The 55,143-nt window shown below is 71.4% G+C and carries 60 protein-coding genes and 2 tRNA genes (2 of these 62 cut by a window edge); 27 read left to right on the forward strand and 35 right to left on the reverse strand.

All coding sequences use genetic code 11. The features are described from left to right. Positions 1-642, forward strand: partial view of an alpha-L-arabinofuranosidase C-terminal domain-containing protein gene (locus ACIBX3_RS09300; RefSeq protein WP_397114833.1) — the end only. 2,754 nt of this gene lie to the left of the window's left edge; the window shows 642 of its 3,396 coding nt (coding positions 2,755-3,396); its start codon lies beyond the left edge, outside the window; its stop codon occupies positions 640-642. Between the two features lie 115 nt (positions 643-757). On the opposite strand, the gene ACIBX3_RS09305 is transcribed toward ACIBX3_RS09300, so the two are convergent. Continuing rightward, complete coding sequence (locus ACIBX3_RS09305) at positions 758-1,507, reverse strand: metallophosphoesterase (protein ID WP_397114835.1); 750 nt, start codon at positions 1,505-1,507, stop codon at positions 758-760. A 371-nt stretch (positions 1,508-1,878) separates the two neighbouring features. Between ACIBX3_RS09305 and ACIBX3_RS09310 the strand changes: the two genes are divergently transcribed. Next, positions 1,879-2,082, forward strand: coding sequence for a DUF4236 domain-containing protein (locus ACIBX3_RS09310; RefSeq protein WP_397114837.1), 204 nt, complete (start codon positions 1,879-1,881; stop codon positions 2,080-2,082). 62 nt (positions 2,083-2,144) lie between these two features. Continuing rightward, positions 2,145-2,333, forward strand: a complete 189-nt coding sequence (locus ACIBX3_RS09315; protein WP_397114839.1) for a DUF4236 domain-containing protein — start codon at positions 2,145-2,147, stop codon at positions 2,331-2,333. 28 nt (positions 2,334-2,361) lie between these two features. Here ACIBX3_RS09315 and ACIBX3_RS09320 read toward each other — a convergent pair whose 3' ends face one another. Continuing rightward, positions 2,362-3,180, reverse strand: coding sequence for a hypothetical protein (locus ACIBX3_RS09320; protein WP_397114841.1), 819 nt, complete (start codon positions 3,178-3,180; stop codon positions 2,362-2,364). Continuing rightward, positions 3,132-4,076, reverse strand: coding sequence for a hypothetical protein (locus ACIBX3_RS09325; RefSeq protein WP_397114843.1), 945 nt, complete (start codon positions 4,074-4,076; stop codon positions 3,132-3,134). The genes ACIBX3_RS09320 and ACIBX3_RS09325 overlap by 49 nt, the downstream gene beginning before the upstream one ends. Positions 4,077-4,507: 431 nt before the next feature. On the opposite strand from ACIBX3_RS09325, the gene ACIBX3_RS09330 reads away from it, so the two are divergent. From ACIBX3_RS09330 to ACIBX3_RS09345, 4 genes are all read left to right on the forward strand, one after another. Beyond that, positions 4,508-4,681, forward strand: coding sequence for a hypothetical protein (locus ACIBX3_RS09330; protein WP_397114845.1), 174 nt, complete (start codon positions 4,508-4,510; stop codon positions 4,679-4,681). Between the two features lie 74 nt (positions 4,682-4,755). After that, the gene (locus ACIBX3_RS09335; RefSeq protein WP_397114847.1) at positions 4,756-5,166 is read left to right on the forward strand and encodes a VOC family protein; all 411 of its coding nucleotides are present in this window, start codon (positions 4,756-4,758) and stop codon (positions 5,164-5,166) included. A 12-nt stretch (positions 5,167-5,178) separates the two neighbouring features. Beyond that, positions 5,179-5,700 carry a nucleoside-triphosphatase gene (locus tag ACIBX3_RS09340; protein WP_397114849.1) on the forward strand — a complete coding sequence of 174 codons (522 nt, stop codon included), beginning with the start codon at positions 5,179-5,181 and terminating at the stop codon, positions 5,698-5,700. 332 nt (positions 5,701-6,032) lie between these two features. After that, positions 6,033-7,064 carry a leucyl aminopeptidase gene (locus ACIBX3_RS09345; protein ID WP_397114851.1) on the forward strand — a complete coding sequence of 344 codons (1,032 nt, stop codon included), beginning with the start codon at positions 6,033-6,035 and terminating at the stop codon, positions 7,062-7,064. 118 nt (positions 7,065-7,182) lie between these two features. On the opposite strand, the gene ACIBX3_RS09350 is transcribed toward ACIBX3_RS09345, so the two are convergent. The 9 genes from ACIBX3_RS09350 to ACIBX3_RS09390 all read right to left on the reverse strand — a co-directional run bounded on the left by ACIBX3_RS09350 (position 7,183) and on the right by ACIBX3_RS09390 (position 16,443). Continuing rightward, positions 7,183-8,022: an alpha/beta fold hydrolase gene (locus ACIBX3_RS09350; protein WP_397114853.1), complete on the reverse strand. Its 840-nt coding sequence runs from the start codon at positions 8,020-8,022 to the stop codon at positions 7,183-7,185. Next, a complete protein-coding gene (locus ACIBX3_RS09355) occupies positions 8,015-8,677 on the reverse strand; it encodes an isochorismatase family protein (RefSeq protein ID WP_397114855.1) in 663 nt (220 codons plus the stop codon). The genes ACIBX3_RS09350 and ACIBX3_RS09355 overlap by 8 nt, the downstream gene beginning before the upstream one ends. Continuing rightward, positions 8,670-9,305 (reverse strand): SRPBCC family protein, encoded by a 636-nt coding sequence (locus ACIBX3_RS09360; RefSeq protein WP_397114857.1) that lies wholly within the window; start codon positions 9,303-9,305, stop codon positions 8,670-8,672. Before ACIBX3_RS09360 ends, ACIBX3_RS09355 begins: the two co-directional genes overlap by 8 nt. Further along, positions 9,302-9,790: a (2Fe-2S)-binding protein gene (locus tag ACIBX3_RS09365; RefSeq protein ID WP_397114859.1), complete on the reverse strand. Its 489-nt coding sequence runs from the start codon at positions 9,788-9,790 to the stop codon at positions 9,302-9,304. The genes ACIBX3_RS09360 and ACIBX3_RS09365 overlap by 4 nt, the downstream gene beginning before the upstream one ends. Beyond that, a complete protein-coding gene (locus ACIBX3_RS09370; RefSeq protein ID WP_397114861.1) occupies positions 9,787-12,120 on the reverse strand; it encodes a xanthine dehydrogenase family protein molybdopterin-binding subunit in 2,334 nt (777 codons plus the stop codon). The genes ACIBX3_RS09365 and ACIBX3_RS09370 overlap by 4 nt, the downstream gene beginning before the upstream one ends. Then, the gene (locus ACIBX3_RS09375; RefSeq protein WP_397114863.1) at positions 12,117-12,935 is read right to left on the reverse strand and encodes an FAD binding domain-containing protein; all 819 of its coding nucleotides are present in this window, start codon (positions 12,933-12,935) and stop codon (positions 12,117-12,119) included. Before ACIBX3_RS09375 ends, ACIBX3_RS09370 begins: the two co-directional genes overlap by 4 nt. After that, positions 12,935-14,317 carry an MFS transporter gene (locus tag ACIBX3_RS09380; protein WP_397114865.1) on the reverse strand — a complete coding sequence of 461 codons (1,383 nt, stop codon included), beginning with the start codon at positions 14,315-14,317 and terminating at the stop codon, positions 12,935-12,937. The genes ACIBX3_RS09375 and ACIBX3_RS09380 overlap by 1 nt, the downstream gene beginning before the upstream one ends. Before the next feature lie 98 nt (positions 14,318-14,415). Next, positions 14,416-15,693, reverse strand: coding sequence for an FAD-dependent oxidoreductase (locus ACIBX3_RS09385; RefSeq protein ID WP_397114867.1), 1,278 nt, complete (start codon positions 15,691-15,693; stop codon positions 14,416-14,418). 249 nt (positions 15,694-15,942) lie between these two features. After that, positions 15,943-16,443, reverse strand: a complete 501-nt coding sequence (locus ACIBX3_RS09390) for a MarR family winged helix-turn-helix transcriptional regulator (protein ID WP_397114869.1) — start codon at positions 16,441-16,443, stop codon at positions 15,943-15,945. 98 nt (positions 16,444-16,541) lie between these two features. Between ACIBX3_RS09390 and ACIBX3_RS09395 the strand changes: the two genes are divergently transcribed. Next, complete coding sequence (locus ACIBX3_RS09395) at positions 16,542-18,710, forward strand: DEAD/DEAH box helicase (RefSeq protein ID WP_397114871.1); 2,169 nt, start codon at positions 16,542-16,544, stop codon at positions 18,708-18,710. 363 nt (positions 18,711-19,073) lie between these two features. On the opposite strand, the gene ACIBX3_RS09400 is transcribed toward ACIBX3_RS09395, so the two are convergent. Next, positions 19,074-19,146 (reverse strand) — tRNA-Ala (locus tag ACIBX3_RS09400). 75 nt (positions 19,147-19,221) lie between these two features. On the opposite strand from ACIBX3_RS09400, the gene ACIBX3_RS09405 reads away from it, so the two are divergent. Continuing rightward, positions 19,222-20,127: an RNA polymerase sigma-70 factor gene (locus tag ACIBX3_RS09405; protein ID WP_397114873.1), complete on the forward strand. Its 906-nt coding sequence runs from the start codon at positions 19,222-19,224 to the stop codon at positions 20,125-20,127. On the opposite strand, the gene ACIBX3_RS09410 is transcribed toward ACIBX3_RS09405, so the two are convergent. The 7 genes from ACIBX3_RS09410 to ACIBX3_RS09440 form a co-directional block, all read right to left on the reverse strand. After that, positions 20,124-20,654: a Clp protease N-terminal domain-containing protein gene (locus ACIBX3_RS09410; RefSeq protein WP_397114875.1), complete on the reverse strand. Its 531-nt coding sequence runs from the start codon at positions 20,652-20,654 to the stop codon at positions 20,124-20,126. The two genes, ACIBX3_RS09405 and ACIBX3_RS09410, sit on opposite strands and share 4 nt — an antisense overlap. A 3-nt stretch (positions 20,655-20,657) precedes the next feature. Then, on the reverse strand, positions 20,658-20,873 hold the full coding sequence (locus ACIBX3_RS09415; RefSeq protein ID WP_397114877.1) for a helix-turn-helix domain-containing protein: 216 nt from the start codon (positions 20,871-20,873) through the stop codon (positions 20,658-20,660). Positions 20,874-20,923: 50 nt separating this feature from the next. Beyond that, the gene (locus tag ACIBX3_RS09420) at positions 20,924-22,138 is read right to left on the reverse strand and encodes a CynX/NimT family MFS transporter (RefSeq protein ID WP_397114879.1); all 1,215 of its coding nucleotides are present in this window, start codon (positions 22,136-22,138) and stop codon (positions 20,924-20,926) included. A gap of 149 nt (positions 22,139-22,287) precedes the next feature. Further along, complete coding sequence (locus ACIBX3_RS09425; protein WP_397114881.1) at positions 22,288-22,890, reverse strand: SRPBCC family protein; 603 nt, start codon at positions 22,888-22,890, stop codon at positions 22,288-22,290. Positions 22,891-22,921: 31 nt separating this feature from the next. After that, positions 22,922-23,332 carry a hypothetical protein gene (locus tag ACIBX3_RS09430; RefSeq protein WP_397114883.1) on the reverse strand — a complete coding sequence of 137 codons (411 nt, stop codon included), beginning with the start codon at positions 23,330-23,332 and terminating at the stop codon, positions 22,922-22,924. Beyond that, on the reverse strand, positions 23,329-23,691 hold the full coding sequence (locus ACIBX3_RS09435) for a hypothetical protein (protein WP_397114885.1): 363 nt from the start codon (positions 23,689-23,691) through the stop codon (positions 23,329-23,331). The genes ACIBX3_RS09430 and ACIBX3_RS09435 overlap by 4 nt, the downstream gene beginning before the upstream one ends. An 11-nt stretch (positions 23,692-23,702) precedes the next feature. Then, positions 23,703-24,413, reverse strand: a complete 711-nt coding sequence (locus tag ACIBX3_RS09440; protein ID WP_397114887.1) for a TetR/AcrR family transcriptional regulator — start codon at positions 24,411-24,413, stop codon at positions 23,703-23,705. Between the two features lie 72 nt (positions 24,414-24,485). On the opposite strand from ACIBX3_RS09440, the gene ACIBX3_RS09445 reads away from it, so the two are divergent. Both ACIBX3_RS09445 and ACIBX3_RS09450 read left to right on the forward strand, forming a co-directional pair. After that, on the forward strand, positions 24,486-25,811 hold the full coding sequence (locus tag ACIBX3_RS09445) for a DHA2 family efflux MFS transporter permease subunit (protein ID WP_397114889.1): 1,326 nt from the start codon (positions 24,486-24,488) through the stop codon (positions 25,809-25,811). Further along, positions 25,781-26,275 carry a DUF523 domain-containing protein gene (locus ACIBX3_RS09450; protein WP_397114891.1) on the forward strand — a complete coding sequence of 165 codons (495 nt, stop codon included), beginning with the start codon at positions 25,781-25,783 and terminating at the stop codon, positions 26,273-26,275. The genes ACIBX3_RS09445 and ACIBX3_RS09450 overlap by 31 nt, the downstream gene beginning before the upstream one ends. Here the strand turns inward: ACIBX3_RS09450 and ACIBX3_RS09455 are convergent. Further along, positions 26,272-26,655 (reverse strand): hypothetical protein, encoded by a 384-nt coding sequence (locus tag ACIBX3_RS09455; RefSeq protein ID WP_397114893.1) that lies wholly within the window; start codon positions 26,653-26,655, stop codon positions 26,272-26,274. The two genes, ACIBX3_RS09450 and ACIBX3_RS09455, sit on opposite strands and share 4 nt — an antisense overlap. An 82-nt stretch (positions 26,656-26,737) precedes the next feature. Then, positions 26,738-27,241: a hypothetical protein gene (locus ACIBX3_RS09460; RefSeq protein WP_397114895.1), complete on the reverse strand. Its 504-nt coding sequence runs from the start codon at positions 27,239-27,241 to the stop codon at positions 26,738-26,740. Positions 27,242-27,266: 25 nt separating this feature from the next. Between ACIBX3_RS09460 and ACIBX3_RS09465 the strand changes: the two genes are divergently transcribed. From ACIBX3_RS09465 to ACIBX3_RS09495, 7 genes are all read left to right on the forward strand, one after another. Continuing rightward, positions 27,267-27,944: a response regulator transcription factor gene (locus ACIBX3_RS09465; RefSeq protein WP_397114897.1), complete on the forward strand. Its 678-nt coding sequence runs from the start codon at positions 27,267-27,269 to the stop codon at positions 27,942-27,944. Between the two features lie 22 nt (positions 27,945-27,966). Next, complete coding sequence (locus ACIBX3_RS09470; protein WP_397114899.1) at positions 27,967-29,268, forward strand: sensor histidine kinase; 1,302 nt, start codon at positions 27,967-27,969, stop codon at positions 29,266-29,268. Positions 29,269-29,309: 41 nt separating this feature from the next. Continuing rightward, entirely contained in the window at positions 29,310-30,338 is a 1,029-nt protein-coding gene (locus ACIBX3_RS09475; protein WP_397114901.1) for a lytic polysaccharide monooxygenase, read from the forward strand. A gap of 108 nt (positions 30,339-30,446) precedes the next feature. Further along, positions 30,447-31,817, forward strand: a complete 1,371-nt coding sequence (locus tag ACIBX3_RS09480; RefSeq protein WP_397114903.1) for a Dyp-type peroxidase — start codon at positions 30,447-30,449, stop codon at positions 31,815-31,817. Between the two features lie 182 nt (positions 31,818-31,999). Then, a complete protein-coding gene (locus ACIBX3_RS09485; protein WP_397114905.1) occupies positions 32,000-32,692 on the forward strand; it encodes a GAP family protein in 693 nt (230 codons plus the stop codon). 55 nt (positions 32,693-32,747) lie between these two features. Then, entirely contained in the window at positions 32,748-34,544 is a 1,797-nt protein-coding gene (nhaA, locus tag ACIBX3_RS09490) for a Na+/H+ antiporter NhaA (RefSeq protein ID WP_397114907.1), read from the forward strand. A 38-nt stretch (positions 34,545-34,582) separates the two neighbouring features. Then, positions 34,583-35,038: a hypothetical protein gene (locus ACIBX3_RS09495; protein ID WP_397114909.1), complete on the forward strand. Its 456-nt coding sequence runs from the start codon at positions 34,583-34,585 to the stop codon at positions 35,036-35,038. Positions 35,039-35,042: 4 nt separating this feature from the next. Here ACIBX3_RS09495 and ACIBX3_RS09500 read toward each other — a convergent pair whose 3' ends face one another. Continuing rightward, the gene (locus ACIBX3_RS09500; protein ID WP_397114911.1) at positions 35,043-35,813 is read right to left on the reverse strand and encodes an SDR family oxidoreductase; all 771 of its coding nucleotides are present in this window, start codon (positions 35,811-35,813) and stop codon (positions 35,043-35,045) included. 64 nt (positions 35,814-35,877) lie between these two features. Here ACIBX3_RS09500 and ACIBX3_RS09505 point away from each other — a divergent pair, with 64 nt between their 5' ends. Next, positions 35,878-36,243: a hypothetical protein gene (locus ACIBX3_RS09505; protein WP_397114913.1), complete on the forward strand. Its 366-nt coding sequence runs from the start codon at positions 35,878-35,880 to the stop codon at positions 36,241-36,243. On the opposite strand, the gene ACIBX3_RS09510 is transcribed toward ACIBX3_RS09505, so the two are convergent. After that, entirely contained in the window at positions 36,221-36,673 is a 453-nt protein-coding gene (locus ACIBX3_RS09510; RefSeq protein WP_397114915.1) for a hypothetical protein, read from the reverse strand. The two genes, ACIBX3_RS09505 and ACIBX3_RS09510, sit on opposite strands and share 23 nt — an antisense overlap. A 46-nt stretch (positions 36,674-36,719) precedes the next feature. On the opposite strand from ACIBX3_RS09510, the gene ACIBX3_RS09515 reads away from it, so the two are divergent. From ACIBX3_RS09515 to ACIBX3_RS09540, 6 genes are all read left to right on the forward strand, one after another. After that, entirely contained in the window at positions 36,720-37,697 is a 978-nt protein-coding gene (locus ACIBX3_RS09515) for a helix-turn-helix transcriptional regulator (RefSeq protein WP_397114917.1), read from the forward strand. Between the two features lie 196 nt (positions 37,698-37,893). Then, positions 37,894-39,165 (forward strand): PHB depolymerase family esterase, encoded by a 1,272-nt coding sequence (locus ACIBX3_RS09520; RefSeq protein WP_397114919.1) that lies wholly within the window; start codon positions 37,894-37,896, stop codon positions 39,163-39,165. Between the two features lie 192 nt (positions 39,166-39,357). Further along, positions 39,358-43,203, forward strand: coding sequence for a S8 family serine peptidase (locus tag ACIBX3_RS09525; RefSeq protein WP_397114921.1), 3,846 nt, complete (start codon positions 39,358-39,360; stop codon positions 43,201-43,203). 377 nt (positions 43,204-43,580) lie between these two features. Next, on the forward strand, positions 43,581-44,630 hold the full coding sequence (locus ACIBX3_RS09530; RefSeq protein WP_397114923.1) for a glycosyltransferase family 2 protein: 1,050 nt from the start codon (positions 43,581-43,583) through the stop codon (positions 44,628-44,630). A 104-nt stretch (positions 44,631-44,734) separates the two neighbouring features. Beyond that, entirely contained in the window at positions 44,735-44,929 is a 195-nt protein-coding gene (locus tag ACIBX3_RS09535) for a zinc-binding dehydrogenase (RefSeq protein WP_397115036.1), read from the forward strand. A gap of 115 nt (positions 44,930-45,044) precedes the next feature. Then, entirely contained in the window at positions 45,045-45,149 is a 105-nt protein-coding gene (locus tag ACIBX3_RS09540) for a zinc-binding dehydrogenase (protein ID WP_397114925.1), read from the forward strand. A gap of 38 nt (positions 45,150-45,187) precedes the next feature. Here the strand turns inward: ACIBX3_RS09540 and ACIBX3_RS09545 are convergent. Continuing rightward, positions 45,188-45,260, reverse strand: a tRNA-Ala gene (locus tag ACIBX3_RS09545). 66 nt (positions 45,261-45,326) lie between these two features. Next, the gene (locus ACIBX3_RS09550; protein ID WP_397114927.1) at positions 45,327-46,247 is read right to left on the reverse strand and encodes a TetR/AcrR family transcriptional regulator C-terminal domain-containing protein; all 921 of its coding nucleotides are present in this window, start codon (positions 46,245-46,247) and stop codon (positions 45,327-45,329) included. 154 nt (positions 46,248-46,401) lie between these two features. On the opposite strand from ACIBX3_RS09550, the gene ACIBX3_RS09555 reads away from it, so the two are divergent. Continuing rightward, positions 46,402-47,187 (forward strand): FAD-dependent monooxygenase, encoded by a 786-nt coding sequence (locus ACIBX3_RS09555; RefSeq protein WP_397114929.1) that lies wholly within the window; start codon positions 46,402-46,404, stop codon positions 47,185-47,187. Here ACIBX3_RS09555 and ACIBX3_RS09560 read toward each other — a convergent pair. From ACIBX3_RS09560 to nadD, 6 genes are all read right to left on the reverse strand, one after another. Next, positions 47,096-47,437: a fumarylacetoacetate hydrolase family protein gene (locus ACIBX3_RS09560; RefSeq protein WP_397114931.1), complete on the reverse strand. Its 342-nt coding sequence runs from the start codon at positions 47,435-47,437 to the stop codon at positions 47,096-47,098. The genes ACIBX3_RS09555 and ACIBX3_RS09560 overlap by 92 nt on opposite strands. Positions 47,438-47,472: 35 nt before the next feature. Next, positions 47,473-48,402: an MBL fold metallo-hydrolase gene (locus ACIBX3_RS09565; protein WP_397114933.1), complete on the reverse strand. Its 930-nt coding sequence runs from the start codon at positions 48,400-48,402 to the stop codon at positions 47,473-47,475. A gap of 68 nt (positions 48,403-48,470) precedes the next feature. After that, positions 48,471-48,851 (reverse strand): LysR family transcriptional regulator, encoded by a 381-nt coding sequence (locus ACIBX3_RS09570; RefSeq protein ID WP_397114935.1) that lies wholly within the window; start codon positions 48,849-48,851, stop codon positions 48,471-48,473. Positions 48,852-48,960: 109 nt separating this feature from the next. Continuing rightward, positions 48,961-49,590 carry a histidine phosphatase family protein gene (locus ACIBX3_RS09575; protein ID WP_397114937.1) on the reverse strand — a complete coding sequence of 210 codons (630 nt, stop codon included), beginning with the start codon at positions 49,588-49,590 and terminating at the stop codon, positions 48,961-48,963. Then, positions 49,587-49,982 carry a ribosome silencing factor gene (gene rsfS, locus ACIBX3_RS09580; protein ID WP_397114939.1) on the reverse strand — a complete coding sequence of 132 codons (396 nt, stop codon included), beginning with the start codon at positions 49,980-49,982 and terminating at the stop codon, positions 49,587-49,589. Before rsfS ends, ACIBX3_RS09575 begins: the two co-directional genes overlap by 4 nt. A gap of 91 nt (positions 49,983-50,073) precedes the next feature. Then, positions 50,074-50,664, reverse strand: a complete 591-nt coding sequence (gene nadD, locus ACIBX3_RS09585; RefSeq protein ID WP_397114941.1) for a nicotinate-nucleotide adenylyltransferase — start codon at positions 50,662-50,664, stop codon at positions 50,074-50,076. Positions 50,665-50,777: 113 nt separating this feature from the next. Here nadD and ACIBX3_RS09590 point away from each other — a divergent pair, with 113 nt between their 5' ends. After that, positions 50,778-51,809, forward strand: a complete 1,032-nt coding sequence (locus ACIBX3_RS09590; protein WP_397114943.1) for a M48 family metallopeptidase — start codon at positions 50,778-50,780, stop codon at positions 51,807-51,809. Positions 51,810-51,977: 168 nt separating this feature from the next. Here ACIBX3_RS09590 and ACIBX3_RS09595 read toward each other — a convergent pair whose 3' ends face one another. The 3 genes from ACIBX3_RS09595 to ACIBX3_RS09605 form a co-directional block, all read right to left on the reverse strand. Beyond that, complete coding sequence (locus ACIBX3_RS09595; protein ID WP_397114945.1) at positions 51,978-53,774, reverse strand: serine/threonine-protein kinase; 1,797 nt, start codon at positions 53,772-53,774, stop codon at positions 51,978-51,980. Between the two features lie 82 nt (positions 53,775-53,856). Beyond that, on the reverse strand, positions 53,857-54,033 hold the full coding sequence (locus ACIBX3_RS09600; protein ID WP_397114947.1) for a hypothetical protein: 177 nt from the start codon (positions 54,031-54,033) through the stop codon (positions 53,857-53,859). 50 nt (positions 54,034-54,083) lie between these two features. Beyond that, positions 54,084-55,143, reverse strand: partial view of a glutamate-5-semialdehyde dehydrogenase gene (locus tag ACIBX3_RS09605; RefSeq protein WP_397114949.1) — the 3' portion only. 215 nt of this gene lie beyond the right edge of the window; 1,060 of the gene's 1,275 nt are visible here — the last part of the coding sequence; its start codon lies off the right edge, out of view; its stop codon occupies positions 54,084-54,086.

A 55,143-nucleotide genomic window follows, 5' to 3' on the forward strand; every position in this document is an offset into this window, starting at 1 on the left:
GACGGCGCGTACGCGCAGACGGCGGAGGTCGAGGACGCCAGGTCGACAGCGGGTTCGGCGGACTGGTCGAACTACACGATGGAGGTGACCGCCCGCAAGACCGGCGGGGCGGAGGGCTTCCTGGTGATGTTCGGAGTGCGTGACACCGGCAACTTCTACTGGTGGAACCTCGGCGGCTGGAACAACACCCAGTCCGCCATCGAGAAGGCCGTGAACGGCGGCAAGTCGTCGATCACCACGTCCGCCCACACCATCGAGACCGGCCGGGACTACCGGTTGAAGATCGAGGTGAACGGACGCAAGATCACGACCTGGCTGGACGGGCAGAAGGCCGGCGAGTTCGTGGACAGCGGCCGGGTTGAGCCGCTGTACCAGGTGGTCTCCAGAGACGGCGACTCCCTGACGCTCAAGGTCGTCAACGCCCAGGACACGGCGGTGCGGAGCAGCGTCGACCTCGGCGGCTTCCGGGCCCGGTCCACGGCCAAGGTCACGTCGCTGACCGGGGCGCCGTCGGACACGAACTCGATCACCGACCCGGAGCGGGTCGCGCCGGTGGAGTGGCGGGCGAACGGCTTCTCGTCCTCCTTCACCTACGACTTCCCCGCCCATTCGGTGACGTTCGTGGAGCTCACCGAACGATGAGACAGGGGCGGCGCCGCACGGGCCGCGACGCCGCCCCGCCCGAACCCGCCGTCCGGCCGGCCGCAACCATCCCGCCCGCTGCCGGCCGGACGGCGCCCCCCTGCCGTCACCCCGTCTACTGGATCACGCGGTAGTGGGTGGTCAACCGGCCGCCGTCGTCCAGCACGTGGAACGCGATCGACGGCGGCAGGTCATAATCGGCGCAGTGGTCCGGCGTCGCGCCCTCCCACGGCAGCTTCAGCGTCGAGATGACCCCCGGCGCCACCAGCAGCGGGCGGCCGGCGAAGGTCGTGGCCGCCGCCGTGTGGGCGTGGCCGACCAGGACGGCGGCCACGTTCGGGCGCCGGCCGATCAGCTCTTCCAGCGCCTCGTGCCGGTGCAGCCGGATGGCGTCGACGATCGGGCTGTGCAGCAGCGCCGGCGGATGATGGAACGCCACGAACACCGGCAGATCGCTCTCCTCCAGCACGCCGTCGAGCCAGGCGATCGTCTCGTCGTCCAGGTGCCCCGGGTTCTGGCGGGGCGGGATGGACGAGTCGCACATCGCGTAGACCGCCCGGGCGCTGCGATACACCTGGTTGATCGGACCGGTGCCGGGGCCGGGGTCTCCGAGCAGCACCCGGCGGAACTCCTCCCGTACGTCGTGGTTGCCGGGGCCGACCAGGACGGGGTGGCGTGAGGTGAGCACCTTGCGCGCCTCCTCGTACTCCTCCGCGACCCCATGGTCGGCGATGTCACCGGTGACCAGCACCGCGTCGAGGTCCGCGGGCAGCGCGTCGAGGTAACGCATGACGGCGTTGGCGCGGTCGACGCTGCCGGGCGTGGCGCCGATGTGGATGTCGCTCAGATGGGCGATCACGATCATGGTCGGAGTCCTTCCGGTTCGACGAGCCCACCCACGGTATTCCGGGTGACCGGACCAATCGTAAGATCCGGTTGCGTGCGGAAAGTTTGGGCCGGTTTCGGGGTGGACCTCCATCTGGAGGTCACCACCGCGGGCGGGCGGCGCGTACCCGACCGGCGTCCCCCTGCACCCCCGACGCCGTGACCTCCTGCTCGCGCGGTTCCGCCCCTCTCTGGCACGCTCCCCCGGTCTCGGCGGGCCTGCTCGTCGGGTACGCCGGCCCCGTCCGAACGCGCCTACCCGCACGCGCTCGAGGCGCCGGCCGGAACGCCGGCGGAACTCGGCGGACGCCTCGGCCGTTCTTCCTTGTGAGCGCACTGCGGAGGAGGGACATGGGCTGGCACTACAACAAGTCGATCAAAGTGGGACCGTTCCGGATCAACCTGTCGCGACACGGAGTCGGTCACAGTTTCGGCAACCGGCGCTTCCACGTCACGACCACGCCTGACGGCCGCCGGCACCTTTCGCTGCGCCTGCCCGGGGGCTTCCACGTCGGTAAAACGTTCGGAAAGCGCAAGTACTACAGGCATTACTAAATCCGATATATCGCGCTTCAGCTGGGTAGCAGATGGCCCTCGCTCTCATAGGAGGGAATGCGATGGGCTGGAGCTACCGGAAGTCGATCAAGTTCGGGCCGTTCCGGCTGAACCTGTCCCGCGGCGGCGTGGGGCACAGCTGGGGCAACAGGCTGTTCCGGGTGACGCGTACAGCGGACGGCCGCCGGACGTTGTCGGTCAACCTGCCCGGCGGCTTCCACTGGCGCAAGACCGTCGGCGGTCGTCACTGACCGCTTGGGCCGGAGGCGAAAACCGTTCCTAGGGGCTGAGCATGAGTTGCTCATGCTCAGCCGAACGCTCCGAACGGTGTTGAGCGTTCTGGCCGCCCGTGTGCTCGCCGCATCCGGGCGGCACGCATCCGGTGCGTGGTCCGGGAATGCGGGGACGGGGTCCCTCACCCCCAGAAGCATCCGGTCCGGCCTGGACGGTCCGATGCCCCGCACGATCGCTCCGGTCGTGCGGGGGCGGTGCCGTCCGTCGCCGGATCGCATGCCCCTGGGCGCGCCTGCCGATCGCCACCGCCGCAGCGTCATGGCGAGTCGTCGTCTGGTTCTTCTTGTTCTTGCCGGTCAGCGGGGCCTGCCAGTGCTGGGCGCCCCACTTGCTGGTGTAGGCCGGATCCACCGCGACGATCGCGATCCCGGCCGCGGCGGCCATCGAGACCAGCCGGGCGCGCAGCTTGGCGGTGGGTAGGCCGGAGATCAGCTGGCGGAACCGCTTGCGGCGGCCGTGCTTTTCCCGGGTCTTCTCCGCCGTGAAATCCAGGTCTTCGATCGCGATCGCCGCCACCCCGCACGCCTTCGCCCAGGCCAGCAGGCGCGAAAGGGCGTGGCGGACTTGGGCGTCGCGGTGCTCGGCGGTGCCGGACAGGTCGAAGGAGAAGCGGCGCGGCCGGCCGATCGGGTTACCGTGCACGTCCAGCCGCCAGGCCGCCAGATGGTCGGCGTTGGTGTCCATCCCGATCACCCCGTGGGCCAGGGCCGCCGGCAGGGAGATGGTGGGGGTGGGCGGGAGCTGCCAGGACGCCGTCAGGTACCAGCGGCCCCGGTCGGCGTCCAGGTGGATGCGGTAGGCCACCGCCCGATTCGCCTGCACCCGGCCGGCCACTCGCCGCGCCGGTGGGCGAAGCGTACCCGGGCCGACAGCACGTACCGGCCGTGCGGGGCGTTGGCGTACCCGGCCAGCGGGGCGGGCAACTTGAGCGACACCTCGCCGTCGGGGGTGATGCGGATGGTCTCGTTGCCGTACCGCTTGCCGGACTCCCCGTCGGCCTGCAGGAACCAGCGCGCGGCCTCCCACCGCGCCCGCCATCCGGCCTCGTCAAGCCGCGAGGCCTCGAGGTGGTGCCGGTTACCGGCCAGCCGCTTGCCGCCGCGCACGATGTGCACCCGCCCGGCCTGCCAGTCCGCCCGCACGGCGGCCAGCCGGTCCTTCAGCACGCTCAAACGGCGAGACTTGGCGAACCACTCCTTGCGCGAGCGGTAGCCCGCCGGGGCATCCTTGGTGCCCTTCTGCCCCACCGGCACGGCAAGGCGGCGCGTGATCGTCGCGATCCCGGCCTCGAGGCTCTGGATGTGGGCCAGCTGGCAGCGCCGGGCCAGCGCCCACTGGTCATGCGACGCCTTGGTGATCGCCCCGGCCCAGCGCGCCGACGACAGCGCGGTCAGTTCGCGTTTGCGCTCCGCCCACCGCTGCGCCGAGTGCGCCAGGCCGTCCCGGCAGCGCACCGCGAGATCGCTGGAGGCCAGTGCGCCGAGATGCGCGCCCACCAGCCGGAGTACCGTCTCGTCCTGGGCGGTCAGCCCTTTGAGACGGTCGCGGACCGCCGCCCCGGAGGGAGTGGCCGCGATGAACGGTGGCGATCGGCCGCAGCTGCTCAGCCATGCGCCGTGGCCTCCAGCGTCGTGCGGGCACAGCCGTTGGCCGAGCGGTAGGCAGGTGAAGAGGTTGCTGGACGGCGATCGGAAGCACACCGGTACGCCTGCATGACGCCCACCCCACCTCCCAGGCCATTACCGAACGTGATGATGAGACTACCGAAGTTTGCCGCCGTTGGGTGGAACATTTGAGCGATACGACCACATGACCCCGGAGGAGTTCCGCCGCCACGGCAAGCAAGTGATCGACTGGATCGCCGACTATCTCGCTGACATCGAGTGCCATCCCGTGATGCCCCAGGTGAAGCCGGGAGAGATCCGCCGCGCGCTGCCGGCGGACCGTGGTGGTCGACTGGCCCGCGTACGCTCGCAATGGAACCGGCCGCCTGCGGACGCTGCTGGACCCGCGACCAGGCGGAGGGCGCGGTCCCCGCCCTGGCGTGCGCCACCGTGGGCACCACGTCCACCACGGCCGTTCGACCCGGTGCCCGCGATAGGCCGAGGCGGACCGGGCCACGACGCGGCTGATGGAGCTGCTCAACACCAGCGGGTCCATGTACCTGACGCATACGAAGATCGGCGGCCGGGTGGTGCTGCGCATGGCCATCGGGGGTCCGGCCACGGGGCGGAGGCACGTGGAGCAGGCGTGGGAGCAGATCCGCTGGGAGCACGCCGCCCTGTCCGCCACATTCCCCACATGAAAGTGCTCATTCGATGAGCACTTTGGCCGAAAGAATAGTCACCATCACCCCGGAATCGGAGAAGGGAAACCGACATGCTGCGCGGATTCGCCACCCTCAACCTCTACGCGAGTGACTTCGAGGCGGCCAAGAGCTGGTACGCCGAGGTGCTCGGCGTCCCGCCGTACTACGAGATCCCGGGCGCCTACGCCGAGTTCCGCATCGGCGACTACCAGCACGAGCTCGGCCTGATCAACAGCCGCTACGCCCCCGAGGGCGCGGCGGACCGGCCCGCCGGCTCGATCATGTACTGGCACGTGGACGACCTGCAGGCCGCGTTCGACCGGCTGCTCAGTCTGGGCGCCAAGGAGTACCAGCCCATCACCGAGCGCGGCGAGGGCAAGGGCTTCGTCACCGCCTCGGTGGTGGATCCGTTCGGCAACATCCTCGGCATCATGCGCAACCCGCACTACCTGGAGGTCCTGTCCGGGACTCAGCGGGTCTGACATCCTGGACCCGTGTCGCGCACGCGCATCATGCTCACCGCCGCTCCCCGCACCGGCAAGACCACTGTGATCCGCCGCCTCGCCGAGCTGCTGCGGGCCGCGGACGTGCCGGTGTGCGGCTTCCTCAGCGACGAGATACGCGAGAACGGCCGGCGGGCGGGCTTCATGGTCGAGGAGTTCGGCGGCGAGAAGGCGGTCATGGCCCACGTCTCGTGGGTGTCCGGGCCGCGGATCGGGAAGTACGGCGTCAACGTGCCCGCGTTCGAGCGCGTCGCGCTGCCCGCCATGGAGCGGGCGCTGGCCACGAAGGGCGCGGTCGCGCTCATCGACGAGATCGGGCCGATGGAGCTGCTGTCGCCCGCGTTCATGCCGCGGTGCGCGGCGCTGTTCGCCGCCGACGTCCCGGTCGTGGCCACCGTCCACCAGCGCAGCCTGCCGGCGTTGAAGTCCCGCATCGAGGCGGAGCTGATCACGGTCACCCCGCAGAACCGCGACGAGCTGCCCCGCACGCTCAGCCGGCTGCTGTCCGCCTAACCCGCTTGCGCGTGATCCCTTCTGAGCGAAGATAACCACTTATGGGGTTCCCGGGTTGAGGGTGAAGTGACGCGTTCGAGCATGGGTGCGGCTTCTGGTCGCGGGCGGAACGCGAGGGGATGCGGCGCGGCGCGCGTGCGCTCGGTGCGGCCGGGGAGCTGGCCGGGTATGCCCGCGCATGGACGGGCACCGGATTCCCGCTGATCGTCAGGTTGGTCAGGTCGCGTGTGACAAGTGCGTTTCGCCTCTTGCGCCCGCAGAGTAGTCCGTGTTCGGATTAATTCACGACAATCGTCCGTGTCCGGACTAACTGCGTGATCACGGGAGGGCCGATGGACCAGAACCTGCTGAACGAGATCTGCCTGCGCCAGCTGACGCTGAGCGGCGTGCACGAGGGCGAGACGGTGGCGGTCCTGTCAGAGGGCGCCGAACGCCTCGACTACGCCGACGCGTTCCTCTACGCGGCCGGGCGCCTCGGGGCCGCCGCCTACCACTTGCGCCTCCCCGCGCCCGCCGGCGCGTCGGGCGCGTGGGCGGTCGGCGAGAGCGGGCTCGGTGCGAACCCCCGGGCAGTGGAGGCGCTCAAGGAGGCCGACATGCTCGTCGACCTGAAGTTCCTGCTGTTCAGCAAGGAGCAGTTCGCCATCCAGGACGCGGGCACCCGGATCCTCACCGCGGTCGAGCCCGCTCCGCTGCTCGCCCGCCTCATGCCCACCCCCGAGCTGCGGGAACGGGTCGAGGTGGGTGCCGAACTGCTGAGCAAGGCGAGCTCGATGCGCATCACCAGCCCGGCCGGGACCGACGTCACCTACCGCCTCGGGGTGTATCCGACGATGAGCGAGTACGGCTACACCGACCAGCCCGGCCGCTGGGACCACTGGCCGGCCGCGTTCGTCTTCACCGGGGGCGCCGACGACGGCGTGGACGGCACGATCGTGTTGTCGCCCGGGGACGTGCTGCTTCCGTTCAACACCTACGTCCAGACCCCGGTCACGTTCACCATCGAGCGCGGATTCATCACCGGCATCCGCGGCGGTCTCGACGCCGAGCTGCTGTCGTCCTACATCAGGTCGTTCGACGATCCTCGCGGCTACGGGATGTCCCATGTCGGGTGGGGGCTGGACGAGCGGGCCCACTGGCACGGCCTGACCCAGTTCCCCGGCGGAATGGGCATGGAGCTGCGCTCCTTCTACGGCAACGTGATGTTCTCCATCGGCCCCAACAACGAGCTGGGCGGGCCGAACGACACGCCCTGCCACTTCGACATCCCCATGCGCGGCTGCAGCCTCTTCCTCGACGACGAGCCCGTGGTGGTGGACGGCGACGTCGTGGTGCGGGAGATGCGCCCGGCCGGCCGGCGCTGACCCGCGACGTGGTGGCTCCCCACCATCGTCCCGGGGGCGGGAAGCCTGACCGGCGGCACGTGTTGAACGGCGGAAGAGGCCGCCCTCTCCCCCCCCCCCCCCCCCCCCGCGGGCGGCCTCAGATCATGTCGCGCAGGACGTCGCGAACGGCCTCCAGGCCGGCCCTCGGGTTGTCCCAGAAGACCATGTGTCCCGCGTCGGGGATCGCCACCAGGCGTGCGGCGACGTTCGCGCGGGCCGCCTCCTGGGCGCCGAGTGCGGTCACCACCGGGCTGTCCGCCCCGTACACCAGGACGGTGGGCGCCGGCACCGACGGCCAGAAGTCGAAGAAGTCCTCGCTCTCGAAATTCCTGTGGGTGGCGGCGACGGCCTCGTCGCCGCAGCTCGCCAGCCACCGCGCCCGCAGCTCCTGCTCCCGCCGCGGCCACCGGGGCCAGGACCGGGCGACCTCGTCGGCGTCGGTGCCGCGCCGCGCCTGCTGGAGCTGGCTCTGGAACGCGGCGAGCGTGGTCGGGTAGGGACCGCGGGTGGGACCGCTCATCGGCGGGTCCACGAGCACCGTCCCGCGCAGCGCGACCTCGCCCTTGGCGGCCGTCAGGCCCGCGATGCGGGCCCCCATCGAGTGGCCGAGCAGCACGGCTCCGTCGAGCCCGAGCCGCGTGATCACCGCCTCCGCGTCGGCGGCGTAGTCCTCCAGCGTGTACGAAGGACCGTCGTCGGAGAAGCCGCGGCCCCGCACGTCCAGCACGACGGGACGAACCAGATCGGCCAGCTCGCGGGCGACGAAGTCCATGGCGATCGCGGGGCTGGTGATCCCGGGCAGGACGAGCACCGGCACGCCGTCGCCGCCGTAGTCGAGGGCATGCAGCCGGATCGGGCCCGAGGCGACCCATCGGCTTCGCGCGGGCACGGCGGCGAGATCCGCGAGGGCCCTCTGGGTGAGCGCGCGTTCAGACATCGATGGGGACTCCTTCAGCGAGGTACGCGGCGGCCTGCGCGAGGCCGATGACGTCGCCGTACTTGGCGTGGATGTCGAAGAGGGCGGCCTCGTGCGGGCCCGGCGCGCGGTCGCCGACGCACTCGCGCGGCACCAGTACCGGGAATCCGTGCTGGACCGCGTCCACCACGGTGGCCCGGACACAGCCGCTGGTGGTCGCGCCGCAGACCAGGACGGTGTCCCGGCGCAGCGCGGTCAGGACCGGGGCGAGGCCCGTGCCGAAGAACGCGGAGGCCCCCTTCTTCACCACCAGGACGTCCTCGGCCCGGCGCGGGAGCCGTTCGTCGATCGCCACCGCGGGACTCCCCTCGCGCATCGCGCGCATGCCGGGCGCCTTGTGCAGCCAGGTGATCGCGTCGCCGTCGGCCTCGGCCGGCGTGTAGGCGATCGCGGTGAAGACGACCGGCACGCGCGCCGCGTGGCCGTGTTCGATCAGCTCGGCGGTGGCGGCGACCACCTCCGACAGGTCGGCTCCCGAGGGACGGTCGGGATCGGTGAAACCGTTGGTGAGGTCCACGACCACGATCGCGGGACGCTCCCCCCGGCGCACCGAAGCGCCGAACCCGGCCTGCGCGTAAGTGTCGTCGGTCCGCCGGCCGTACAGGCCGTCAGCCACGGCGCAGCTCCTTGATCAGCTTGGCCTGGGCGCTCACCTTGCCGAGCAGCCAGCCCTGGAAGAGGCCGAGCGCGAAAGCCGCCGCGATCGGCGCGTACTTGGTCACGCCCGCGGGAACCAGCATCGACAGCCCGACCGGCTCTTCCGCCGGCGCCACGGCGGCGGGAGCGGGAACGCCGGAGCGGTCGGCGTCGATGAGAGCCGCGAGGTTCTCGGCGAACCGGCGCAGCAGTTGGTCGGAGACGGCCACGATCGCGCCCTTGCCGAACTGGACGATCTTTCCCCGGATCAGCAGGTCGGTCCGCACCCGCAGCACCGCGCCGCCCGGGGTTTCCTCCACCGTGAGGGCGACCTCGGCCTCGGCGTCGCCGCCGCCGCGGGTGTCGGCGCCCCTGCCCTGCAACCGGAGGTGGCGCCGGCCCGGATCGACCTCCAGGAGGCGCACGGTCCCGGTGTACGCGGCGGTGACGGGACCGACCTTGACCCTGACGCCGCCGCGGAAGGCGTCGCCGTCGCGGCCGTCGAGCGCGGCGCCCGGCAGGCAGGTCACGACCCGCTCCATGTCCTTGATCAGCGCGAACACCTCGTCCGGCGAGGCGTTCACCGCGATCTCGTTGGTCAGGATCATCGAGTTTCTCCCCTCCGCGCCCGGGCGCAGTCCTCGATCGCGTCGACGATGGTCTGGTAACCGGTGCACCGGCAGAGGTTGGCGGACACGACCTCGCGGATCTCCTCTCTCGTCGCTTCGGGGCGCTCGGCGAGGAAGCCCTCGGCTAGCATCAGGAAACCAGGCGTGCAGAAGCCGCACTGCAGGCCGTGATGGGCGGAGAACGCCCGCTGGAGGTCGGTCAGCTCGCCGCCGCCGGCCAGCGACTCGACCGTGCGGATCTCCTGCCCCTCGGCCTGGGCCGCGAAGATCAGGCATGCGCGTACCGGGGCGCCGTCGAGCAGGACCGTGCAGGCGCCGCAGACGCCGTGCTCGCAGCCGACGTGCGTGCCGGTGAGGCCGAGGCGATGCCGGAGCACGTCCACCAGGGTGTGCCGGGACTCCACGACCAGATCGTCGTGCTCCTCCCCGTTCACCGTCAGGCTGATCAGCAGTTTCTCCGTCATGCGTACGCTCCGATCGCGCGCTGCACCGTCTCGGGCCTGATGGGGGTGTCGTCGAGTTCCACGCCGGTCGGGCGCAGGGCGTCGTTGACGGCGTTGAGCACCGCCGCCGGGGCGCCGATCGTCCCGCCCTCCCCGGCGCCCTTCGCCCCGCTCTCGGTGAACGCGCACGGGGTCTCCAGGTGGCGGATCTCGATGTCCGGGATCTCGTTGGCGGTGGGCACCTTGTAGTCGATGAAGCTCGCGCACAGCGGCTCGCCCTGCGCGTCGTAGGTGACCTCCTCGAACAGGGCCCCGGCGATGCCCTGCGCGATGCCGCCGCGGCACTGTCCCTCGACGACCTGCGGGTTGATGGCGACTCCGCAGTCCTCCACGCAGACGTACCGGAGGAACTCCACCCGTCCCGTGCCGGGATGCAGCTCCACGACCGCGCCGTGGGCCGCGTTGGAGAACGTCCCGTCGCCGTGCACGTCGAAGGACGCGCTCGCGGTGAGCCCGGGTTCGGCGTCCTTGGGGAGCAGGTGAGCCTTCAGATAGGCGACCGCGGCCAGCTCCCGGTACGCCAGGGCGCGGCCGTCGCGCCCGCGTACACGCCCGTCGTGCAGCTCGACGTCGTCGGGCGTGCTCTCCAGCAGGTGCGCGCCCAGGTGCAGGAGCCGGTCCGCCAGCTTGGTGGCCGCCCGCGCGACCGCGCTGCCGCCGATGGTGGCCGAGCGGCTGGCGAACGTCCCGAACCCGTACGTGATCCTGTCGGTGTCGCCCTGATGGATCTTGATCTCGGCCAGGTCCAGGCCGAGCCGGTCGGCGACGATCTGGGCCAGCGTCGTCTCGTGGCTCTGCCCGTGGCTCATGGTCCCGGTCGTCACGGTCACGCCGCCGGTGAGGTCCATCGTGATCTGGGCGAGGTCGAAGCCCGGCACCACGGCCATCTTGCGCTTGGCGAAGGCGCCGGAGCCGTAGCCGGTGCGCTCGCTGAAGCAGGAGTAGCCGATGCCGAGGAAGCGTCCCTCGGCGGCGGCCTGCTCTTTCCGCTCGTACCAGCCCTCGTCCCTGAGCATCCGCTCGCAGAGGTTCAGCGCCTCCAGATAGGAGCCGGGGTCGTAGGTGACGTCGTTGATCCCGGTGTAGGGGAACTCGGTGATCAGGTTGCGCCGCCGGATCTCGACCGGATCGAGTTCCAGCTCGCGGGCCGCCCGCTCGAAGACCCGCTCCATGACCATGACGATCTGGGGTCTGCTGACCCCCCGGTACGGCGCCGACGGCGCCTTGTTCGTGGTGACGGCCCGGCCGCGCACGCGGTAGGCGGGCACGCGGTAGACGCCCGGCAGCTCCGCCGACGCCATGAGCGGCTCGATCCCGGCGGTGAACGGATAGCAGGAGTAGGCGCCCATGTCGCACACGACGTCGGCGTCGAGCGCGAGGATCCGGCCGTCCTGGTCGAACGCGGCCCGTACGTCGTAGCGCTGCTCGCGCGCCAGGAAGGAGGCGGTGAGCGCGTCCCGGCGGTCCTCGATCCACTTCACCGGGCGGCGCAGGCGCAGGGCCGCGGCCGCCGCGGCGATCTCTTCGCGGCCGACCACGCACTTCTGCCCGAACCCGCCGCCCATGTCGGGCACCACCACCCGGACGGTCCGCTCGCCGAGCCCGAGACATTCGGCCACCACCGTGCGGACCTGGTGCGGGACCTGCGTGCAGGTCCGCACGACGAGCTGCTCCTCGCGCGCGTCCCACGTCGCGACGGCGCCTCTGGTCTCCAGCGGCAGCGCGTTCTGCCTGCCCGTCCTGGACCGCACGCGCACCACGCGGTGGGCCGCGGCGAAGATGTCGTCGATGCCCTCGGTGGCGAACATCGACACGTCCACCAGGGTATTGGCGGCCGCCGCGGCGTGGACGAGCGGCGCCCCGGGCGCCAGCGCCTCCTCCGCTCCGAGCACCGGCCGATCCGCCTCGTACGTCACGCGGGCCGCCTCGACGCCGTCCTCCGCGGTGTACGGGTCCTCGGCCAGCACGATGGCGATCGGCTCGCCGACGAAGCGGGCCCGGTCCCGGGCGAGGACGGGCATCGCGGTCGGCACGAACTCCGACGGCGGCCGGTCGAGGACGGCGGTGATGTCCCCGATCGTCAGGTCGTCCGCGGTGAACGCGGCGACGACGCCCGGCACGGCCAGCGTCCCGGACAGGTCGACGCCGGTCACGGCGCCGTTCGCGATCGTGCTGCGGACGAACTGCGCGTGCAGCATGCGGGGAAGGTGGATGTCGTCGACGAACGTTCCGTTCCCGGTCAGCAGCCGCGGGTCCTCCCGCCGGGCGGCCGACCTCCCGACCCAGGTCATCGCCGCGTCGCCTCCTCACATGCCTGGACGAGCAGGGTCCGGGTCAGGGCCCTGCGGTAGTCGGCGCCGCCGTCGCCGTCTCCGGGCGGGTCGACGGCCGCCGCGGCGGCCTCGGCGCATTCGGCGAACGTGCCGCCGTCCGCGAGCACCGCTTCGGCCTCCGGGACCCGAAGCGGCACCGGGGCCACGCCGCCCAGCGTGACGCGCCCCGCGTCCAGGTCGACGGCGGCGGCCACGGTGGCGAAGTCACCGCGCCGCTGGGCGAACTCTGTCAGCGCGGCGTGCGGCGCGGGACGCGGGAAGACGACTTCGACGACCATTTCCTCGGGCTCCAGCGCCGTGGTGAAGAAGCCGAGGAACAGCTCGCCGGCCGGGACCGTCCGGCGCCCGCGGATCCCCTGTACGACGACCTCGGCGTCCAGCAGGACGGCGAGCAGGCACCACTCGGCGGTGGCCTCGCCGTGCGCGAGGCTGCCGCCGACCGTGCCGCGCGTGCGGATGGGCAGATGCCCGATCCAGCTCATCGCGTCGCGCAGGACGGCGAAGTCCGGGCTGAGCGGCGCGCTCTCCACCTGGTGGTGGGTGGTCAGCGCGCCGAGGCGTAGCACGCCGTCGCCCTCCCGGACGTAGGCGAGCTCAGCACGCAGGCCGCCGAGGTCGACCAGGTGCGCCGGCCGGGCGAGGCGGAAGTTCATCATCGCGACCAGGCTCTGGCCGCCGGCGATGTACTTGGCGTCCTCGCCCAGCTCGGCGAGCAGCGCGACCGCTCCGGTGACGTCACGGGCGCGGTGATACGTGAACGGAGCGGGTTTCATCACGCTCCCATGGGCACCGCGTCGCCGGCGGGGTCGGTGATGTGGTCCAGCTTGCGTCCCTTGGTTTCCGGCGCGGCGAAGGCCATCCACAACACGACCGCCGCCACCGCGACGCCGAGCACGACGAACGTCATGGTCAGGCCCAGCACGGGCCACAGCAGGCTGCCGAAGATCAGCGGGATGAAGCCGGACGCCACCCGGCTGGCCGACGAGGCCCAGCCGAAGCCGCTGGCCCGGATGGGGGTGGGGTACAGCTCGGCGACGTAGGCGTACAGCACCGGGATGGTGATCTGGATGACGAAGCCGAAGATCCCGAGCCACACCAGCGCGGCGGGCCTGACGTCGAGGAACACCGCGAAGCCCACCAGGGCGGCCGCGGCCGCCGGCGCCGACACCCCGATCACCCACTTGCGGCCGACCGCCTCGATCAGCCAGGCGGAGACGAGCACACCGGCGATGCCCACCGCCGTCATCAGCGTGGCCCTGGCGAACGCCGCGTACTCGGTGTAGCCGCCTGTCATGAGGATCGTCGGCATCCAGCTGATGGCCACGTAGTACGTCGTCATCACGGTGATGAAGAGCAGCCAGGCGGCGGAGGTCACCCGCGGGCTGAACCTCCAGACGCCGCGGAGCTGGTCGAACGCCGCCCGGATCCGTCCCGATCCGGCCACCGCCACCTCCGGAGCCTCGATGACGTACGGCTGCGCGGGGGCACCGGTGCGGGCGACCAGATCGTCGATGACCGCGCGCGCTTCCTGCTCCCGCCCGGCCTTGGCCAGGTAGAGGGGCGATTCCGGGATACCGCGGCGCACCCAGAAGAGCAGCAGCGCGGGCAGGATCATCACGGCGAGCATCCAGCGCCAGTTGCCCGGCACCGGCGCGAGCACGGTGGCCACCACGCCGCACAGCGTCGCGCCGACCGGCCACCACACGTCCATGGCGGCCAGGATCTTGCCGCGCAGCCGGCTCGGCGAGAACTCGCCTACCAGCGCGTAGTCGACGGGGATGCAGCCGCCCAGACCCACCCCGGCCAGGAAACGGAACACCAGGAAGACACCGTAGGTGGGGGCCAGGGCGCCGACCACGGAGAAGAGCGCGAAGATGAGCAGGGTCAGACTGAAGGCCCGCTTGCGGCCCACGCGGTCGGCGATCGTGCCCCACATGACGGCGCCGACCGCCATGCCGATGAGGTTGGCGGTGGCCACCAGCCCCTTCTCACCGGTCGACAGGCCGAACTCCACGCCCAGCAGGGGCGTGAGGAATCCGTTGAGGGCGACGTCCCAGGCGTCGAACATGTAGCCGAGGCCGCCGATGATGAAGATCTTGCCTTGGACGCGCCACTTCCACGGCAGGTCCTGGACGATCTGGTCTCCTGTTTTCATGATCTTCCACCCATACGTGAGGGGGTTCAGGGAGACGGGAGCGCGGTAGAGGGGGGCGCGTCCCCGAGGGTGGCCGAACCGGGAGGTGCCCGGGCCGGTCAGTTGTGGAACTGGTAGGAGAAGGCTTCTTCGTCGGGGTCGTTCAGCGGGGTGCCGCGCCACAGCCACCGGTAGGAGACGTCGGACTCGCCGTCGAACCGCTTGAGTCTCTCGTCGCGGGCCCGCTGCTCGGGCCCGTCGGGCAGGTGGTAGAAGGACATGTTGCGCCAGGCGGCGTCCTGCACCATCCCGGCGTGTTTGGCCCGGCGTGCCACGTACCGCATGAGGGCGGCCCGGACACCCTCGGCCGGAACGGCGCCGAGCTCCTCCGCGAGCACGGCCGCGTCCTCCATCGCCTGCGAGGCGCCCTGCGCCTGGTACGGCAGCATGGCGTGGCAGGCGTCGCCGAGCAGGGCCACGTGGCCGTCCACCCACACCGGGTCGCGGCGGCGGTGGTACATGGCCCAGGCGGAGATGTCGCCGTCGGCCTTGGAGAGCATCGCGGCGACCCGGTCGTCCCACCCGGGGAAGGCGTCGGCCAGTTCGTCCACCGTGGCGGGGACGGTCCACCGCTCCTTCACCTCGGGTGAGCAGGGCACGATGGCGACGACGTTGAGCCACTCCCCGCCGCGGATCAGGTAGTGGACCAGATGCCGGTCGGGGCCGTACCAGATGGTGCTCTGGAAGCGGTCCACGAGCCAGCGCGTCGCCGGATCAGCGGCGATCTTGTCTCCGGGGATGAGCACGCGGTAAGCCATCTCGCCGGAGAAGATCAGGTTGTCGGGCAGGCCGAGCGCCTCGCGGATCCGGGACCGGATGCCGTCCGCGCCGATCAGGACGTCCGTCTCGTGCCGCTCGCCCGCGGCGGTGACCGCGGCCGGCCGCGCGGGGTCGCTCCGGTCCACGGCCACGATGTGGCATCCGGTGCGCACGTCCACCACGGGGCCGGGGCGATCCTCGTCCACGCACGCGTCGAGCAGCACCCTGTGCAGGTCGGCGCGGTGATAGTGCCAGTAGGGGGCGTTGTACTCGCGTTTGCAGAACTCGCCGAGCGGGGTCAGGCCGATCACGCTGCCGTCCTGCCAGCGCCGGCGTACCTGGTCCAGAGGCTCGGTGTGGATCGCCTCCAGGGCGGCGCGCAGCCCGAGCCCGAGCAGGACGCGGCTGGCGTTCGGCGCGGTCTGGATGCCCGCGCCGACCTCCCCCAGCTCGGGGGCCTGCTCCAGGACCGTGACCCGCAGGCCGCGCTGCCTCAGGGACAGCGCGGCGGTCAGCCCGCCGAGGCCACCGCCGACGATCGTGACGTGGTACGACTGACTCACCTGGCTCGCCGCCAACGCTCCTCCAACCAGTCGAAGGGTGAGGGAGATGCCGCCTCGCACGTCGAGGCCGGGCATCGGTCCGGTAGTTCTCCGGGCATGCGAAATCACCGCCATCCCGCATCGCAGCAGGTCCGGGGCCATGCCCGGCAAACTAATCCGAACACGGACGATCCAGTGAGCGCAAGGGGTGAGCCGGGATGTAACGCCGGCGCAACACGAGACGGACGCGGGACGCCCTCGCCTCACCCGCCCCCGCGGACGACGTCACTCGTCGCCCAGGAGCGCCTCCCACTGGGCCGCGAGCGCCGTGATCTCGCGCAGCACGCGCTCGCGTTCGGCCTGCGAGTAGCCCTTGAGCAAGTGCTCGTCGAGCTCCCGGGCGCGCCGGTTGACCTCCTCGAGGCGGCGCGCCCCTTCCTCGGTCAGGTGCAGCAGTTTGCGCCGGCCGTCGTGCATGGCGGTCTGCCGGACGATCAGCCCGTTGTCCTCCAGCCGGCGGACGATGTCGGCCATCGTGGACCGGTCCAGCGCCACCGACGAGGCGAGCGATCCCTGGTCCACGCCGGGGTAGTTGTCCACCGCGGTGAGCACGGCGAACTGCGGGCCGGTCAGGACCGGGTCGACGGCGCGCGTCCACAGGGCGACGTAGGACTGGTAGAGCCGGCGGGCCACGTAGCCCGGCGCGGCCAGGAGCTCGGGAGGGGTGGTGATCGCCTCGCCACGGGACCCCTTCGTCGCCGCCGTCTTACCTGTTTCACGCGCCATGCCTCTACCTAATCATGAACGCGCCGGGCACCCTCCATCACCCGGGAGCGACGCCCGGGGGCGAGCCGTTCCCACGCCGAGGCGGTACTTTCTGCCCCATGGATTCATGGTCTGCCGGGGACGTACGTGACCTGTTACGGCGGGCATCGAGACTGCTCGGTGACGCGCGAGGACTCGTCGCCGAGCACGACAGGGCGGTGGCCGAGGTGCGTTCCGCGCTCGAGCCGCTGCGCGAGCGGGCGGCGAGGGCGGAGCTCGCCGCCATCCCCGTGTCCCGGCTGAAGGACGTCACGCAGGGCGGGCTGCGTTTCGGGGCGCTGGAGGAGGCCGGTTACACCACGGTGCTCAGCGTTCTGGAGGCTACGCCGTACGAGCTGCAGAAGGTGTCCGGCGTCGGGGGGAAGACCCGGTGGCAGGCGCAGAGCGCCGCCCAGCGGATCGCGCGGGCCGTGCGGGAGTCCAGCACCGCGCACATCGACGTCGAGAATCCGGACCCCGAGACCACCCGGCTGCTCGTCACCCTGCACCGGCTGGTGGCCCCGGGCCCGGAGCTGCCGCGGGCGCGCCGCACGGCCGACGAGGTCGTGCGGCGGCTCAACGGGCTGATCCCCGACGCCCGCCCCATGAGCACCTGGCTGCGCCGGCTCCTGTCCGGAAGCAAGCGCCGCGCCCGCGCGGCGCGGGCCGCCGAGCAGATCGCCGAACTGCTCGCCGACGAGACCGAGACGCGGCTGCTCATCGCGCAGGCCACCACCGACCTGCTGCGCCCGTCGCCGGATGGGACGCAGGCGTGGATCGACTTCGAGATCCGCGCCGCCGACTACTACAACGTGCTGACGGAGCTGTCGATCCTCGCGCCGCCGGACCGGGTCGCCGCCGAGGGGTTCCTGCCCGGCGAGCTGGCTGAACGGGTCAGGGAGCAAGAGCTCGACGACACCCTGCGGCGCGTCTCGCTGCGCGGCTACCAGGCGTTCGGCGCCCGGTTCGCGCTCGCCCAGGGGCGGGTGATCCTCGGTGACGAGATGGGGCTGGGCAAGACGATTCAGGCCATCGCCGTTCTCGCGCACCTGCACGCCCGGGGCACGACGCACTCGCTGGTGGTCTGTCCCGCGAGCGTGCTGATCAACTGGCTGCGGGAGATCGAGGCGCGCAGCACGCTCAAGGCCTATCGCCTGCACGGCGAGGAGCGTCCGCTGGCGCAGGCGGCCTGGCTCCAGAGTGGCGGGGTCGCGGTGACCACGTTCGACGGGCTGCGCCGGCTGGACGCCGTCCCAGAGGTGGGGATGCTCGTCGTCGACGAGGCGCACTACGTGAAGAATCCGGAGACCCGCCGTTCCAAGGCCGTGGCCGCTTGGTGCCGCCGGGCCGGCAGGGTGCTGTTCATGACCGGCACCCCGATGGAGAACCGGGTCGAGGAGTTCCGATCCCTCGTGAACCATCTCCAGCCCGGGTTGCTCGCGGCGGCCGAGGTGAGCGAGACGGTGGGGCGGGCGCGGGCGTTCCGCCGCGCGGTCGCGCCGGTCTACCTGCGCCGCAACCAGGAGGACGTGGCCACGGAGGTGCCCGAGCTGGTCCACGTGGACGAATGGGAGGAGTTCAGCGCGGCCGACGCCGCCGCCTACCAGGAGGCGGTGGAGGCGGGCGCGTTCATGGCGATGCGCCGGGCGGCCTACGCGGTGCCGGAGAAGTCGGCCAAGCTGGAGCGGCTGCTGGAGCTGGTCGACGAGGCGGCCCGTACCGGGCTCAAGGTCGTCGTGTTCTCGTTCTTCCGCGACGTGCTCGCCACGGTCGGGGACGCTCTCGGCTCCTCGGTCCACGGGCCGCTCTTCGGCGGCCTCACACCCGAACGCCGCCAGCAGGTGGTCGACGCGTTCACGGCGGCGCCGGGTCATGCGGTGCTGCTGGCGCAGATCCAGGCGGGCGGGGTGGGGCTCAACCTGCAGGCGGCCTCCATCGTGATCATCTGTGAGCCGCAGGTCAAGCCGACCGTGGAGAGCCAGGCCGTGGCCCGCGCGCACCGCATCGGGCAGGTGCGCCGGGTGCAGGTGCACCGGCTGCTCACGCCCGGCAGCGTGGACGAACGGCTGCTCCGGATCGTGCGGGCCAAGACCAACCTGTTCAACGCGTACGCCAGGCGCAGCGATCTGGCCGAGTCCACACCGGAGGCGATCGACGTCTCCGACGAGGCCCTGGCCGGCCAGATCGTCAAGGAGGAGCGGGAGCGCCTGGCCGTCGCCGAGCCGGCGGACACCGACGGCCGGGCGTGACAGGGCAGGACCGAAGCCACCCGCATCACCGCGCCATATCTGCTCGCCACCGGTGACCCTGTTCGGTCCATAGCAGTGGTCGAGCGACCGCTGGATTTGGCGAATCGCCTCGCGTTGCCCGGCTCGAGCCTCTCGTTGATACGCATGTCACAACCGGGGTCGGAATTTCCGTTGTGGCGGATTTCTCAGACATGGGAAGCATCAAGAGTTGTCACTGAACTCTCAAGATGATTCGGGCACCGTCGAATATCCCAGGTGCTGGTACCGGCGGCCCTGGTCATCGCGAACACTCCGGCACGACTGGAAACAGCGCCTGAGGTCTTTAAGCGTGAAGCGCCCCGATGAAGCCTTTTGCGGGGAGAGTGGAGCTATGGGGATTCGAACCCCAGACCTCCTCCATGCCATGGAGGCGCGCTACCAACTGCGCCATAGCCCCTTGCGATCACCAAGTGTATCGGAATCCGGAAGCACCCGTGTCACACCGAAGGGCCTGTGCTACGTCTTAGGTTTCATGTCGACCTTTGAAGACCACAGGAGCCTGCTGACGGGCGTCGCGTACCGGATCCTGGGCAGTGTCGCCGATGCCGAGGACGTCGTGCAGGAGGCGTGGCTGCGCTGGTCGAACGTGGACGAGACGACGGTCGACGACCCCAAGGCCTATTTGATCAGAGTGACCTCGCGGCTGGCCATCGACCGGCTGCGGTGGGCGAAGTCGCGGAGGGAGGCGTACGTCGGGCCGTGGCTGCCCGAGCCGATCAGCACCGAGCCCGACGTCGCCGAGCACGCCGAGCTGGCTGACTCGGTGGAGCTGGCGCTGCTGGTGGTGCTGGAGACGCTCTCGCCGCTGGAGCGGGCCGTGTTCGTGCTGCGGGAGGCGTTCGACCTGCCGTACGCGGAGATCGCCGAGATCATCGGGCGGACCGAGCCGGCCACCAGGCAGCTGGCGCGGCGGGCGCGGGAGCACGTGCAGGAGAAGCGGCCGCGGTTCGACGTGGACAAGGGCGAGCGGAGGCGGATGACCGAGCGGTTCATCAACGCCTCCGCGAACGGCGACCTCGACGAGCTGATCGAGCTTCTGTCCGGCGAGGTCACGATGGTCGCCGACGGCGGCGGCAAGGCCAGGGCGGCACTGCGGGTCGTCACCGGCGCGGACCACGTCGGCCGCTACCTGCAGTCGATCAACACTCCGGAGAGCATCGCCCGCTTCCTGGCCTCGATCGGCATGGCGGAGACCCTCGGCGTGTCCGTCGGGATGGGAGAGGTGAACAACGGGCCCGCGATCGTCATCTCGGCGGACGGCAAGGTGATCACGGTGATCTCCCTCATGGTCGCGGACGGCAAGATCGACACCGTTTACCTGGTCGCCAATCCGGAGAAGATCGCCCACCTGCGCCCCGCGACCGGGCCGGCCTCTTAGGCGGTGCGGCGGACCGGCATGCCGACCTCGCGTACCAACCGGGGGATGTCCACGCCGGCGTCCACGAGGATCCGGGGGGCGCCGTTGGAGTAGTCGGCCAGCAGCCCCCACAGCAGGTGCTCGCCCGTGACCGGCCCCGGCCGCCACAGGGCGACCTCGATCACCTTCCTGGCGTGCATGGCCAGAGGGATCTGGCCGAGCGGCCCGTACAGCGTGACCCGGAGCGGCCGCAGCCGGGAGCGCCGCAGGCTCCAGGCCCCGGGCTCGTCGGCGCCCGCCCTGGTGCGGCGGTGCACCTCGGCGAGGTCGATCCCCAGCGTGGCGAGCAACGCCCGCGCGTCGCCGGCGTCCACCCGTTCGCGCACGTCGCGCGCGGAGGCGGTGAACGACGAGAGCTCGAACGGCCGCACCTCGGCCAGCCCCAGCACCATCAGATCGGTGTCCAGGGCCGGCCGCCCGGCGTCGAGCGCGAGGATCCCTGCCCTGACCACGGCCCGGCGGGCGCCTTCTGTGAACCTGGCGAACACGTCTTACCCCCTCGTCCTGCGAGCGTGCTTGCGATGGGCGGTCTGCCGCCGAACGCCCAGCGCGTCGGCGATCTGCTCCCACGACCAGCCCTGAGCGCGGGCGTTGGAGACGTGCACCGCCTCCAGCTCCTCCAGCAGGGTCCTGAGCGCGGCCACGGCCGCGAGCCCCACTCCGGGATCTCGATCGGTGGCCGCCGCGGCCAGTTCGGTGGCTTCCATGGCGTCAGCATATGCTGACACGCCCTCGTTGTCAGCATATGCTGACGAATTCACCGAACCAGTGGCCGCTCGTCCTCCAGATAGCGGTCGCGGCCCGCGTACAGGCCGGTGAAGAGTTGCGCGACGAGGACGCCGAAGATCAGCGTGTACGGCAGCGCCCAGCCGCCCGTCATCTGGTACAACACGCCCACCAGCAGCGGACCGGCTCCGGCGATGAGGTACCCGGCGCTCTGGCCGAACGCCGACAGCGCGGCCGTGGCCTCCGGCGTACGGGTGCGCAGGCCCAGCATCACCAGCGCCAGCGGGAACGACCCCATCCCGACGGCGATGAGCACCACCCACACCGGCGCCCACGACGCCGGTCCGGCCCAGAGCCCGAGGAAGCCGGCCGTGTAGAACGCCACGAGGCCGACCACGACCGGACGCTGGTCGCGGAACCGGGAGGCGACCAAGGGCACGACGATCGAGACGGGGATGTTCAGCGCGGTGAACACGCCGAGGATCAGCCCGGCCTGCGAGGTGGTGTAGCCGCCGTCGGTGAGGATGGTGGCGAGCCAGCCGAACATGATGTACGCGATCATCGCCTGCGTGCCGAAGTAGATCGCGATCATCCAGGCCAGCTTGCTGCCGAGCATCCGCCGGATGCCCGTGTCCCGGCCGCCCGTGTCCCGCTCCGGCTCACTGCGCAGCAGCGCAAGCCACGGAATGACGGCGACGGCGGCCAGGGCCGCCCACACGCCGAGCGCGATGTGCCAGTTGCCCGAGGCACGCTCGATCGGCACGGTCGCGGCGGCGGCCAGCATGGTGCCCACCGCCAGGGCCGTGGTGTAGACGGTGGTCATGATCCCGGTTCGGGCCGGGAAGTGGCGCTTGATCAGCGTCGGGATGAGCACGTTGCCGACGGCGCCGCCGGACAGCGCGACCGCGCTGCTCAGCAGGAACACCGGGGCCGAGCCGACCAGTGACCTGACCAGCAGGCCCGCGCCCAGCGTGACGAGGGCCAGCAGGAGCAGCCGGTGCTCGCCGACCCGCCTGGCGAGAGCCGGGGTGATCGCGCCCACGCCGGCGAAGGCCAGGACGGGGAGCGTGGTGAGCAGGCCGAGACCCACGCTCGACATGCCGAGTGCGCCGGAGAGCCGGTCGAGGAGCGGGCCGACGCTGGTGACGGCGGTGCGGAGGTTGAGTGCGGCGAGGACGATTCCCAGCACGAGGAGCCAGGCGAGGGGGGTCGTTCTGCCTCTGGACTCTTGGGCGAGCACGCTCATGCGGGAAGGTCCTCCACTCATCAAATCATGGGATGAATCACCACCTTAACAGGACCGAAATATGCATTTATTCCTGACCCCCGCGAGCGTGTGTCGGGTTGGTCCCCCGGGGCCGCCCGGATTCACCGGGCGGCCGTCCGGGTGAGCCGTTACAGGATCGGGCGCGGGCCCTCCGGGGGCTCATTGCGGGGAGGGACCGGGCCGGGCGGGGGAAGGGTCTCGGAGGGCGGGAAGTCGCCGCCGCCGACCGTTCCCGGCGGCACCGGCTGGTCGCCGCCGTACGTCGACCCGCGCTGGTGCGGGCCCGGCACGTCGCCGCGCCACCCGCCCGTCTCCCCGCCCCGCGACTCGATGAACGCCTTGAAGCGCCGCATGTCGCCCACGACCCGCATGCGGACCAGCTGCAGCCAGTCGCCGGCGGTCTCGACGAAGCCCTCGGGGTCGTACTCCATCTGGAGCGTGACCCGGGTCGTGTCGTCGTCGATCCGGTGGAAGGTGACCACACCCGCCTGGTGCGGCTTGTCGGTCGTACGCCAGGCGATCCGCTCGTCCGGGTGCTGCTCGGTGATGTCGGCCTCGAACTCGCGTCGTACCCCGGCGATCTCCGCCACCCAGGCGGTACGCGTGTCGGTGAGCTGTTTGACCGACTCCACGCCTTCCATGAATTCAGGGAAGCTCTCGAACTGCGTCCACTGGTTGTAGGCCACCGCGATGGGGACCCTGACGTCTTCTGAGTGCTCGATCGTGCTCATGGGATGTGCTTCTTCCCGGGCACGCCGAGCGCTAACGCCTGCGCCGCAGCAGCCAGTACAGGCCGACGAGGGGCAGCACGAGCGGGATGAACAGGTAGCCCCTGCCGTAAGCGGACCAGACCGTCTCGTCGGGGAAGGCCGCCGGGTCGAGCAGGCCGGCGGTGCCGATGACGAGCACGCCGGCGAGCTCGATGCCGAGCGCGGTCAGCGCGAGGCGCCGCGCCCCGCGCCAGAGCGCGACGGTGAGCAGGATGTAGACCAGCGCCGCGAAAGCCGACAGCGAGTACGCCAGCGGCGCCTCGGCGAACCTGCCGGCGATCTGCACGGCCGCCCGCGCCCCCGCGGCCAGCGAGAACAGCCCGTAGACGGCGATCAACGCACGCCCGGGACCGCTGCCGATGGACGGGGCCGTGTCCCGGCCGTCCCCGCGTGGCGTGGTCACGCGACCCCCTGCCAGATCTGCAGCAGCCGGCCCGTCATCACCGCGATCGCGAACCCGGCCACGACCAGGATCGCCGACCCCCACCTGGACCGCTCGGCCAGCGCCAGGAACACCCCGGCGGGCGGGATCACGACCTCCCCCGCGAGGTAGCCCCACAGCGTGGCCTTGTCCTCGGGCCCCTCGCCCCCGGCCACCGCCGCGATCACGAACCCGAGCTGCACCAGCACGGCCACCTCGAGCAGGGCGAAGCCGACCAGCAGCACCATGCCCATCGGCCGGTCGCGGATCGCGACGATCAGGCTCACCAGCGCCAGCAGCAGCGCGCCGGAGATGACGATCGTGGAGACGACGGTGTTCATCGGAGGTAAGGCTATCGCCCGGGCAGGTCGCCCCCGATTCCGGACAGCTCCCTCTCCATGCCGTCCAGCAGCCAGCCCAGGCCCCGCTCGAAGGTGTCGCCGGCCCCCGCAACGCCCTGCTCGATCATCGGCGCCAGCCGGGGGAACTCGCCGCTCTCGACCAATTCCCTGATGTACGACTCCGCCACGGCCGCCCTCTCGGCGTCGTTGATCCCCTGCCGCCGGGGCGCCGTGCGTTCCTGCGCCTCCCTGACCACGAATCCGGTCACATAGTCGTTGTACGCCGCCAGGCACCGCCACGCCGTCAGCCGGTCGAGCCCGAGCCCGTCGAACGCGGCCAGCTTCTCCTCCACGTGCCGCAGCCCGTTGGGCCCCACGGCGATCCCCTGCGAGATCAGGTCGACCCGCCACGGGTGGCGGCGTACCACGTCCCGTTCGCGCCGGGCGCTCGTCAGCAGCGCCTCGCGCCAATCCGCGGGCGGCGGCCCGTCGGCGAGCACCTCGGCGGCGACCTCGTCGAGCATCAGCGCCAGCAGGTCCTCCTTGCGCTCGATGTACGAGTACAGCGTCATCGTCCGCGCCCCGAGCTCGGCGGCCACGCGCCTGATCGAGACGGCGGCCAGCCCTTCGGCGTCGGCGATCGCGATGGCGGCGGCCACGATCGCCTCCCTGGTCAGAGCCGGGCGGCGGGGCGGCGTGGGCCGCGACCAGACAGAACTCACGACCACAAGTTTAGTACGGCGTACGAAACTGATACGCTGTACGGCATGCGATACAGCGTACGAACTCCTCTCGTGGCAACGAGCCTGGTCGTACTCCTGGGCGTCGTCATGACCATGCTCGACACGATGATCGTCAACGTGGCGATCAACACGCTGGCCCGCGACTTCGGCACGACGCTCGCGACCATGCAGTGGGCGGTCACCGCCTACCTGCTGTCGATGACGGTCCCGGTCACCGGCTGGGCGGTGGGCCGGTTCGGGAGCAGGAACGTCTGGCTGGCCTCGCTGGTGCTGTTCGTCGCGGGCTCGGCGCTGAGCGCGGCCGCCTGGTCGGTCTGGAGCTTGGTCGCCTTCCGCGCGGTGCAGGGGCTGGGCGGGGGCCTGCTCCTGCCCGTGGGGCAGACGATGCTGGCCCAGGCGGCGGGCAAGGACCGCATGGGCCGCGTGATGGCGCTGATCTCGGTGCCGGCGATGTTGGTGCCCGTGCTGGGGCCGCCGCTCGGCGGGGTGATCGTCGGAGGGCTCGGCTGGCGGTGGCTGTTCCTGATCAACGTGCCGGTCTGCGCGGTGGCGTTGCTCGCCGCGCTCCTGCTGCTGCCCCGGGAGCCGGCGGCCGGGGCGCGGCAGCCGCTCGACGTGGCGGGCCTGGCGATGTTGTCCCCCGGGCTGGCCGCGCTGGTCTACGGCCTGTCCGAGGTGGGCAACGGGGCCTCGCCGCTGCATCCGGCGCTGTGGACCGGGGCCGCCATGGTGGCCGCGTTCACGGTGCGGGCGCTGCGGGTCCCGGGGGCGCTGGTGGATCTGCGGCTGTTCGGCGACCGCACGTTCGCTGCGGCGGTGGCCGCGCTCGTGTGCTATTCGGCCGCGATGTTCGGCTTCACGGTCCTGGTGCCGCTCTACAGCCAGCTCGCCGAGGGCGGGACCGCGCTGGACGCGGGCCTGCTGCTGGCCCCGATGGGGATCGGCGCGGCGATCACGATGCCGGTGGCGGGCAAGCTGACCGACACCAGAGGTCCGCGCGGCGTGGGCGCGGCGGGTGTGGTCGTGGCGGTGGCGGGGCTGGTGGCGTTCGTGGCGTTCGGCGGGCCGGCGCCGATCTTCGTGCTCGGGCTCGGGCACGGGCTGGTGTCGACGTCAGTGATGGCGGCCGCGTTCAAGACCCTGGAGCGGGCCGCCATCCCGGCCGCGACCACGCTGAGCACGATCGCGGTCCGCCTCGCCGCGCCGTTCGGCGTCGCGCTGCCGGCCGTGGTGCTGCAGCTGCTCACCAGGGCGGGCGCGGACCGGCCCTTCGCGTACGCCTTCGGCTGCGCCATCGCCCTGGCCGCCGTCTCGCTGGTGCCGATCGCGCTCATAGGATCGAAGACGTGGAGAGGATCCTCGTCAGCGCCTGCCTGATGGGCCGCCGGGTGCGCTATGACGGCGGCGCCAAGACCAGCTCGGACGCCTGGCTCGCCGGGTGGCGCGCGGAGGGGCGGCTGGTGCCGTTCTGCCCCGAGGTGGAGGGCGGCCTGCCGATCCCGCGCCCGGCCGCCGAGATCGAGGGCGGCGCGGGCGGGGCGGCCGTGCTGTCCGGCGCCGCCCGCGTGCTGGCGACGGACGGGTCGGACGTGACGGCCGAGTTCCTGGCGGGCGCGCAGGCCGCGCTGTCGGTCGCGCGGTCGTTCGAGATCCGGCTGGCGGTGCTGAAGGAGGGCAGCCCCTCGTGCGGCGCGCTGTCGATCTACGACGGCACGTTCAGGGGGCGTCGCATGCCCGGGCAGGGCGTCACGACGGCGCTGCTGGAGCTGAACGGCATCCGCGTGTTCACTGAAGATCACGTCCCCGAGGCCGCCGAATACCTGCGCAGCCTGGAGTCCTAGCGGACCCTGGAGACGTAGAAGGCCGCGGCCAGGCCGGCCGCCAGGAAGGCCGCGATCGTGCCGTGATACCAGATGAGCAGCGTGTTCGCCGCGGCGGCGCCCGGTCCCAGTCCGACCGCCATAATGCCCATCAGCACGCCGGCCAGCGCGGCCGCGTGCGTGTAGATCAGCCCGTCCCAGGCCCACGCCCGCCCGGCCAGCGCGCCGTAGGCTCCGGTGAGCATGGCGGCGCAGCACAACGTCTCCACGATCGTGGCAGGGATGATCACGGGCTGGCGCAGCGGGCCGAGCTCCACCCCGGCGTGCAGCAGCACGGCCGCGAAGAAGACCGCCGCGTATGTCAGGGAGAGCCCGCCCAAGGCTCTGCGCAGTGTGTCCATGGACACCACGGTCGCACCGCGGCGGCCGCCGGCCATCGTCCCCAGGGAGGCGGTCGGGGTACGACTTTCGCCGTAGAGCGGGTCAGTACTCCCAGGTGTCGGTGCGCTGCTCGTGGCCGATGCAGAACACGCCCGTGCCGTGCTCGCCCTTGACCAGATCCACCCTGATCCAGCCGTCGGCGCGGGCCACCTTGGCGGTGTAGCCGCTGACCGGGGTGGCCGACACCAGGCGGCAGCCGCCGGCCCCGATCCTGAACGCGACCTCGCCGCCCTTCACCGTCACCACCTTGAGCGCTCCCCCCGCGGGGCTCTCCGTGCGCTTCGGGGTGACCGCCTGCTTCGTGGTGCGGCGGGGCGTGGGAGTGGCGGGCGTGGGAGTGGCGGGCGTGGAGGTGACCGGCGAGGGGGTTGCGGGCGCGGGCTTCCTCGCCTGCGGCGCCGCCACGGTCCGCGCCGCGAACGGCTGGACGTCCACGTCGTCGACGAACTCGCTACGCAGCACCCCGCGTACCCCGAACCAGGACACCGACACGGCGATCACGGTGGCTCCGCACCAGATCGCGACGTAGCGAAAGGCCCGGCGCATGGGAGGCATTGTACGGTTGGGCCGCATGGCGACGGTTCTCGTAGTGGAAGACGACGAATTCGTCAGATCGGCGATCATCCACGAGCTGGGCAGGCGGCAGCACGCCGTCCGCAGCGCGGGCTGCGCCCTGGACGCGCTCAGGGAGATCTCGCAGCGCCCGCCGGACGCCGTGATCCTGGACCTCGGCCTGCCGGACCTGGACGGCTCCGAGGCGCTGCGGATGGTCCGCGGCGTCTCCGACGTGCCGGTCATCGTGGCCACGGCCCGCGACGACGAGGCCGAGATCGTCCGGCTGCTGCGGGCCGGTGCCGACGACTACCTGGTCAAGCCGTTCTCCGGCGACCACCTGAGCGCCCGGCTGGACGCCGTGCTGCGCCGCGCCAGGTCCGCGCCCGCGCCCCAGACGCTCCGGGTCGGCGGCCTCGTCGTGGACGTGGGCCGGCGCGAGGCCGCGCTCGACGGCGGGCCGCTCTCGCTGACCAGGCGCGAGTTCGACCTGCTCGCCTACCTGGCCGCGCGCGCCGACCGGGTGGTCACGCGCCAGGAGCTGCTGACCGAGGTCTGGCGGCAGGCGTACGGCGATGACCAGACCATCGACGTGCACCTGTCGTGGCTGCGGCGCAAGCTCGGCGAGAGAGCCTCCCAGCCGCGCTACCTGCACACCGTCCGCGGCGTCGGCGTCATGCTGTCGGCGCCCCGATGAGTGCGCACGTGAGGGGGCCGCGATGAGGCGGACACTCGCCGTCCTGATGGTCGCGGTCACCTCGATGGTCGCGCTGGCCTTCCTGGTGCCGCTCGCGCTGATCGTCAGGGAGACCGCGCAGAGCAGGGCACTGGCCGGGGCCGAGCGGCAGGCGTCCGCGCTGGTGCCGGTGCTGGCGCTGACGACCAGGAGTGCCGATCTCGGGCACGCGATGGCCCGTACCGAGGCGGGGCGGCGCGGCCTGCTGGCCATTCACATCAAGGGTGGCGCCGCGGCCGGGACCTCCCGCGCGCCCGCCGCCGAGGTGGCCAGGGCCACCGCGCAGACCAGGGCGAGCACGGTCGAGCTGCCCTCGGGGTACGCGCTGCTGCGGCCCGTCGCGCTGGACGGCGACCGGGGCGCCGTGATCGAGGTGTTCGTGCCCGCCGACGATCTCAACCGGGGCGTGTTCTCCTCGTGGGCGGTGCTGACCGGGGTGGCCGTGGTGCTGGTGGCCGGGTCGGTGCTGGTCGGCGACCGGCTCGGGGCCCGGGTCGTACGCGCCGCGCGCCGGCTCGGCACGGCCGCGACCGCCCTGGGCGCCGGCGACCTGAGCGAACGCATCTACCCCGACGGGCCGCCGGAGCTGCAGGCGGCGGCGACCGCGTTCAACTCCATGGCCAACAGGGTCACGCACCTGCTGGCCGCCGAGCGCGAGCTGGCGGCCGATTTGTCGCACCGGCTGCGCACGCCGCTCACCGCACTCCGGCTGAGCCTGGACCACCTCGGGCCGCAGGCCGAGCCCAGCAGGCAGGCGCTGGCCCGGCTGGAGAGCGAGGTCGACACGGTCATCGCGGCAGCCCGGCGGCCGTCGTCGCGGGCGGCGCGGGCGTGCGACGCGGCGGAGGTGCTGCGCGAGCGGCTGGCGTTCTGGTCGGCGCTCGCCGAGGATCAGGGGCGGCCGTGGGAACTGACCGGCGCGACGCTGCCGGTGAGGGTGCCCGTGCCGGCGGGCGAGCTGACGGCTGCCGTGGACGCGCTGCTCGGGAACGTGTTCCGGCACACGGAGGAGGGCACGGCGTTCGGCGTCACGCTGCACGAGGGGCAGGACACGGTGGGGATCCTGATCTCCGACGCGGGCCCCGGCATCCTGGATCCGGAGGCGGCGCTGGAGCGGGGTGCCAGCGGCAGCGGGTCCACCGGGCTCGGGCTGGACATCGCGCGGCGGCTGGCCGAATCCACCAGTGGCACGCTGCGGCTGGATCGGTCGTCGTTGGGCGGGGCGCAGGTGCAGTTGTGGATCCGTACTGAAAAGGCATCTAAGCCAGCCTTAAAGGACGCTTAAGCCCGATATTTCGCGCTTTCGGGTGGGTCAAGGTGGTCCGCATGCAGATCAACCGCAAGGCGTTCGTCGCCACCACCCTGGCCGCCCCCACCCTGCTCGTGCTCGCCGTCGCCCCTGGCGCGGCCCACGCGCACGGCACCATGAGCAACCCGCCCAGCCGCACCATGGTCTGCTACAGCGAGGGCCCGGAGAACCCCAGGTCGGCCGCGTGCAAGCAGGCCGTGGCGATCGGGGGCACCCAGCCCCTGTACGACTGGAACGAGGTCAACATCGCCGACGCGGCGGGCCGGCATCGCCAGATCATCCCGGACGGCAGGCTGTGCAGCGCGGGCCGGGACAAGTACCGCGGGTTCGACCAGGCCCGCGCCGACTGGCCGGCCACGACCATGTCGAGCGGCGCGTCCCACACCTTCAGGTACCGCGCGACGGCTCCGCACAAGGGCGGCTTCGAGCTGTACATCACCAAGGACGGCTACGACCCGGCCAAGCCGCTGAAGTGGGCGGACCTGGAGGCCAAGCCGTTCCACACCGTGCAGAACCCGGCGGTGGCCGACGGCTTCTACACGATGACGGCCAGGCTGCCCGCCAAGCAGGGACGCCACCTGATCTACGCGATCTGGCAGCGCAGCGACAGCCCCGAGGCGTTCTACTCCTGCTCGGACGTGGTGTTCGGGCAGAGCAACCCGTCCCCCGCGCCGACGCCGGCGGGCACGCCGACCGCGACCCCGAAGCCCACGCCCACCAGCACGCCGACCGCGCCCCCCAAGCCCACGCCCACCAGCACGCCGAAGCCCGGGGACGGCGCGCCGGCGGCCGTCAACGCGGGCGTCGGGGTCGCCCCCGCGACCGTCGCCGTGGGGCAGCCGGTGCAGGTCACCGCGGTGTGCGGCGGCTCCCAGGTCAGGGCCGTGGTCTCGAACGCGTTCGCCACGCCGCGGAACCGGCCCGGCACGCCGGCGGCCACCTGGTCGCCGAGTCTGAAGGCGGTCAAGGCGGGCACGTTCCCGGTGACGGTCCTTTGCAGGAACGGCGGCATGGCCAGGACCATGCTCACGATTTCCCACCACTGAATCGGGAAATGCAACCGACCTCTTTCCCGGGAAACTTTCCCCGCCCGCCAGGAGTCGTAGAAGTGGGGGCTCGGGGATTCATTCCATAACGGGGAAAGGGACTCGGCAATGCCAGTCGACCTGAACAACGAACAACCCCTGGCCTGGGATTCGGCCACGATCGACGCGGACACCAAGGCGATGCTGGACAATCTCCAGCCGAATATCCTGCGCGCTCACGTACGTGAGCACCTGTCCGTTCTGTTCGTCCGGTTCAACGACGTGGCCGAGGGCAGGGCGTTCCTGCGGCACATCGCGACCACGAAGATGAAGTCGGCGCGCAAGCACCTGCAGGAGGTGCGCGACTTCGCCGCGAGCGGCCGCCGCGGCACCCCGTACGTCGGCATCGGCATCAGCAGGGCCGGATACGTCGACCTCGGCCACTCGAACGACGACCTGCTCAAGTTCCGCGACAAGGCGTTCCGCGACGGCATGAAGCGGCGGACCGCCGAGGTGAACGACCCGTCGGTCGATCAGTGGGAGTGGACCTTCCAGCGGGAGATCCACGCCGTCATCCTCATCGGCGACGACGAGCCGGACACGGTGGCGGCGCTGCGCGAGGAGATCCTCGGCGAGCTGCCGGAGAGCGCCCGGCTGCTCGGTGAGGAGACCGGCCAGGGCTTGCGCAACCCCGCCGGGGACGGCATCGAGCACTTCGGGTACGTGGACGGCCGCAGCCAGCCGCTGTTCCTGAAGGACGAGGTGGACAGGGAGCCGAAGAAGCGCTGGGACCCGGCGTTCCCGCTGGCCAACGTGCTGCTGCCGGACCCGCTCGCGCCGAACCCGGTCCGCCACCACGGCAGCTACCTGGTGTTCAGGAAGCTGGAGCAGAACGTCAGGGCGTTCAAGGAGATCGAACGGAACCTGGCCGACGGGCTCGGCCTCACCGGCGCCGACCTCGACCGGGCGGGCGCCATGCTCGTGGGCCGCTTCAAGGACGGGACGCCCCTGACCAGCAAGGCGAAGGCGGGCGGCGGGCCGGTGGCCAACGACTTCACCTTCGACGGGGACGACGGCAGCAAATGCCCGTTCAGCGGGCACGTGCGGAAGACGAACCCCCGGTCGTTCGGGCGTGGGGTCCTCATGGCCAGGCGCGGGCAGACGTACGGGGAGCGGATCGACGAACCGTGGGACGACTCGCCGCCCGAGTACCGTCCCAGCGGGGAGGTCGGCCTGCTGTTCATGGCGTTCAACGGCAGCCTGATCGACCAGTTCGAGTTCACGCAGCAGACCTGGGCCAACAACCCTGACTTCGAGAACCCGGCGACCGGTCACGACCCGGTCATCGGCCAGGGGGACCGGGACATCAAGGTCGCCTTCCCCAAGGTCTGGGGCAAGCCCGAGATGTCGCCTCCGCAGGCACAGGTGGCGCAGACGGTCACGATGAAGGGCGGCGAGTACTTCTTCGCGCCTTCGCTGGCGTACCTGCGCAACCTCTGATCCATGAGCCGGCCCGCGCTCCGGTGAGTCCGGGAGCGCGGGCCACGAGGCGCGCGTTCGAGACCGGCCCGCCGCACCGCCCGGTCTTGCTCGTGGGGTGACGGCGGGTGCATCGAAGGATGTACGCCAGGTTCGATCCGCTGGAGGAGGTATCCACAGGCCGGGACCAGCAAGATCGTCGTATGACAATCGGACTGATGCTCACCCTCGCCGCCCTGGCGGTGGTCGACAGCACGAGCTTCGGCACCCTGGTCATCCCCGTCTACCTGCTGCTGTCCTCGGAGCGGTCCAGGGTGTCGCGGCTGCTGATCTATCTCGGCACCATCGCGGCCTTCTACTTCCTGGTCGGCGTCGCGCTGATGCTGGGGCTGTCCGCGGCCGTGGACGCCTTCGGCGAGGCGCTGCGCAGCCGTCCGGCGTACTGGGCGCAGCTCGTGCTCGGCGTGGGACTGTTCGCGGTGAGCTACCGGTTCGACCCCAAGTGGCGAGCCAAGCGCGGCAAGCCGGAGCGCCGGTTCGAGCCGCGGACGGGCGGACCGCGGGTGATGGTGCCGCTGGCGCTCACGGCGGGGGTGATCGAGGTGGCCACGATGGTGCCGTACCTGGCGGCCGTCGGCATCATGACCACCTCCGGCCTGGCCACCGGGCAGTGGTTACCGCTGCTGGCCGGCTACGTGTTCGTGATGATCCTGCCGCCGCTGGCGCTCATGGGGCTGCGCGGGCTCGCCGGGGCCTGGCTGGAGCCCAAGCTGGAAAGGCTGCGGGCGTGGCTGACCAAGCACTCGGCCTCGATGGTGAGCTGGACGCTGGCGATCGTCGGCTTCCTGCTGGCCCGGGATGCGGCGGTCTACCTGTTCTTCTTCCCGCCCTCCTGACGCCGGGCTCCCGGAGCCGCCCCTCTAGGATCGGATCCCCGGGGGGAGATCCGAAATGTTGCGCGCCTTCTTGAGGACCGAGGCCGGCAGCACCAGCGCGCTGCTCGTGGCCACCGTCCTGGCCCTGCTCTGGGCGAACTCGCCCTGGGGAGACACCTACGAGGCCTTCTGGCACACGCCGATGGGCATCTCGTTCGGCGACGCCGTCTTCTCCCTGGACCTGCGGCACTGGGTCAACGACGGCCTCATGACGCTGTTCTTCTTCCTCATCGGGCTCGAGGTCTCCTATGAGGTGCGGCTCGGGCAGTTGCGGGACCGGCGGCTGATCGCGGTGCCGGCGGTGGCGGCGCTCGGCGGGATGCTGGTGCCGGCCGGCGTCTACCTGCTGCTCAACGCGGGCGGCCCGGGCGCAGGCGGGTGGGGCGTGCCGATCGCCACCGACACCGCCTTCGTCCTGGGCCTGCTCGCCGTGGCCGGTGCGCGGTGCCCCGATCCGCTGCGGGTGTTCCTGCTGACGCTGGCCATCGTGGACGACGTGCTGGCCATCGCGATCATCGCGCTGTTCTACACGGCCAGCCTGTCCGTTCCCGCCCTCCTCGCCGCCGTCGCGCTGCTGGCGGCCATCATGACGTTGCGGTGGTTGCGGATCTGGCGGGCGCCGGCGTACATCGTGCTGGGGTTCGCGCTCTGGGTGGCCACGCTGGAGAGCGGGGTTCATCCCACGCTCGTCGGCATCGCGCTGGGCGTCCTGGTCTTCGTGTACGCCCCCAGCGACCAGAAGCTGCTGCTCGCCGGCGAGGCTATGCAGGAGTTCACGAACGAGCCCAGCGCCCGGGCGGCCAGGGAGGCCACACGGCGGGTCCAGCACGCCGTCTCCGTGAACGAGCGGCTGCAGCTGCGGCTGCACCCGTGGAGCAGTTACGTGATCGTTCCGGTGTTCGCGCTGGCGAACGCCGGCGTGCGGCTGGACGGCGAGACCCTCCGGGCGGCGCTCACCTCACCGGTGGCCATCGGCGTGGCGCTCGGGCTGGTGCTCGGGAAGTTCGTCGGCATCTCGCTCGGCACGTGGCTGCCGCTCAGGCTCAGGTGGGGCATCCTGCCGGGGAATCTGGTGTGGGGGCAGTTGCTGGGCGGGGCGGCCGTGTCGGGGATCGGGTTCACGGTGGCGCTGTTCATCGTGGACCTGGCCTTCAAGGACACGGCGATCCACGATCAGGCGAAGATAGGGATCCTGGCGGGGTCGCTGCTGTCGGCCGCGCTCGGGTGGATGATCTTCCGGTTGGCGTGGGACCGGGGCGGGGTCTGCGCACCGCCGGAGGCCGAACCCGGCGAGGAGCTGCCCGTGCTCCTGTCCGTGCCCGTGGGGCCTGAAGATCACGTGCGGGGGCCGGAGAACGCCGAGATCACGATCGTCGAGTACGGCGACTTCGAGTGCCCGTACTGCGGCCGCCTCCATCCGGTCCTGGAGGAGCTGCGCAGGAAGAACCCCGACGTGCGGATGGTGTTCCGGCACTTCCCGCTCCGAACCCTGCACCCCCGGGCCGCGTCCGCCGCGATCGTGGCCGAGGCCGCGGCCGATCAGGACAGGTTCTGGGAGATGCACGACGTCCTTTACGACAACCAGCGCTTCCTCACCGACGGCGACCTCGAGCATTACGCCGCCCAACTGGATGTCGAGCCCTGGTCGGACGTGCCCGGGCACGTCTCCAGGATCGCCCTGGACGAGGCGTCGGGCCGCGACAGCGGCGTGCGGGGCACCCCCACCCTCTTCCTGAACGGCGTCCGCTACGAGGGCCCGCTGGACCTGGACTCGATCGCCCGGGCGGTGGCAGAACGACGCGGATCCCCGTAGCGTCAGCCAGAACCCCCTCTCACAGCCGGAGTTCCTTGATGATCGAAACGACGTTCTTGCGATTCGTCGGCCTCGTCGGCCTTGCTCTCCTGGGCATTCTGCTGGTCGTCGGCATCGTCCTCATGGCGGCGCGGCGGCGCGACCACGGACGGGCGGCGGTCGTCGGGATCCTGGGCTGCGTGGTGCTTCTGCTGGGCGTGGTGTTCAACGCCCTGCAGGGCTTCGTGATCGACCTGCTGATCCCGCTTCTCGAGATCGGGCCTTCGTACGCCGTCGCGAGCCTGATCTCCTTCGGGTTCAGCATCATCGGCACGGGACTGCTGATCTTCGCCGTGATCGCCCGGCGCGACCCGCGGCAGCCCGCACCGGCACACGGGTCGGAGTGGCAGCAACCGCCGCAGCAGCAGCAGCCCGGGTGGGGGCAGCCGCCGCAGCCGCCCCAGCAGCAGCCCGGCTGGCAGCAGCAGCAGCGCCCGCCCTTCGGCGAAGGCTGAGCCGCTACGTTCCCCTGAGGTATTCACCCCAGGTGATCTCCCCGGCCGGCTGGGCCTTCGTGGTGAGGTGGCCGGCGCGGAACGCCCTGCCCAGCGTGCCGGGCAGCCGCACGCGCAGCACCCACCGGCGCAGCCCGCGGGCCCGCAGCCAGCGCTCCGCGGCCTGCGCCATCGTCATCACCTCAGGACCGCCGAAGTTCTCGATCTCCTGGCCGGGCCCGCGCTCGACCAGGGAACCGAGGTGCCGGGCCACGTCCCTGACGTCCACCGGCTGCGCCGGCACGCCCGGATCGGCGACCACCACGCCGAGCCTCGCCATCCCGCGCAGCGCCTGCTCGACGAACTCGTGGAACTGCGTGGCCCGCAGGATCGTCCACGGCACCCCGCCGTCCCGGATCAGCCGCTCGGCCCGGACCTTCGTGCGGAAATATCCCCAGGGCACCTGGTCCGCGCCCACGATCGAGGTGTAGACGACGTGGCGCACACCGGCCTCGCGGGCCGCCGTGAGCAGCGCCGACGTGCCGTCGAGCTCCACCCGGCGCGTGTAGCGGCCCTTGTACGGCGCAGAGGCCAGGTGCACGATCGCGTCCGCCCCGGCCACGGCCTCGGCCAGTCCCCGGCCCGTGGTCAGGTCCGCCACGACCCATCGCACGCGGCCGGCCGGGCCGCGTGGGGACCGGCTGGTGGCCCGTACCTCGTACCCGGCCTCGACCAGCCGCTCCAACACGGCGCGGCCGAGCCGGCCGCTGCCCCCCGTCACGAGTACAGATGTCATGCCACCTGGACGGGACAGCCCTCGCAAGTGTGACAATGTTCGCGGAAGCCCGACACTCCGCAGCGTGCTCGAGGGGATCATGAACCCAGACCAGCCCGGCCGGCAGGAACCGGATCAGAACCAGACGATCCAGCACCGCTTCCCCCAGCCCACGCAGCCGCCGCGGCCGGCCCCGCACCAGCAGGACCCGCCCGAGCCGCTCTCCACGCAGCGCCTGCCGTACACACCGGACATGCTCCCCGACGTCTCCCACTACGAGACCAAGCCGCCGAAGTCGGCCTGGTGGTGGGTGATCCTGGTGGGCGGGTTGCTGCTGCTGATCGCGGCCCTGGCCGTGGCCGCGGTCCTGTGGGTGCGCAGCACCGCCGGCGTGGCCCCGTCCGGCACGCCGCGCGCCCTGGAGACCGTCACGCTCGCGTCAGGTCCATGATCCAGTTCGTCTCCCAGGTCTTCCCGCCGTCCGCCGAGAACGCCTGCTCCCAGCGGGCGGTGTCCGGGCCGATGACCGTCCAGACGAACCGGCACGGCACCCGCCTGTCGTCGCAGGTCTCCTCACCGTAGAACTCCCCCCGGCCCCCTTCGAACGCGCCCACCATGGGAGCGGTGTCGAGCACGCCGCGCGTGCTGCTGGCCCAGTAGATGGACCACTGCCGCGTCTCCGGGTTGTACACGCGCACGGTCAGTCCCTTGAACCCCTTGGCCGGGAAGGCGACCTCGTCGAAGCTGGCCGCCCCGTCGAAGTGCCGGGTGGCCACCGACTGGCCGGAGAACTCGTCCCATTCGTCGCTTCCGGTGAGTGGCTTCACGAGGCGGCGGCTGGCGACGTCCCAGCGGCCGGCGAGAAAGTCGAAGTCGTTCATGCGGCCGAACGTATGCCAGGGTCACTGACAGGTAGTGTCAGCGTATATGCGCGCTTCTCGCCTGGTTTCGATCCTGCTGCTCCTGCAGACGCGCGGCCGGATGACCGCGCGGGAGCTGGCCGACCGGCTCGAGGTCTCGGTACGCACGATCTACCGCGACGCCGAGTCGCTCCACGCGGCCGGCATCCCCCTGTACGGCGACGCGGGCCCGAAGGGCGGCTACCAGCTGCTCGACGGCTACCGCACCCGGCTGACCGGCCTGACCGCGGACGAGGCCGAGTCGCTGTTCCTGGCCGGACTGCCTGGTCCCGCCGCCGAGCTGGGCCTGGGCGCGGTGGTGACGGCCGCGCAGCTCAAGCTGATGGCCGCGCTGCCGGTCGAGCTGCGCGACCGGGCCGGGCGCATCCAGGAGCGCTTCCACCTCGACGCGCCCACGTGGTACCGGGATCGGGAGCCGGTCATGTACCTGCCGGCCGTGGCCGACGCCGTCTGGAACGAGCGCCGCATCCAGGTCAGGTATCGGCGGTGGAAGGCGCCGCAGGAGGTGGAGCGGCGGCTGGACCCGTACGGGCTGGTCGTCAAGGCGGGGCGGTGGTATCTCGTGGCGAGGGCGGGCGAGGACGTACGCACCTACCGCGTCTCCCAGATCCTCGACCTGCACGCGCTCGACGAGGGGTTCGCCCGGCCGGAGGGCTTCGACCTGGCGGCGTACTGGGAGGACTACCTGGCCGCGTTCGAGGCCAGGCTGCAGCGGGGCGAGGCGGTCGTCCGGCTGTCGCCGCGCGGGCTGGAGCGGCTGGCCGATCTCATGACGCCGGGCGTCGTGGCCGCGGCGCGGGAGACGGCGGGGCCGCCCGACGGGGAGGGCTGGACGCGGGTCACGGTGCCGATCGAGTCGGTCGAGCACGCGCTGGCCGAGTTCCTGCGGCTGGGCGTGGATGCCGAGGTGCTGGCGCCGGGCGAGCTGCGCGACCGGCTGGCCGCCACGGCGAAGGTGCTCGCCGAGCGCTACGGGAGCGGCTGATCACCCCGATTGTGGGGATATGCCACCGCCGCCGCTTGAGGACGACCGTTCGCCGAAAGTTTCACACCGCTCGCCGCTAGATCCATACCCAGCAGCAGGTCAGAGGGGGACACTCGCCGGGACTCCACCAGGCACATTGTCATGGTGAAACTTTCACTACACACTCGCAATATTTCAGGCGAACGAGAGGAGTCCCATGAAGGTGACAGCTCGCATCGCAGGCGCCGTGATCGCCGCGGTGACGCTGGTCATCGCGGGCCTGATCGCGGCCCCGCCGGCCGCCTCGGCCCAGCTGACGGAGGTGACCAATTTCGGTACCAACCCCACTAACCTACGCATGCACTTATACGTCCCCGACGGCGTCCCCGCCCGCCCGGCGCTGCTCGTGGCCGTCCACTACTGCACCGGATCCGGCCCGGCCTTCTACTCGGGCACGGAGTTCGCCGCGCTGGCCGACCAGCACAAGTACATCGTGATCTACCCGTCGGCGACCAGGAGCGGCTCCTGCTTCGACGTCTCATCGCCGCAGGCGCTGCGGCACGACGGCGGCAGCGACCCGGTGGGCATCGTCTCCATGGTCAGGTACGTCCAGCAGCGCTACAACACCGACCCCGACCGCACCTACGTCACGGGCGCGTCCTCCGGCGCCATGATGACGAACGTGCTGCTGGGCGCCTACCCCGACGTGTTCAAGGCGGGGGCGGCGTTCGCGGGCGTGCCGTTCGGCTGCTTCGCCACCACCGACGGGTCGAGCTGGAACAGCCAGTGCGCCAACGGCCAGCGCATCATGACCCCGCAGCAGTGGGGCGACCTGGTACGCGCCGCGTACCCCGGCTACAGCGGTCCGCGCCCGCGCATGCAGATCTGGCACGGCACCGAGGACTCCACGCTGCGCTACCCGAACTTCCAGGAGCAGATCAAGCAGTGGACCGACGTCCACGGCCTGAGCCAGACCCCGAGCCTCACCGATCAGCCCCGGTCCGGCTGGACGAGGACCAGGTACGGCGGCACCGGCACGACCGTCCCGGTCGAGGCCATCAGCCTCCAGGGGGTCGGGCACAGCCTGCCCATGGGCGGCATGGCCGCCATGACGATCGCGTTCCTCGGCCTCAACACCGGGGGCGGCGACCCGTCGCAGACGCCGACTCCGCGGCCGGGAGCGTGCCGGGTCACGTACTCGATGAACACGTGGAACACCGGCTTCACCGCCACCGTCACGATCACCAACACGGGCACGGCGCAGCTCTCCTCATGGTCGCTGGCCTTCGCGCTGCCCGCCGGCCAGACAGTCACCTCCGCGTGGAACGCGACCGTCTCCCCCAATTCCGGACAGGTCACGGCCAGGAACGCGAGCTACAACGGCGCCCTCGCGCCGGGCGGCTCCACCCAGTTCGGCTTCCAAGCCACCCACAACGGCAACACGTCCCAGCCGGGCGCCTTCACACTCAACGGCGCCGCCTGCACCTGACACCGCCGATCCCGGGCGGTGCGCGGAGCCGGACACCCGGTTGCGACGCTTCTCAGGGCCGGGCCGATCGCGGCCCGGCCCTTTCGCATGCCGACAGCTGCGATTGATCTGATCATTTGATGATATAAGGCCTTTTGAAAGATATGGGAGCGCTCCCGAGCGAGCGCCCTGATCGCAGCTGAAAGGCATGTTTTGTCCCCTTTACAAATCCGGCGCACGGCTTCACGAACCCGGCGCGCGGCTTTACGGACCCGGCTCGCGGCGACCTCGTCGGTCATCGCACTCGTCCTCGCCGCCGGCACCGCGCCCAGCGCCGCCACGCCGCTCCACCGAGCGGTACCCATCGCCACCGCAGCCGCTGAGACCCAGCCCGCCGGTGCCGCCGCCACCCTGACCCTCATCACCGGGGACGTGGTCGACTACCGGCCGGCCGTCCAGGGCGGCGCTCCCTCGGTCGCCATCAGGCCGGCGCCCAGGCCGGACGGCGCCACGGTCACGTTCGCCACGCTGCCCAGCAGGGACGGCGGCTATCTCGTCCTGCCGTCGGACGCCGCCTCCATGATCGCCGCCGGAGCCCTGGACGAGGAGCTGTTCGACGTCGAGACCCTGGCCCGCGACCAGCGGACCACGACGATCCCGCTGATCGTCACGTACGCCGGCGAACAGCCGCTCGCACGGGCCGCCGACGCCCTCCCGGCCGGCGAGAACGTACGCCCGCTCGCCAGCGTCAACGGCGCCGCCGTCACCGTTCCCGCGGACCGGGCGGACGACTTCTGGGCCGGGCTCCGTACCGCCAGGACCGCGTCCGGCATCGCCAAGATCTGGCTGGACCGCAAGACGGAGGCGTCACTCGACCGCAGCGTTCCGCTGATCGGCGCACCCACCGCCTGGGAGCGGGGCTACGACGGCAAGGGCGTCAAGGTGGCCGTGCTCGACACCGGCATCGACGTCGCCCACGGGGACTTCGCCGGGCGCATCCAGGCCACCGAGAACTTCTCCGACGCCCCCGGCATCGCCGACAGGCTCGGCCACGGCACGCACGTCGCCTCGACGATCGCGGGCGCCGGGGAGAAGTACCGGGGCGTCGCGCCGGCCGCGTCCCTGCTGGTCGGCAAGGTGCTCGGCGACAACGGCCGCGGCAACTGGTCGTGGGCGATCGCCGGCATGGAGTGGGCCGCCGGGCAGGGCGCCGACGTGGTCAACATGAGCCTCGGCAGCTGCTGCGGCGACGGCACCGACCCCATGAGCCAGGCGCTCAACGAGCTGACGAAGAAGCACGGCACGCTCTTCGTCACGGCGGCGGGCAACGAGTCGGACCCGCTCACCGTCAGCGTCCCGGCCGCGGCCGACGAGGCGCTCGCCGTGGGCGCCGTGGACAAGATCTCGGGTACGACCCTCGGCGACTTCTCCAGCAGGGGCCCCAGGCTTGGGGACGCCGCCGTCAAGCCCAACATCGTCGCCCCCGGCGTGGACATCGTGGCCGCCCGCTCGGCCGACTCCAACGTGCCCCCGGCGCCCGGGGACGACCGTTACACCGCCAACAGCGGCACGTCGATGGCCACCCCGCATGTGGCGGGCGCGGCCGCGATCCTGGCCCAGCGGCACCCGGACTGGCGGGCGGGCGAGTTGCGCGACGCGCTGACCTCCACGGCGGAGCGCAATGACGCGCACAACTGGTTCGAGCAGGGCAGCGGCCGGGTGAACGTGGCCCGCGCGGTCGGGCAGTCGGTCTTCGCGAGCTCGGTGGTCGACTTCCACGTCCTCGGCAAGTCCCCCGCCACCCGGCAGATCACGTACCGCAACACCGGCGCCGAGCCGGTCACGCTGTCCCTCTCCCTCGTGACCCGCGGCTGGAGCGGCAAGCCCGCCCCCGCCAAGGCGGTCGCCCTCGGCGCGGACAACGTCACGGTCCCCGCGAACGGCACCGCGACCGTGGACCTCAAGGTGGACCCGAAGGCGGGACCGATCGGCGCGTACGGCGGCTGGGTGACGGCCGGCCGCGGCGACGACGTGCGACTGGTGACGCCGTTCAGCTACTACACGGGCCCGGCCACGCACCGGCTCGGGGTGTCGCTGGTCAACTCGTACGGGACCAAGGAGTTCTTCCCCGGTTACCAGGCCGAGCCGATCGTGTACGCGATCCCGCTGAAGCGGCCGAACAGCCCCGAGGACCCGTTCAATCCGTACGGGTACTACTACCTGCGCACGGACTTCGCGGGGAACGGCGAGTTCGCGCTGCCGGCGGGCGACTACGAGCTGATCGGCGTCGTCGTCGAGAACCGGATCAGCAACCGCAACAGCTGGGTGATCGAGAACGTCACCCTGGACGCGGACGAGACGGTCACCTTGGACGCCCGCAAGACGGTGCCCATCAGGCCGGACGCCCCGAAGGCGGCGGACGGAGGCGGGCAGGCGTACTACGTGCGCACGTTCACGGATCGCAACCTGCCCGTCTCCGTGTACGGGGGCTCGGTCGGCGGCGGCCACGACCTCTATGTCACGCCGGTCGCCTCCCCCAAGGCCGGCAGGATGCGGCTGTCGCACCAGTGGAACCTTGAGCCTCCGGTCCTCGTGTCCGCGACGGCCGGGCCGGTCGGTTTGCGGCCGGCGTACGACATGGATGCCCTGCGCTCGCTCACATCCGTCACGACATATCCCGTTGTTTTCGTCGGCCGGGGTCGCCCGGAGGACTTCAACGGGCTGGACGTGACGGGCAAGGTCGTCCTGGCCGGCATCCCGGTGGAGGACGGGGACAGGCCGTACGTCACCGCGAGCGCCAGAATGGACGACGCCGCCCTGAACGCCGCCCGGCGGGGAGCGGCGGGCATCCTCGGCTACCTGGACGCCGACGGCGGGCGGGCACGGGTGCCCGCGGGCGGCGCGGCGTTCCTGCGGCTGGGCCTGCCCGCCGCCGAGGGCCGCGCCGTACGTGCCGCGCTCGAGAAGAGGGCCGTCGCCCTGCGGCTGGAGCCCTACACGGGCCCGGACGTGACTTACCACCTGCGCTTCGACCAGCGCGGCCGGGTGCCCGTCAAGCCGGTCAAGGTCGGCCTGGGCGATCTGGCGCGGATCGACGCGACGTACCACGCCGACCAGCCCGACACCAGCGGCTGGGAGTACGGGGAGTCGACGGCCGGCGAGGAGCCCGGGCGCATGACGTACGGCGGGTCGCTGCGGATGCCGGTGGCCCGCACCGAGTACTTCGGTCCGGTCTCCGACGACGTGACCTGGTCGCGCACGATCACGAACCACGGGCTGGACCTGCGCTCGGACGACCGGTTCACGCGGCGCGACCGGCGGCTGACCGAGCGGTGGTTCAAGGCGCCGCTGGTGCCGGGCGCCGCGGACCTGCCGGCCGGGTATCCCGCCGAGGTGCCGTGCGCGTTGTGCCGGGACGGGGATCGGTTCGTGCCCGCCGAGCAGTGGCGGGACTCCGATCCGCGCCACTACAGCGGGCTGGGCCCGTTCACGTCGGCTCCCCGGCTGTTCGCGGGCGATCAGGAGGTGGCGGTGCAGGGGCGGCGGCCCAGATCGTTCCCCGTTCCGGGGGCGGCGGGACCGTACCGGCTGGAGGCGGTGGAAACGACCGAGCGGGCGCTGTCCCGCAAGGTCACCACGGCCTCCCGGTTCACCTCCTCGCCACCTCCGTCGTCGGGCTCGCCCCGCGGCTATGCCTGCACGTTCGGGCCGGGGTGTGCGTTCCAGCCGGCCATCCAGCTCGCGTACGACCTGCCGCTCGACGCACTCAACCGGGCGGCGGCCGGGACCCGCTTCGCCTTCGAGCTGCGGGCCGGCGCGCATGCGGCGGTGCGCCGGGCGCCTGCCGTCAACCGGGTCAAGGTGGAGTACTCGGTCGACGACGGGGCCACCTGGCGTGAGGCGTCCCGGGTCAGGCCGTGGGGCGGCGGGCGCTTCCAGGTACAGCTGATGCACCCGCCGGCCGGGAGCGGTGAGTACGTGTCGCTGCGGGTGACGGCGTCGGACACGGCGGGCGGCTCGGTGACGCAGACGATCGATCGGGCGTACGGGCTGAGGTAGCACGAGCACCGGCGACGGCGACGGCGACGGCGACGGCGACCAGACGTCCTCGGCCGCCGTCGCCGGCACGCACGCCCGGACGCGGGCGTCCGGGCGTGTGTCGCGACCGGACGCCCGCGACACGCGACACTCCTGCGACGCTCCTGGAACCAAGGCCTTTGTCCACAGGACGATTCCGGCACCCGCGCACCATCCACAGAACCCGATTCACCACCACGGCGCCCCTGCTCGGCCCGGCATCCTCGTTGCCGTCAACTCCCCCGCGAGAGGAAGCACGAGATGCCCGGAGGCCCGCCCACGCTCGGGTTCAGCCTGATCGTCTACGCCCTGGTCGGCCTGGTGACCCTGATCACCCTCAAGGTGAGGGGGCGGCGCAGGTGAAGACCCTCACGGTCATCGTCCCCGCCCACAACGAGGAGCACGGCCTCCCGGCGACCCTGCGGTCCATCGCCGCCCAGTCCGTCCCGCCCGAGGAGGTCATCGTCGTCGACGACGGCTCGACGGACCGCACCGGCGAGGTGGCCGCCGCCTACGGGGTGACGGTCCTGCGCCCGCCCCGCAATCTGGGAAGCAAGGCCAAGGCGCAAAACTACGCGCTCCCCCGCTGCCACACCGACCTGGTCCTGGCCGTGGACGCCGACACCGTGCTCGCCCCGGACTACATCGAGCGGATCAAGCCGGCCTTCGACGACCCGGACGTGAGCGTGGCCGCCGGCAACGTGCAAACCCGATTCGCCCGCACCCCGTGGGAGCGCGGCAGATCGACGGAATATCTCTTCGGCTTCCACTGGCACCGCCCCATCCAGCAGCTGGCCGACAGCCCGATGGTCTGCTCGGGCTGCTGCTCGGTGTTCAGACGCACCGCCCTCGCCGCCTTCGGCGGTTTCCCCGAGCGCACCATCGTCGAGGACATGGACTTCACCTGGAGCCAGCAGTCGGAGGGCCGCCGGGCGGTCTACGTGGCCGACGCCGTGGCCTGGGCCGCCGACCCGGAGACCCTCACCTATCTCCGCAAACAGGTGTGGCGCTGGATGGCCGGCTTCATGCAGAACGTCCGCCTCCACCTGCCCCGCCTGCTCACCCGCAAGCCCATGCTGGCCACGTGGATCGTGGTGGCTCTCCTGGAGATCCTCCTGGCCCCGCTGTGGTGGGCCACCCCGCTGATCCTCACGCTCGCCCTGCACGAGCCGGTGGCCGGCACGATGGCCTGGTGGGCCGGCGGCGAGCTGCTGCTCACCGTCCCCGCCCTCCTCTACGCGGCCAGGCGCCGCCGCCTCCCCCTCCACCAGGTCCTGTTCAACCTGCCCTTCGTCTACCTGAACAAGGCCGTGAACCTCTATTACGCCTGGAAGGCGATGGTGGTCGAGCTGATCATGGTTCCCTTGCGCCTGTCCCGCGGCCTCCTCGTGTACGAAAAAGGCCGGTGACCCACCTCACCCCCACCGCATCGAGACCAGGGCATCGGCCGGGTCGGCGGCTCGCCTGATCGCCCACGTGGCCGGACGAGCCCGGCGTCGGCGGGAGCGCGGACCTGGTCCGCTCGCTCGGCGCCGACCACGTCGCCGGCTGCACCAAGGAGGACTTCACCCGCGCCGGACGGCGCTACGACGCGTTGATCGACCTGATCGGCAACCGGACCCTGACCGACTGCAGACGCACGCTGATGCCGAAGGGAACGCTCGTGGCGGCCGGGCCGGGCGACGCCAGTGGATCAGGCCCCTGCTGAGCGTGCTCAAGGTGGTCGTGGCCGGACCGTTCGTGGGCCAGCGGCTGCTGCCCTACCCGTATCGACCGAGCGGCGACCACCTCACCGCGGTGAGCGAGCTCATCGAGCAGGGAAGGTGACAGCGGTCATCGACCGGATCCATCCACTGCGCGAGGCTCCCCTGGCCATCGCTTACGTGGAGGAAGGCCACGCCCACGGCAAGGTCGTCATCACCGTGTAACGCAGAAAACCCCTCCGCGCAGGAGGGGTTTTACCAGGTGGAGCTATGGGGATTCGAACCCCAGACCTCCTCCATGCCATGGAGGCGCGCTACCAACTGCGCCATAGCCCCTGGTCACCGCTACGAGCCCGCTCGTTGCGGCGCTCCGAGAGCATATAGCCATCCGCGTCGATTCGCCTAATCGCGCCGCCCGTCCCGTGCTCTGGCCACCAGCACGGCCAGCCCGTCGAGGTGGCGGTGCAGGCCGAACTCGAAGATGGAGTCCAGGTCCATGTCGAGTCCCGGCTGCGCCACCACCTTGGCCAGGGTCGGGTAGACGCCGGAGGCGAGCACCTCGCCCAGTTCCGCCTCATGGGCCCGCATCCACTCGTCCTCCGTGATCCCGGTCTCCGTCCGCGCCTGCTGCTCTGCCTCCAGGCTCACAGCGGTGCCGCGCACGAAGTTCATGAGCGACGTGGCGGCGTGCAACATGACGCCGGCGTCCAGGCCCAGCCCGTCCACGGCACGCAGGAGGCGGTCGGTGTGGGCCATGCCGTTGCGGACGAACCGGGGCCTGGTCAGGGAGACGGCCTGGGCCAGCCAGGGATGGCGGCGGTGGATGCGCCACTGCTGGCGCAGCACCAGCTCCAGCTGGGGCCGCCAACCGCGTGGCAGCCGCGCGGGCGGGGGGTCCTCGCCGTAGACGGCGTCGGCCATCAGGTGCACGAGCTCCTCCTTTCCTGCCACGTGCCGGTACAGGGACATGGCGGAGGTCTCCAGCTCGGCCGCGATGCGCCGCATCGAGACGGCTGCCAGGCCCTCGCCGTCGGCGATCCGGACGGCGGCTCGCAGGATGCGCTGCCTGGTGAGGTCCTGGGCGGGCCCGCGGACCTGCCCCTCGTGTCCGGCCACCACGGTCCCGACTCCGGGGACGGCCCGCGCCAGCCCTTCGTCCTGGAGCCGGCCGAGCGCCTTGCCGGCGGTCGCCATCGCGACGCCCCACTCCCGCATGATCTGCCGGGTCGAAGGCACCTTGTCGCCGGCCGCCAGCTCCCCGGCCGTGATCCTCCGCCGGATCTCCTCGACGATCCGCAGGTAGGGAGCTTCGCCTCGATTCACACGCCTCCTCCCTCACGTGCCCTAGTGCACCAGCCTCCATCCCACCACATGACCAGCAAGAGTGCACTAGTGCAATGTAACGACATATTGCCTGATAAATGCCGCCATCCTATGGTGCGCGTACGGCGTAAAGTCAGCTCTACCCCAGGGAGTCGTGGGCGCGGACGGTGTCCGTTCCCGGGCCCGCGAGCTGGTCTTCCCGGCAGCGGAGATCCGCCACCTCGGCCTGTACGGCGCGATCTTCTCGGTCCCCGGCACGTACGGCCTGGACCACGAGGGCCTGATGCACAGCGTCCCCGGCCGATGCGCCACGATCATGCGCACGGGCGGCGAGACGAGGGCCGCCCTCGACTTCGCCTCGCCCCCGCTGGCGTACGACCACCGCGACCGGCGCGGCCAGCGCGAGCTGATCGCGACCGCATTCGACGGGCTGGGCTGGGAGATCCCGTCCCTGCTGAGGGAGATGCGGACGGCGGAGGACTTCTACTTCGCCCCCGCCGCCCAGGTCGTCTTGCCGCGGTACGCCTCCGGCCGCGTGGTCCTGCTGGGCGACGCGGCCCACGCCCCGGGGCCGGGCGGGATGGGCTCGGGCCTGGCCCTGATCGGCGCGTACGTGCTGGCCGGCGAGCTGGCGGCGGCGCCCGACCACCACACCGCCTTCGCCCGCTACGAGCGCGAGCTGCGGCCCCACGTCGAGCCGTGCCGGAAACAGGCACAGGGGGCGGCCGGGTACCTGGTCCCCCGGAAGAGAGCCCAGATCTGGCGCCGCAACCAGATCATGCGCCTCCTGTCCCACCTGCCGGGGAAGAACCTCATCAACCGGTTGACGGTGCCGAGCCCCATAGCGCTCAAGGACTACGCCGCGCCCCCAGATCGCCGGGAACAGGCTCCGGCCCCTCGACGACCCGCGACCGCTGCACACCCAGCTGATCCACGCTGATCGTCACCGTGTCCCCGGCCCGGCAGGGCTCCGTCTCGGCGAGCTGGATGTCGCGTGCCGACCAGTCGTTCATGAGCACGCATCCGGCGATGCACGAGGCGGCCTCCGCGACCGTCAGGTCCCGCCCGCCGCGCCCGATCGCCGCCGCCGCCTCCGGCTCGAAGTCGAACACCGTGCACCTGGGCGGCACCGGCACGTCGTCGGACGGCCCGAGCACGGTCCTCGGAGACCACCAGCCCCGCGTGGTCACCGTCGCCGGCCGAGTACGTCACGAATCGCATCGCTTCACACCACCGTCGGGAAGGGGCCGTGGTTCCAGGCCACGGCGTCGGTGAACGCGGCCACGAGATCCACTTCGCCGCCCGCGGCCTCCGCGTAGGCGCGGTGCAAATTGAGCACCACCCGCTCGGCGTCCGGCCATCCCTCGAAGTCGCCCAGGTCGGCGCGCCGGGCCGCGTCCAGCGGGCTGAGCCCGCGCTCGCGCCCGGCCCGCGCGGTCTCCAGCACGAAACGGTAGTAGCGCTCGTGCGCGGCCAGGATGTCCGGCAGGTCGTCCGCGACGGCCAGTGGCCCGTGCCCGGGCACGATGTGCTCGGGCTCGAGGTCGGCCAGCCAGTCCAGCGAGCGCAGCGCCCCCTCGGCCGATCCCATCAGCACGAGCGGCGTCACCCCGTGGAAGAGCAGGTCGCCGGCGAACAACACACGTTCCTCCGGCAGCCACGCGACCACGTCGCCGGCCGTGTGCGCGGGATGGCCGGGATGGAGCAGGTCGATCCGCCGCCCGCTGCTGTAGATCGTCAGTTCGGAGCGGAACACGAGCGACGGCGGCCGCCGCGTCACCGCGCCCCAGTCGGGCACCGGCGACCAGAACGGCGGGCAGCCGTCGATGACGAAGTCCGCCAGCACCCCCGCGCGCACGCTCTCGTGGCTGATGATCACGGCCTGTTCGGGCAGCAGGCAGTTGCCGTAGGTGTGGTCGCCGTGCTGATGGGTGTTCACCGCGGCCCGCACAGGCGCGTCCCCGGTGGTCTCGGCGACCGCCTCCAGGAACCGGCGCGTGCGCTCCTCGGTGGCGCACGTGTCGATGACGACGGTCCCCTCGTCGCCGGCCACCGCACCGGCGTTGTTGACCCACCAGGTGCCGTCCGGCTGCACCCAGGCGTACACCCCTGGCACGACCTGGCGCAGCGCGGCCTCCAGAACTGTCTTCCCCATGACCTATCCCCCTTGTCCGTGCGCAGACTCCACCACGGAACGCGGCGAGGGATCATCAGCCAGAAAAGTTACGATCCGCCCAGCGGCCGGGCGGCACGCCGGAACGCGGCCACGCCCGGCCGGTCGTCGGACTCCCGGGTCGCGATCGCCGCCGCGCACGTGGGCCCCTCCACGGGCACGTAGCGCAGGTCCGGGTGCGCCCCGTCGTGCGGCGCGTCGGCGCGCGCCACCTCCGCGAGCCCGTCCACCGCCGCCAGCACCCTGCGAGCCTCGGCGACCAGCCGCTCCCCCGCCGGCGTCAGCGCGACCCGCCGGCTCGTACGCTCGAACAAGCGCTTGCCGACCTCTCGTTCGAGCTGCCGGATGTGCCGCCCGAACGGCTGGGGCGCGGATGAAATGCCGCCGCGCGGCGCGACCGAAATGCAGCTCCTCGGCGAGCGTGACCGCATAACGCAATGACCGGATCTCCATCGGCGAACCTCTCCGACCCCGGATGTCTGTCGCCGATCTATTCGAACGAGACCGCCTGCCGTACGGCCCCCGAGCCGTACGGAATCGTCATGCCTCGGCGTCCGGCCTGTCGTCGCTGTTGACGGGCTCGGGCAGGGTGCCGGCGTTGTGCTCCAGCAGCCGCCAGCCCTTGCGCCCCTCCTGCAGGACGGACCAGGAGCAGTTGCCCAGGCCGCCGAGCGCCGGCCACAGCTCCTCGGGCAGCCCGAGCAGCTCGCAGATGCCCAGCCGCAGCGCGGCGCCGTGCGAGGCCACCACCAGCAGGCCTTCGCCGTCCAGCCGGGCCGCCCACCGGCGCATGGCGGCCGCCACCCGGGCGGCGACATCCGTGACCGGCTCGCCGTCCGGAGCCTCCCAGGCGGCGTACTCCTCGGGCCAGCGCGCGGCGATCTCCTCCCGCGTCAGCCCCTCCCACTGGCCGCCTCCGCGCTCGCGGAAGTCCTTGTCGACGGCCACGTCGAGCCCGACGACACGCCCGAGCGCGAGCGCGGTGTCATTGGCCCGTTGCAGGTCGGAGGAGACGATGAGGGTGGGCCTGAGGGAGGCCAGGAGTGACGCGGCCCGCGCGGCCTGCGCGACGCCGGTCTCATCGAGCGGGATGTCGGAATGTCCTTGGAACCGCTGCTCAACGTTCCACAGAGTCTGCCCATGACGCAGACACACAATGCGCTTGCTCAAGTGCGCGCCCGCTGGAGGTTGGCCTGCATGACGCTCTCCGGCAGCGAGATCGCCGGGCAGTCCTTCCACAGGCGCTCGAGCGCGTAGAACGTACGGTCCTCCTCGTGCTGGACGTGCACGACGATGTCGATGTAGTCGAGCAGCACCCAGCGGCCCTCGCGCTCGCCCTCGCGGCGCACAGGCTTGGCATCCGCCACGGTGCGCAGCCGCTCCTCGATCTCGTCGACGATGGCGCGGACCTGGCGGTCATTTGTGGCGGAGCAGAGCAGGAAGGCGTCGGTGATGACGAGCTGCTCGCTCACGTCGTAGGCGAGGATGTCATCGGCCAGCTTGTCGGCCGCGGCCTCCGCGGCGATGCGCACGAGCTGGACGGATCTGTCAGATGCGGTCACGATGCGGGTCTGTCCTCCTGTGTCGGCAGCATGCCCATATGTTGAGGGTACCCTTCTGGGCCGAAACCCCTCACGTATGGCGCGGAGCCCTTCACCCGTGGGCGTGATACAGGCCCCGTTTGTTGATGTACTGCACGATTCCGTCGGGCACCAGATACCAAATCGGCTCCCCCTTGGCCACTCGCTGGCGGCATTCCGACGAGGAGATGGACAGAGCGGGAATTTCCAGCAACGTCACCCGGCCCTCGGGCAATCCCGGGTCGTGCAGCGTGTGCCCGGGGCGCGTGCAGCCGACGAAGTGGGCCAGTTCGAACAGCTCGTCGGCGTTCTGCCAGTCCAGAATTGCCCCGAGCGCGTCGGCGCCGGTGATGAAGTAGAGCTCCACCTCCGGACCGTAGATCTCCGCGATATCGCGCAACGTGTCGATGGTGAAGGTCGGCCCGGGCCGGTCCACGTCCACCCGGCTCACGGAGAACCGCGGATTCGAAGCGGTCGCGATGACCGTCATCAGATAGCGGTCCTCGGGCGCCGACACCTCGCGCCCCGACTTCTGATACGGCCGGCCCGTCGGAACGAAGACGACCTCATCAAGCTGGAAGTGGTGGGCCACCTCACTGGCCGCGACCAGGTGCCCGTGGTGGATGGGATCGAACGTCCCACCCATCACTCCGACTCGCCGCATCCCTTGCACACCAGGCGCGTTCATCATGAAACGGACCTTACGCGGACACTCTCCACAACATGATGGCACCCCCCTTGGTGATGTCCGCGCATCACTTCCGTTGCGGACGTAGCATGCCGGGCATGACGACCACCCCGGACCGCAACCGCGTCCAACTGCCCGGCATCTCGTCTCGAGCCTACGAACACCCCGCAGACCGGTCCGCCCTGGTCGCTCTGCGTAAGTTGAGTGGGTTCGACACGGTTCTCAAGCAGATGTCCGGCCTCATTAGCGAGCGCCGCCTGCGCCTGATGTACCTGGCGTCGTCCGTCCGCGTGAGCGAGACCCAGTTCCGCTCCCTCTACGACATGGGCCGCGACGCCGCGTACACACTCGACCTGCACCGGATCCCGGAGATCTACGTCCAGCAGGACCCGCAGGTCCAGGCCAAGGCCATCGGCTTCGACGACCCGTTCATCGTCGTCACCACCGGTCTTCTCAACCTCATGAACGAGGAGGAGCAGCGCTTCGTCATCGGACACGAGACCTCGCACATCCTGTCGGGTCACGCGGTCTACCGGACGATGCTCGACATCCTCACCCGTCTCGCCACCCGCGTCGCCTGGATCCCGCTCGGCTACATCGGCCTGCGGGCGATCGTCGCGGGCCTGGAGGAGTGGTACCGCAAGTCGGAGCTGTCCTCCGACCGCGGCGGCCTGCTCGTCGGCCAGGACCCCGAGGCGGCGAAGAGGGCGCTGATGAAGCTCGCCGGTGGCGACTACACCCACGAGATGAACATCGAGGCGTTCCTGGAGCAGTACCAGGAATACGACACCGCGGGCGACCTTCGCGACGGCTTCCTCAAGGTGCTCAACCTGCTCGGCACCACGCACCCGTTCGCCGTGGTGCGCGTGGCCGAGCTGGACAAGTGGCAGCGCAGCGGCGAATACGACAGAATTATCGGTGGGGACTACCCTCGCCGGGAGGACGACCCCAATGCACGAGTGACCGACGAGATCAAGGCGGCGGCCGAGTCCTACCGCGCGTCCTGGTCGCAGTCGCAGGACCCGTTCATCGGCGTCCTGCGCGACGTGGCCGAGGGTGCCGTGAACGCGGGCGAGCGCATCTTCAACCGCTTCTCGCGCCGCGACGGCGGACAGGGCTAGACCGATCGCCGTACGCAGCCGATCAGTGTGATCGGCCGCGTCCGACCCGCCGCCCCGGGCCCGCTGTCCGCATGATCGACCCCGTGTCGCCCTTCGGGTCCTTGGTGACCAATCGTGCGGAGGCGATCATGCGGAATGAGGCCTGGTGGCGGCGGGCCGGAACGCCCGTCAGAGCAGGAGGGCGATCGCGCGCACGGCGGCCGCGCACAGGGCGACGAACCCGCCGAGCACGGCCAGCGCACGCAGCCCTTCCCTGCGCAGATCCGGCAGCCGGCCGCCGATCCGCTCGATCTCGCGTCCGGTGATTCCGCCGCACAACATCCCGAACACCACGCCCGCCACCGTCACGGGCGCGGGCTGCTGCCACCAGTCGGTGTCGATCTCACCGCCGCCGGTCACCCAGAGCGCACCGCCCGACGCCACCGCGACGGGCACGCCCGGCCACACCACGGCGGTCGCCGCCGCTCCCGTCAGCGCGAGCGGGAAGAGCAGCACCCGCAGCACCACCCGCGTACGCTGCGAGCTGCGGTTGCGCACCATCCAGTGACCCATCCACAACGTCCTGGTCAGCACCACGAACACCGTCGTGATCGCAATGGACGCGATCGGCCAGATCACGGAGGTCACCACGCATGGTATGGCCAGCACCGCGAGCAGCAGCAGGGCACCGTTGCCCGCGGGCAGCGTGGTGTGCGCGTCGGCGTTTCTCTTGGCCTGCGGCTTGGCCGGCGCGCGGCTCCTGACGGCCGCCGCCGCACGCTGGCGCGGCGCGCCCATCTTGGCGCGCGGCCCGGTGTTCTTCCCGTCGACGCTCGTACGGCTCCGCGGCGCGGGAACCTTCCCGTCGGCGCCGGTCCGGCTCCGCGCAACGGCGCCGTCCATCCGGCCGCGGGCCGCGGCGCCGTCCGCAGCGCCGGTCCGGCCGCGGGCCGCGGCGCCGTCCGCGGCGCCGGTCCGGCCGCGTGTCGCGGCGCCCTTCCCGTCCGTGCCCGTGCGGCCGGTGCTCGTCCGGCCGCGCGGCGCAGGCACCTTCCCGTCCGTGCCCAGGCTGTTCGGCCTGCCGCGCGCGGACTTCGCCGCGGTGTCCTCGGCGGTGCGACCACGGGCGGGCGCGCCCTTGCCGGCCTCGTCGGCCACGTCGGCGGCCGCGGGCGGCTCGGGCTCCGGCGTGCTGGTGGCCTTGACCAGCCGCGACAGCCGGTCGGCCAGCAGCGCGGCCGTGGGACGCTTGCCGGGCTCCCGGTTGAGCGCGGCCCTGACCAGCGGCAGCAGCTCGACGGGCACGCCCTTGAGATCGGCCTGCCCGTTCAGCACCGCGTACATCTGCGCCTCGGCCGTCCCGCGCCCGAACGTCGGCCGCCCGGTCGCCGCGAACGCCACCGTCGCAGCCCACGCGTGCACGTCCGCGGGCGAGTCGACCTGCTCGTCGGAGAAGATCTCCGGCGCCGTGTAGCCGGGCGTGCCGAGGAACGTGCCTGTCATGGTCAGCCGGGTCGCGTCCAGGACCTGCGCGATCCCGAAGTCGATGAGGACCGGTCCCTGGGTACCCATGATGATGTTGCCGGGCTTGAGGTCCCGGTGCACGACCCCGGCCGCGTGGATGATCGCGAGCGCCGCGGCGATGCCCTGCGCCAGCTCCACGAGCTCGGAGACGTCGAGCGGGCCGCTCTGGCGCACCCGCTCCAGCAGCGTGGCGCCCTCGATGTGCTCCATGACCAGGTACGGGCGCGCGCAGCTCAGATCCGCGTCGAGCACCTTGGCGACGTACGGGCTCTCGACCCTGCGCAGCGCACGGACCTCGCGCTCCAGCCTGATGCGCGAGGTTTCATCCTCTGCCAGATCGTGCAGGACCTTGAGAGCGACGTGCTCGCCACGGCGGATGGTCGCGAGGTAGACCTCGCCCATGCCGCCCCGGCCGAGCCGCTCGACCAGGGTGTACGGCCCGACCTTGCCGAGCTTGCTCACCGTCCCTCCCCGCCGAGCGCGCCCATAAGGGACACAACCCTAGCGCCGGTACACGAGTCGCCGCTTGAGGCACGCCGAAGGTTTATCGGCGGGTGTGGTCGGAGAGCATGCTGTCGAGCCGGACCGTGGGCTCGTCCGACAGCCGCCTGCGGCCCTTCCTGCGCCAGCGGACGTGACCGCGGCTCTCCAGCCAGAGCAACAGCCGGTCGGCGCTGAACAGCACCGCGGCCGGGAAGACGAGGGCGACGACAATGTCCATGTCCCCCAGTCAAGCCGCGGCGCCCGGCGCCGGTCAGGCCGACACGCCGGTCACCCGGCCACCACCGTGCCTTCTGATGTGCGCAAATGCCCCTCACCGGTGTAGACCCACTTGGTCGACGTCAACTCCGGCAGCCCCATCGGGCCGCGCGCGTGCAGCTTCTGCGTGGAGATGCCGATCTCCGCCCCGAACCCGAACTCACCCCCGTCGGTGAACCGCGTCGAGGCGTTGACCGCCACGGCCGCCGAGTCCACCAGCGCGACGAACCGGCGGGCGGCCTTCTGGGACCGGGTGACGATGGCGTCGGTGTGGCCGGAGCCGTAGCGCCGGATGTGCGCGACGGCCTCCTCCAGCGAGCCGACGACGGCGGCGGCGATGTCGAGCGAGAGGTATTCGGTGGTGAAGTCGTCCTCGGTGACGGGCACGACGGCGGAGCCGTAGCCGGCGACCCGGGCGTCGCCGTGCACGGTCACGCCCGCCTCGGCCAGCGCTTGGAGCGCCTTCGGCACGAACGCGTCGGCGACGGCCTCGTGCACGAGGAACGTCTCGGCCGCGTTGCACACCGACGGCCGCTGCGCCTTGGCGTTGACCAGGATCTGCACGGCCAGGTCCACGTCGGCCTCGGCGTCGACGTAGACGTGGCAGTTGCCGACGCCGGTCTCGATCACCGGCACCGTCGACTCCTCGACGACCGAGTTGATCAGCGACGCGCCGCCGCGCGGAATCAGCACGTCGACCAGCCCGCGAGCGCGCATCAGCTCCTTGACCGAGTCGCGGGTCTGGCCGGGCACGAGCTGGACGGCGCCCGCGGGCACCTCGGTGCCCTCCAGCGCGTCCTGCATGATCCTGACCAGGGCGGTGTTGGAGGAGTAGGCGCTGGAGGAGCCTCTGAGCAGCACCGCGTTGCCGCTCTTGAGGCAGAGCGCGGCGGCGTCGACCGTGACGTTGGGGCGGCCCTCGTAGATGATGCCGATCACGCCCAGCGGCACCCTGAGCTGGCGCAGCTCCAGCCCGTTGGGCAGGGTTGAGCCGCGGACGACCTCGCCGATCGGGTCGGGCAGGTCGGCCACCTCGCGCACGGCGTCGGCGATCTTGTCGATCCTGGCCTCG

The sequence above is a fragment of the Nonomuraea sp. NPDC049480 genome (assembly GCF_044465905.1).
Classification (GTDB): domain Bacteria; phylum Actinomycetota; class Actinomycetes; order Streptosporangiales; family Streptosporangiaceae; genus Nonomuraea.

Coding starts and splice junctions, on each gene's coding strand:
- ACIBX3_RS09305 (WP_397114835.1), bottom strand. CDS start 1,507: ATGATCGTGATCGCCCATCTGAGCGACATCCACATCGGCGCCACGCCC.
- ACIBX3_RS09310 (WP_397114837.1), top strand. CDS start 1,879: ATGGGCTGGCACTACAACAAGTCGATCAAAGTGGGACCGTTCCGGATC.
- ACIBX3_RS09315 (WP_397114839.1), top strand. CDS start 2,145: ATGGGCTGGAGCTACCGGAAGTCGATCAAGTTCGGGCCGTTCCGGCTG.
- ACIBX3_RS09330 (WP_397114845.1), top strand. CDS start 4,508: ATGGAGCTGCTCAACACCAGCGGGTCCATGTACCTGACGCATACGAAG.
- ACIBX3_RS09335 (WP_397114847.1), top strand. CDS start 4,756: ATGCTGCGCGGATTCGCCACCCTCAACCTCTACGCGAGTGACTTCGAG.
- ACIBX3_RS09345 (WP_397114851.1), top strand. CDS start 6,033: ATGGACCAGAACCTGCTGAACGAGATCTGCCTGCGCCAGCTGACGCTG.
- ACIBX3_RS09350 (WP_397114853.1), bottom strand. CDS start 8,022: ATGTCTGAACGCGCGCTCACCCAGAGGGCCCTCGCGGATCTCGCCGCC.
- ACIBX3_RS09360 (WP_397114857.1), bottom strand. CDS start 9,305: ATGATCCTGACCAACGAGATCGCGGTGAACGCCTCGCCGGACGAGGTG.
- ACIBX3_RS09365 (WP_397114859.1), bottom strand. CDS start 9,790: ATGACGGAGAAACTGCTGATCAGCCTGACGGTGAACGGGGAGGAGCAC.
- ACIBX3_RS09370 (WP_397114861.1), bottom strand. CDS start 12,120: ATGACCTGGGTCGGGAGGTCGGCCGCCCGGCGGGAGGACCCGCGGCTG.
- ACIBX3_RS09375 (WP_397114863.1), bottom strand. CDS start 12,935: ATGAAACCCGCTCCGTTCACGTATCACCGCGCCCGTGACGTCACCGGA.
- ACIBX3_RS09380 (WP_397114865.1), bottom strand. CDS start 14,317: ATGAAAACAGGAGACCAGATCGTCCAGGACCTGCCGTGGAAGTGGCGC.
- ACIBX3_RS09390 (WP_397114869.1), bottom strand. CDS start 16,443: ATGGCGCGTGAAACAGGTAAGACGGCGGCGACGAAGGGGTCCCGTGGC.
- ACIBX3_RS09395 (WP_397114871.1), top strand. CDS start 16,542: ATGGATTCATGGTCTGCCGGGGACGTACGTGACCTGTTACGGCGGGCA.
- ACIBX3_RS09405 (WP_397114873.1), top strand. CDS start 19,222: ATGTCGACCTTTGAAGACCACAGGAGCCTGCTGACGGGCGTCGCGTAC.
- ACIBX3_RS09415 (WP_397114877.1), bottom strand. CDS start 20,873: ATGGAAGCCACCGAACTGGCCGCGGCGGCCACCGATCGAGATCCCGGA.
- ACIBX3_RS09420 (WP_397114879.1), bottom strand. CDS start 22,138: ATGAGCGTGCTCGCCCAAGAGTCCAGAGGCAGAACGACCCCCCTCGCC.
- ACIBX3_RS09425 (WP_397114881.1), bottom strand. CDS start 22,890: ATGAGCACGATCGAGCACTCAGAAGACGTCAGGGTCCCCATCGCGGTG.
- ACIBX3_RS09435 (WP_397114885.1), bottom strand. CDS start 23,691: ATGAACACCGTCGTCTCCACGATCGTCATCTCCGGCGCGCTGCTGCTG.
- ACIBX3_RS09455 (WP_397114893.1), bottom strand. CDS start 26,655: ATGGACACACTGCGCAGAGCCTTGGGCGGGCTCTCCCTGACATACGCG.
- ACIBX3_RS09460 (WP_397114895.1), bottom strand. CDS start 27,241: ATGCGCCGGGCCTTTCGCTACGTCGCGATCTGGTGCGGAGCCACCGTG.
- ACIBX3_RS09465 (WP_397114897.1), top strand. CDS start 27,267: ATGGCGACGGTTCTCGTAGTGGAAGACGACGAATTCGTCAGATCGGCG.
- ACIBX3_RS09470 (WP_397114899.1), top strand. CDS start 27,967: ATGAGGCGGACACTCGCCGTCCTGATGGTCGCGGTCACCTCGATGGTC.
- ACIBX3_RS09475 (WP_397114901.1), top strand. CDS start 29,310: ATGCAGATCAACCGCAAGGCGTTCGTCGCCACCACCCTGGCCGCCCCC.
- ACIBX3_RS09480 (WP_397114903.1), top strand. CDS start 30,447: ATGCCAGTCGACCTGAACAACGAACAACCCCTGGCCTGGGATTCGGCC.
- ACIBX3_RS09485 (WP_397114905.1), top strand. CDS start 32,000: ATGACAATCGGACTGATGCTCACCCTCGCCGCCCTGGCGGTGGTCGAC.
- nhaA (WP_397114907.1), top strand. CDS start 32,748: ATGTTGCGCGCCTTCTTGAGGACCGAGGCCGGCAGCACCAGCGCGCTG.
- ACIBX3_RS09495 (WP_397114909.1), top strand. CDS start 34,583: ATGATCGAAACGACGTTCTTGCGATTCGTCGGCCTCGTCGGCCTTGCT.
- ACIBX3_RS09500 (WP_397114911.1), bottom strand. CDS start 35,813: ATGACATCTGTACTCGTGACGGGGGGCAGCGGCCGGCTCGGCCGCGCC.
- ACIBX3_RS09510 (WP_397114915.1), bottom strand. CDS start 36,673: ATGAACGACTTCGACTTTCTCGCCGGCCGCTGGGACGTCGCCAGCCGC.
- ACIBX3_RS09515 (WP_397114917.1), top strand. CDS start 36,720: ATGCGCGCTTCTCGCCTGGTTTCGATCCTGCTGCTCCTGCAGACGCGC.
- ACIBX3_RS09520 (WP_397114919.1), top strand. CDS start 37,894: ATGAAGGTGACAGCTCGCATCGCAGGCGCCGTGATCGCCGCGGTGACG.
- ACIBX3_RS09565 (WP_397114933.1), bottom strand. CDS start 48,402: ATGGGGAAGACAGTTCTGGAGGCCGCGCTGCGCCAGGTCGTGCCAGGG.
- ACIBX3_RS09570 (WP_397114935.1), bottom strand. CDS start 48,851: ATGCGGTCACGCTCGCCGAGGAGCTGCATTTCGGTCGCGCCGCGCGGC.
- nadD (WP_397114941.1), bottom strand. CDS start 50,664: ATGCGGCGAGTCGGAGTGATGGGTGGGACGTTCGATCCCATCCACCAC.
- ACIBX3_RS09590 (WP_397114943.1), top strand. CDS start 50,778: ATGCCGGGCATGACGACCACCCCGGACCGCAACCGCGTCCAACTGCCC.
- ACIBX3_RS09600 (WP_397114947.1), bottom strand. CDS start 54,033: ATGGACATTGTCGTCGCCCTCGTCTTCCCGGCCGCGGTGCTGTTCAGC.